Source organism: Bacteroides sp. 1_1_14, assembly GCF_000162515.1.
Classification (GTDB): Bacteria; Bacteroidota; Bacteroidia; order Bacteroidales; family Bacteroidaceae; genus Bacteroides; species Bacteroides thetaiotaomicron.
Map to the genome: position 1 here is coordinate 674644 of NZ_GG774703.1, position 55378 is coordinate 730021.

Here is a 55378-nt window from a genome sequence, read left to right on the forward strand (position 1 = left end):
TGAAAGGACTGAAGCCACTTGCACCGTTTAGAAGCTCCTAAAGACAGGGTACAAAATAGTGCCTTCAGCCGCTATCCCCTTCTATCAAGTCGTTTGCGAGTAAAACTGAATAGTCTGAATACTGAAAGTACTCCAATTGTAGCAATGGCATTTTTATTATTTTCATCCTATTCGAGTACTAAATTGATGTATGCCCGTCCTAACTATAATAGCACATTGAGTTTGTACCATGAAAAAGACAATCGTTGTTCTTCTTTTTATGGCTTCTTTAGGTTTATTTTCCGTTCTCGTCGCAGGCGAGGTTTATGTTTCTCCGCATGGGAGTGACAGGAATGCAGGTACCAAAGAAGCTCCTTATCTTACCTTGAATCGCGCCATCAAGCAGGCTCGTGAATGGAGAAGGCTGAATCGTCCCGAGGCGGCCGGAGGAATTTGTATCTGTTTGGAAGACGGGGTTTATGCACAGTCCGCTCCTTTGTTTATCCGACCGGAGGATAGCGGCACGTCCGATTCTCCGACACTCATCCGTGCGGTGGAGAATGCGCATCCTGTCATCAGTGGCGGAGTGGCAGTGACCGGATGGAAAAAGGGATGTGATGATCCTCGGATTGCAAAGGAATTAAGATCAAAAATATGGGTGGCAAAGGCGCCATCCTTTGGAAATAGAATCGTAGAAACCCGCCAGATGTGGGTAGACGGTAACAAGGCCCAGCGGGCGGCACAGTTTCCTGATGGAGTGATGGAACGGATGATTGATTTCAATCCGGAAGAACAGACGATAACAATCCCTGCTTCTCAGATCGGAAACCTCCCCAATGCCCGTCAACTGGAAATGATAGTTCATCAACGTTGGGCGATTGCCATTCTGCGTGTGAAGAGTATAGACGTCAGGGGAGAACAGGCCGTCATTCGCTTTCACGAACCGGAGAGTCATCTGGAGTTTGCCCATCCGTGGCCTCAGCCCATCATCGGGGGAGAGAAAGGCAACTCTTCCTTTTGCCTGACGAATGCTCTGGAACTGCTGGACCAACCCGGAGAGTGGTTTCAGGAATATCCGTCGGGGACAATCTACTATTATCCCCGCTCGGAAGAAGATATGGAGACTGCCGAAGTGATCGTTCCTGCTCTGGAAACATTGATGATTGTAGACGGCACATTGGAACGCCCGGTGCGGCATATTCGAGTGGAAGGAATCACCTTTGCCCATACTTCATGGATGCGTCCTTCCTATCAGGGACATGTCACTTTGCAAGGAGGTTTTCCTCTGCTGGATGCTTATAAACTGCATGAACCGGGACTTCCGGAGAAAGCAGAACTGGAGAACCAGGCGTGGATTGCACGCCCCGAAACGGCAATACGTGTACGGGGTACTGAGCATCTTACGTTCAGTCGCTGCAGGTTCCGGCATCTGGCATCTACCGGACTGGATTATGAATGGGCTGTTTCATCTTCCGGCATAGAGAATTGTGTCTTTTCGGATATCGGCGGTACAGGCATACTGATTGGTGCATTCCCCGACAGAGGTTTTGAGACGCATGTGCCTTTCATCCCTCCGGAAGAACGTAACCTATGCACGGACATTACCATTAAAAATAATCTGATCACTGATGTGACCAATGAAGACTGGGGGTGCGTGGGGATCGGTGCGGGATACGTCAGCGGTATCGACATTTCCCATAATGAAGTCTGTCACTTGAATTATTCGGGTATTTGTGTCGGCTGGGGATGGACATCCTTGGAAAGCGGAATGAAAAACAACCGGATAGAAGCCAACTATGTACATCACTTTGCCCGTCGTCTGTATGATGCCGGAGGACTTTATACGCTTTCCAATCAACCGGGCTCCGTGATGCGGAATAATCGGATCGAACATCTCGAAGAAGCACCTTACGCCACCAATGACAGGGCCTTTTATATTTATTTGGATGAAGCTACGGACGGATATACGATTGAAAACAATTGGTGTCCGACTGAACGTTTCGACTCGAATCGTCCCGGCAATCGGAATGTGTGGAAAAATAACGGACCACAAGTGGCAGAAAGCATTAAGAATAAGGCCGGAAGGATAAAACCGGAGTAAGTACAGTCCGACACTGAGCCTATCGCAGTGTCGGGCTGTGCAAAAAGTAGGACCATAGAGACTTGTGAAGTCTGCATGAGTATAGATAAATAAAGATAAAACTAATAATAATAGATCATAAATGAAACCTACTAATTACCATTTGTTTGATTTCCTTGATTTCGATACAGAGTTATTAAGGGATGAGTCACTTTGGAAAGCCTGTAAACCGACAGCCGTTTACGAAAAGGATGGGGATATCTGTGTCACGGTCCCCTTTCAAAAACAGCTGTTAGCTAATGATATGGTTGCGGATACGGCTGTCCCCCGAGAAGAATATACGTTGATCATACGCCAGTATAATATCGGCATTACCCGTCTGTTTCTTGGATTTGGTGAATATGAACTGACAGATCAGTCGGAAATGCTGCAATTCAGCGAACGGATTCGCAGAGTACCTTTGTCTGTAGAGAAGCAGGGAGGCAAATGGATTCTTTTCACCCAAGACGGGACGAAGCGTGCCGTTATCAATGTAGAAGAGCCGGCTTTGGACCGATGGAGCGAGTTACTGCCCGATCCTCAGGAAACACTGGACATCACTCTGTATCCTGACGGCAAACGGGAAATCCGCCTGGCAGCATACGATCATTTCTCGCCTCCCCGCTATGACGGACTGCCCATTGCCTTCTGCAAACGGACGGGCAAAAAGGAACGTGCCACCCTTTCTTTCGAGAGCCGGCCGGATGAATGCTTTGCAGGAACCGGAGAGCGTTTCTTCAAAATGGACTTGAGCGGACAAACGCTTTTCCTCAAGAATCAGGACGGGCAGGGAGTAAATAACCGGCGTACCTATAAGAATATACCTTTCTATCTCTCCAGCCGGATGTACGGGACTTTTTACCATACCTGCGCCCACAGCAAACTTTCGCTGGCGGGACATTCCACCCGCTCCGTACAGTTCCTGAGCGATCAGGCTATGCTGGATGCATTTGTCATTGCCGGCGATACGATGGAAGAGATACTCCGCGGCTACCGTGACCTGACCGGATATCCTTCGATGCCTCCTCTCTGGAGTTTCGGAGTGTGGATGAGCCGGATGACTTATTTCAGTGCCGACGAAGTAAATGAGATCTGCGACCGTATGCGTGCCGAACATTATCCCTGCGATGTCATCCATCTGGATACCGGATGGTTCAGAACCGACTGGCTGTGTGAATGGAAGTTTAACGAGGAACGTTTTCCCGACCCGAAAGGATTCATTCAGAGATTGAAGAAGAACGGTTATCGTGTGTCCTTATGGCAGTTACCTTATGTTGCTGAAGATGCGGAACAGATCGAAGAGGCAAAGGCGAATGAGTATATAGCTCCTCTGACGAAGCAGCAGGACACGGACGGTTCCAACTTCTCGGCTCTGGATTATGCGGGTACTATCGACTTTACTTATCCGAAGGCAACCGAATGGTACAAGGGGCTATTAAAGCAACTTCTGGATATGGGAGTCACCTGTATTAAAACCGATTTCGGAGAAAATATCCACATGGATGCTGTCTACAAGGGCATGAAACCGGAACTGTTGAATAACCTGTATGCCTTGCTCTATCAGAAAGCAGCTTACGAAATAACAAAGGAGGTAACAGGGGACGGCATTGTCTGGGCACGTGCCGCTTGGGCGGGTTGCCAGCGTTATCCATTGCACTGGGGAGGTGACTCCTGCAGTTCATGGGATGGCATGGCCGGTTCACTCAAAGGAGGCCTGCACTTCGGTTTATCGGGCTTTGCCTTCTGGAGCCATGATGTCCCCGGATTCCATACCTTGCCCAATTTTATGAACTCAATCGTAGCGGAGGACGTCTATATGCGCTGGACCCAGTTTGGAGTGTTCACCTCACACATCCGTTATCATGGAACCAATAAGCGGGAACCCTGGCATTATCCGGCTATCGCCCCGCTGGTGAAGAAGTGGTGGAAACTGCGCTACTCGTTGATTCCCTACATCATAGAGCAAAGTAAACTGGCAGTAGAAAGTGGCTGGCCATTGTTACAGGCACTCATCCTGCATCATCCGGAAGATAAACTCTGCTGGCATATCGATGACGAATATTACTTCGGCAATGATTTCCTGGTAGCTCCGGTGATGAATAGCGAAAACCGTCGCGACATTTATCTCCCCGAAGGACAGTGGGTGAATTTCTTTACCGGCGAACGGTTGCAAGGCGGACGCTGGCTGAAAGAGGTGTATGTGCCCTTGGAAGAGATGCCTGTTTATGTGCGTGAGAATGCCGTTATCCCGATTTATCCTGAGGAAGTGAATTGTACAGACGAGATGGATTTAAGCAAAAGTATTGCCTTGCGCATAGATCATAATTACAAAGGATTTTGGACTAAATAAAGAATAGCGATGAAAACTTGGAAAACAAACTTAGAAGAAACGAAACAGCGTTATATAAATTGGTGGAATCATAAAGGAATTATTCTTTCTATGTGGGAACACTTTCAGGAAGGCGTGAAACCGCACGCCGACATTGCTCCACCTGCTCCGGCAAGGGATTTGTCGCAGAAGTGGTTCGACCCTCAATGGCGGGCGGAATATCTGGATTGGTATGTCGCTCACAGTAGTCTGATGGCGGATATGCTGCCTGTTGCAAATACTCAGTTGGGTCCCGGCTCGCTGGCTGCTATTCTGGGCGGAGTATTTGAAGGAGGCGAAGATACGATCTGGATACATCCCGATCCGAACTTTAATGATGAGATCGTATTCAATCCCGAACATCCGAACTGGCTCTTGCATAAAGAACTTCTGAAAGCCTGTAAGGCTAAAGCCAACGGAAACTACTTTGTCGGTATGCCCGACCTGATGGAAGGACTGGATGTATTGGCGGCTTTGAAAGGTACGGATATGGTATTGCTGGATACGGTGATGCAGCCCGAAGTACTGGAGCAACAGATGCAGCAGATCAATGACATCTATTTTAAAGTCTTTGATGAACTCTACGACATTATCCGTGAAGGGGATGAAATGGCATTCTGCTATTTCTCTTCATGGGCTCCGGGCAAGATGAGTAAGTTGCAGAGCGATATTTCTACCATGATCAGTCAGGATGATTATCGTCGTTTTGTGCAGCCGTTTATTCGTGAGCAATGTCAGAAAATCGATTATACGCTCTATCATCTTGATGGAGTGGGAGCGATGCATCATCTTCCCGCCTTGCTGGAGATTGAAGAACTGAATGCCATCCAATGGACGCCCGGTGTCGGCGAGCCGCAGGGAGGTTCTCCGAAGTGGTACGATTTATATAAGAAGATATTGGCAGGAGGCAAGAGCGTAATGGCTTGCTGGGTGACTCTGGAGGAACTGAAACCTTTGTTGGACCATATCGGGGCAGACGGAGTGCATCTGGAAATGGATTTCCACAATGAGAGGGAAGTGGAGCAGGCAATGAGAATCATTGAGGAATATACCGGCTCTTCTTCGTCTGTGTCTGCAGATGTTCACACGAATCAACCCGTTGGAGAACAGGATAATGCACAGGAAAGTATTCGGATCAGAGAAGAAAAGTCTCAGGAAGAGGATCGGATGAAACCTTTGTATGATGCCATTGTAGCCGGAAAACTGGAACCGGCTGTTGAAGTTACAAAGGATGCCATTGCTGCCGGGGTACTCCCGCAGGATATTATCAATGGTTATATGATTACGGCTATGGGCGAAGTCGGTCAGCGTTTTCAGGACGGCAAGGCCTTTGTTCCTCAGCTTCTCATGGCGGGGCGTGCAATGAAAGGAGCTTTGGAACTTTTGAAACCTTTACTGGCGGGGAATGCATCTGCTACTATCGGGAAAATTGTGATCGGTACTGTAAAAGGAGATTTGCATGATATTGGAAAGAACCTCGTGGCTTCCATGCTGGAAGGTTGTGGCTTCGAAGTGATTAATATCGGTATTGATGTTACTTGCGACAAGTTTGTTGAAGCGGTGAAGGAAAACAAAGCGGACATTTTATGTATGAGTGCCTTGCTGACTACCACTATGACTTATATGCAGGATGTGATCCGGGCATTGGAAGAGGCGGGGATCCGCGATCAGGTGAAAGTGATGATCGGAGGAGCACCCGTGAGTCAGGGATTTGCCGATGAAATCGGTGCTGACGGGTATAGTGATAATGCTAATACTGCCGTGGCGGTCGCCAAAGTGCTGATGGGGAAAAGAGATTAAGAATATTTTAATTGTTAATACTTGAATTATGCACGCGAAATTCTTAGACACACTGGATTGGGGCATTCTGATTGCCTATTTTCTGATTCTTATCGCCATTGGTATATGGGCAAGTTCCAAACGAAAGAAGGGGAGCAGTCTCTTTTTGGCGGAACATTCTTTGAGATGGCACCACATCGGATTCTCCATGTGGGGGACTAATGTGGGGCCGTCTATGTTGATAGCTTCTGCCAGCGCCGGATTTACTACCGGCATCGTTTCGGGCAATTATGCCTGGTATGCCTTCGTTTTTATATGCCTGCTTGCTTTTGTTTTCGCTCCCCGTTACTTGGGTTCTCGTGTTTCCACCTTGCCGGAGTTTATGGGAAAGCGGTTCGGACAGTCTACCCGTAATATCTTGGCATGGTATACGATTGTTACAATCTTGATTTCCTGGCTGGCATTGACATTGTTTGCGGGTGGCGTTCTGATTCGTCAGGTATTCGATATACCGATGTGGCAATCCGCTTTGATATTGCTGATCATATCCGCATTCTTTACGATGCTCGGAGGATTGAAAGCGGTTGCCTACACGAATGTTTATCAGATGATCCTGTTGATTCTTGTTTCGGCTGCGTTGGCTATTGTAGGAATCTATAAAGTTGGTGGTATATCGGCTCTGACAGATGCCGTTCCGGCAGACTTCTGGAATCTGTTCAGACCGAATGATGATACCGCTTTCCCTTGGTTGCCGATTATTTTGGGATATCCTGTGATGGGAGTATGGTTCTGGTGTACGGATCAGTCGATGGTACAGCCTGTGTTGGCAGCCAAAAGTCTGAAAGAAGGACAGTTGGGAACGAACTTTACCGGATGGCTCAAAATACTGGATGTTCCTCTTTATATTCTTCCGGGTATCATCTGTCTGGCCTTGTTTCCGCAGTTGGAGAATCCCGATGAGGCGTATATGACGATGGTAACCCATTTGTTTCCTGTCGGGATGGTGGGACTGGTGTTGGCTGTGTTGACTGCCGCACTTGTCAGTACTATCGGATCGGCATTGAATGCTTTGAGTACTGTGTTTACAATGGATATTTATGTGAAGAAGATTCGCCCGCAGGCGAAGCAGAAGGAGATCATCCGGGTCGGACAAGTGGTGACGGTAGCCGGTGCTCTGATATCGGTAATCATAACGATTGCCATTGACAGCATTCACGGACTGAATTTATTCAATGTTTTCCAGTCTGTATTGGGATTCATTGCGCCTCCTATGGCGGCAGTTTTCCTTTTTGGCGTTTTCTGGAAGCATACGACTACGTTGGCTGCTAACGCTGCCCTGACAGTGGGGACGGTATTCAGTATAGGAGTAGGTGTATTGTACCTATGGGTATTTCCTGCGGATCAATATTCTGCATGGCCTCATTTTATGTTATTATCCTTCTACCTGTTCGTTATTATCGGGATAGGGATGGTAGTTGTCAGTCTATTGGATAAGACTCCTCAGACGGCAATATTGAATATGGAGAAGATCGAAGAAAAGCCTGCCCGCATTGTACTTATCTTATGGGGGTTGCTTATCGTAACTATGATAGGACTCTACATCTTCTTTAATGGCCATTAAAGAAGATATAAAGCTGACTAAAAAGTCGATAGTATCTTAAGTATCCTCCTTCGGGAAGGAGGAGTACCCGTAGGGGGAGGTGGTAGGTAATTATATAACATTTTTATTAGCATTGATTTATGTCTTCACCTACCACCTCAGTCTTCGACCACTCCTCCTTCCCGAAGGAGGAGAATGGTGGTACTACCGACTTTTAATTAGCCCCCGATCACAAATTTATCTGTGTTTTCTTTTGCGATAACAGTTTTCGTAAGTGCACAGTCCACAAGTGTATTCAAGCTTGCGGACATTAGTGCCCGTTCCGATGACGCCACTAACTGATTTGATGGGTACCATGAGGCTGGAATCTGTCAACCGGATGCCACAGGGAGCAGCTATGGGGAACAATGGGAACAGTTTTTGTTGTTCCGAAACGTGCCATCCACAGTATCCTGGACTGTATCGGTTGGTATGTTTCCAGTTCTTCTCCCGTATATATTCAACCAAAGCGACTTCCATGCAATCAGCCGTCTTTTCTGCAATAATACTCCCTAATGAGTCTGCTATGTATATTTTGACCATATCTCCTTCTTGTTGCAACGTATGCTGGAATACCTCAAACTCAGTTCCGGCAGTAGCTGCAAAAAAGACAAACGCTTCCGATCCTCTTAATTGACGGGCGATGGTTTTACCAACAGAGAAAACGGTACTTTTACTTTGTGTAGAAAAAGTGTTTTGCTCAGGGCTCCGTGTGGGAATGGTGTCTTGTATAAGATTGACAGTGGGTGGATGGATACTTTGAAGTACGCTAAGAGTCTCTTTTTCGATATCAAGTGTCCCTTCCATAAAGAAGAATGCGAACCGAGGGCGAAGCAGGGGAGTAATCCGTTTTAGCAACGTATTAGTCTCATCTATCACCATCTGATCCGGTATAGAATCTTTGTACCCCATCGCTTCATAAATTTCGGACGATGGGATTCGTAAGTCTTGATAAGTGAGTTCTTGCTCAATCATTATTAACTGACATTATCTGAATGACAGCCTAATTTCGAGTTTCATTGAACTCTTCCAATGCTGTATAAAAAGCATTTATATTAGCTAATGGCGTATATGGCGGTATATCGCAACCGCTCGACAGAACGAAGTTCGGATATGCGGAAGTGGCTTCCAATAACTGGAGAGTCACTTTTTTCATTTCCTCCGGACTCAACATCTTAAAAAGGCTGACCGGATCAAGATTACCCATCGCAAGAGCATCGGCAGGAACTTCTTTCAATGCTTCTTCCATGTTGATTTTATTTCCGAAATGATAGGCTGCCGCACCCGTATATACCATAGCCTGGGTACAATTTCCTGTATTCCCGCAATTATGAAGTACAACGGTGAAATGATCATCCTGAACCTTCTCAACTATTTCTTTTACGAATACAGAAGAGTATTGCAGGCAATCTTCATTGGATAATAATCCGGCAGCAGGTTCCGCCATTACCACTCCATTCACTCCGGTCGCTTTCAGAGCCATGCAGTACCGAATAATGAAATCGGTACATTTGCGCAGCAAAGTGTTGGCTGCCTCGGGGTTGATATAAATCAGCATCATGATCTCAGACATATCATACAAGCGTCCCGCTAATGAATAAGGACCGATACAACCAGCCAGCACCGGACGGTCTGTGATATTCTTTGCAGTCAGCATATTCGCTTTGAGATATTGTGCAATCCTTCCTTTATTCAGTGCCGGTATTTCCAAGGTCTCAATAGCAGCTTCGTCTGCAAGCAAACGACCGGATACGCTTGGAACTTCATTCTCCGGAAATACAATTTCGGCTCCGAATGCTTCCGCCTCTACCGTTAAATCCATAATAACCGTTGCGGCAGCAGAAGGATATTTGTCGCAGAGCGCTTTGATTGCTTCATAATGCACCTGTCCGTTCGTTACTGCATCATGAACCGTCTTTCCGATAAGCTCGATGCCCGGATGTGTCATGATAGGAATGGAAATGACCTTTTTATTCAGGATCGTCTGATTGATCCAGTCTTTCATATTCAGTTTACCCATAACTTCTGTTTTTTAACTTCGTCATATAGTAAGACGATGCAGGTACCCTTTTGTAATCAGTACTTATAAATAAAGCTGTTCTTCAAGAAAGAAGAACAGCTTTATTTATATTTGAATGCTTATCAGGCTTTATTTTACCGGAATCTTATCAATACGATTTTTATGGCGTCCCCCCTCAAACTGTGTTGAGAAGAACTCTGTCAATATCATGTCCGCCTCCTCAGTGCTGATGAAGCGTCCCGGCATCACGAGAATATTAGCGTCATTATGTTGACGGGCCAGATGTGCGATCTCTGCATTCCAGCAAAGAGCAGCACGTATTCCCTGATGCTTGTTCAGAGTCATGTTGATTCCGTTTCCGCTGCCGCAGATCGCAATACCGGGATAACATTCACCCGATTCTACTGCTAGGGCCAGCGGATGGGCATAGTCCGGATAATCTACGCTTGCGGCAGAGTTGGTTCCGAAATCTTTGTAAGCCCAGCCTTTTACTTCCAGCCAGCCGCGAACATATTCTTTTAGTTCAAAACCGGCGTGGTCGCATGCTAATCCAATTGTTTTCATTAAATCATTGCTTTTACCTGATTATATACGTTCTCGGCAGTAAATCCAAGTTTTTCATCCAATACTGTGTAAGGAGCAGAGAAACCGAAAGATTCCAATCCCCATACTTTGCCGTGGCAACCTACCAGACCTTGAAGAGTGACAGGCAAACCGGCAGTAAGACCGAATATCTTGGCATCAGCCGGAAGAACTGATTCCTGATATTCCTTAGACTGGCTGCGGAACAGACCTTCTGATGGTGCAGATACGATACGAACTTTTACGCCATCCTTGCGAAGCAACTCTGTACCGGCTACCAAAGTAGACACTTCGGAACCTGAAGCTACCAGGATTACATCCGGATTTTCGTCTGAACCGGCTACGATATAAGCACCCTTGGCTGCTTGTTCGTAATCAGTTCCGGCAGGCAGGTTGGCGATATTCTGGCGGGAGAAGATCAGACCTGTCGGAGTAGACATATTTTCCATGGCAAGTTTCCATGCGATAGTCGTTTCTTCCGCATCAGCCGGACGAAGTACCAACATAGAGTTGTGTCCCTTGTGGTTTTTCAGTTTCTCCATCAGGCGGATTTGAGCTTCCTGTTCTACCGGTTCATGAGTAGGACCGTCTTCACCTACGCGGAACGCATCGTGAGTCCAGATGAACTTCACAGGTTGTTCCATCAGAGCAGCCATACGTACGGCAGGTTTCATATAGTCGGAGAATACGAAGAATGTACCGCAAGCAGCGATCACACCACCGTGAAGTGACATACCGATACAGATACAAGCCATCGATAATTCAGATACACCGGCCTGGAAGAATGCGCCGCTGAAATCGCCCTTCTTGAAAGAATGAGTTTTCTTCAGGAAACCGTCAGTCTTGTCAGAGTTAGAAAGGTCGGCAGAAGCAACGATCATGTTTTCTACCTGCATTGCAAGAGCACTCAGAACAGTTGCAGAAGCGGCACGAGTGGCAGTACCTGCTTTCTGTTCGATGGCAGCCCAGTCTACTTTGGGAGCTTTGCCGGAGAAGAATGCTTCCAGTTTAGCTGCCAGTTCCGGATTGGCTTTGGTCCATTCGGCTTTCTTTGCATATCTTTCAGCTACGATTTTCTTTAATTCTGCTGCTCTCTTTGCATACAGTTCGGCTACTTCCGGGAAAATCACGAACGGATTGACAGGATCGCCACCCAAATTCTTGATTGTATTTACATAGGCGTCGCCACCGAGCGGAGCGCCGTGTGTAGCACAGTTGGCTTCGTAGCTGCTACCGTCTGCTTTGCGTGCGCCTTTACCCATAACGGTTTTACCGATAATCAGAGTCGGGCGCTCTTTTTCTGCCTGAGCTTCTTTGATAGCTGCACGGATTTCGTCAGGATCATTACCATTGATGCTGAGTACGTTCCATCCCCATGCTTCATATTTCATGGCAGTGTCTTCAACGGTTACATCTTTCGTTTCTGTAGAAAGCTGAATATCGTTGGAGTCGTAGAACATGATCAGGTTGTCCAGTCCCAATGCACCGGCAATGCGTCCGGCACCCTGAGAGATTTCTTCCTGAATACCACCATCGGAAATGTATGCGTAAATAGTCTGATTCATTACTTCATTGAAGCGTGCTTTCAGGAATTTAGCTGCGATAGCGGCACCTACAGCGAAAGTATGTCCCTGTCCCAGCGGACCGGAAGTATTTTCGATACCACGCATGATGTCTACTTCCGGATGTCCCGGAGTAGGGCTTCCCCATTGGCGAAATTCTTTTAGTTCGTCCAAAGTGAACTTACCTGTCAATGCCAATGTAGAATAGAGCATCGGAGACATATGACCCGGATCAAGGAAGAAACGGTCACGACCTTCCCAACGCGGATTTTCAGGATCGTATACTAGAAACTCAGAGAAGAGTACATTTACAAAGTCAGCACCACCCATGGCGCCACCCGGGTGACCGGAATTGGCTTTCTCAACCATTGAAGCAGCAAGAATACGGATGTTATCCGCTGCACGATTCATAAGTTTATTATCGTTCATATCTTTAATAATTAATAGATTTGCTAGTCTGTCAATGTGCCAATTACTTGGCATATTTCTCATAATGTTGGCAAAGATAGCTCTTTATGTGTAATTAACCATCCAAAAGAGCTATCTTTTTTGTAGGCTTTTTAACAGCCTTCTTGTTTACAATACAGTAAGTATTTACTATTAGATTACTGTAACTCTAAAGTAACAATTGACTTAGCCGGTAGTTTTACCTTCATAATTCCTTTATTGATTTTTACCTCTTTGAAGGAAGCCGGTTTTACAATATTAGGTTTTTCGAAAGAGTTGTAATCAGTCAGATTAGCAGAAGTCAGGATTTCTCCAATCGCCTTTTTGGCATTTACGTCCGGAAGATTGACTGTGATTTCCTGTGCGTTGTCTGCATCTACGTTGGAGAGAGAAATATGGATCACTCCGTTCTTGTTCTTAGAAGCTGTTGCGCTGACCATGGGAACTGTACGGTTATCGCGTACGTTCATTTTCTCGCAAGTCAGGTCGAGTGGAAGATAGGTTGCATCCTGATGCACTTTGTACATCTTAAATACATAATAAGTAGGAGTAAGTACCATATCTTTGTCTTTAGTCAGAATCATAGATTGCAGAACGTTGACTATCTGAGCAATGTTCGCCATTTTCAGACGGTCGGTATATTTGTGGAATACATCGAGACTTAAAGAAGCAACGAAGGCATCACGCAATGTGTTTTGCTGATACAGATGACCTCTGACCGTTCCTGGTTCTTCGTCCCACCAAGTGCCCCATTCGTCAAGCAAAAGGGCAATCTTCTTGTCTTTATCATATTTGTCCATGATGGCGCAATGTTTTTTGATGACATCTTCCACTTCAAGACATTTGCCCATCGTCCAGTAATAATCGTCTTTGTTGAATTGGGTTGCCGCGCCTTTGCTGCCGCTCCATCCTGTAACTGTATAGTAGTGTAAGGATAGACCTTGCATCCGGTGACCGACACGATTCATCAGTACATCCGTCCAGTTATAGTCGTAATCACTGGCACCACTGGCTATCTTAAACAGATGATTACCGTCATAGTTACGGCAATAAGTAGAATAACGGCGATACAGATCGGCATAATATTCAGGACGCATGCTGCCGCCGCATCCCCAGCTTTCATTTCCTACACCGAGATATTTTACTTTCCATGCCTTGTCTCGGCCGTTCTTGCGACGCAGATTTGCCATTGGAGAATCACCGTCGGAAGTCATGTACTCCACCCATTTGGCGAGTTCTTCTACCGTGCCGCTGCCTACGTTTCCACTTATATATGGTTCGCAGCCCAGCATTTCGCAAAGGTTCAGAAATTCGTGTGTTCCGAAACTGTTGTCTTCAATCGTTCCTCCCCAGTTGTTGTTCACCATCTTCGGGCGGTTTTCTTTGGGACCGATACCGTCCATCCAGTGATATTCGTCTGCAAAGCAGCCGCCCGGCCAGCGGAGAACAGGAACAGACAAGTCTTTTAATGCATTAAATACGTCCGTGCGGTATCCTTTGATATTAGGAATATCCGAATTTTCGCCTACCCAAAGACCACCGTAGATACATGAACCCAGGTGTTCGGCAAATTGACCGTAGATTTCCTTCGGGATGATTTCTTTGCCTTGGTCGGCATGTACAGTGATGGTAGCACTCTTTTGTGCTGAAAGAGATACCGAGGCTGCCAGAAAGGCCGTGCTGACTAATAGTTTTGCTTTCATAAATGGAATTTGTTTAAATGATTATATAGAAGTTTGATTTTTACGATGATCATTCTCTTGTTCTTACGGTTACTTCAGTAAGCGTACTTCATAAACGGCAGAGGTCCATTCTGTTCCGTCCGGCTTAAAAAGAATCTCGCAGCTTCCTGCTTTTAACTTACGGGGCAGGAGATAACAGAGTCTGATAAAACCGTCTTTGTCGGCTTTGCTCACAGTGGGATGAACGGTCAGTTTTTCGTTATTCAGCAGGATCACTGCTTTGTTACGGTCTTCTTGCCGTACGGTGATCATAAGCTGGCTTGCTTCTTCTTTTATTTTCAGGTTATAGCTGAACCAACCTTTAGCCCGGCGGAAATGACGGTCTTTGTGGGTTCCGGTTTCGGAAGCTTCATATTGAATGCTATGATCAGATTCCGGTTGCTGTTCACCGGGGAAGATCAGGTCAACTGTCCGGTTCGCCAGGTCGGTCGCTTTCTGTTCGGCTGTAGCCATTTCTTCCTGAATCGTTTTGAACTGTTCTTCACTGGCTTGGCGGAAATAAACGGCATAACGGGAATTATGCAGGCGGAAGAACGGAATAAGCTCCAGTGATTTATTCTTTTGTGCCGGATAAACGTTTCCATCATAACTAAAAGCTAGTTTGCTTCCGCTCAGTTTGTGAAGAGAATGGCGGATAGAATCGGGATTCCCGATCAGCATCGGGACCTCCTGCAAAGGTGTTTGCCGGCCGTGGGCAATGTGACCGCCGCGGCTGTCGTCTGCATAGATTCCGTCAAGGTTTTCTGTTCCTGTAGAAGTTGCAAGAACGATGGGACCGTATAAGAAAGCATAGTAATCTTTCTTGTCTGGAATCTGCTCCAGGCTGACCTTCATAGGCAGATGGAAGGTGATAACATCTCCTTTCTTCCATTTACGCCGGAGGGGAAGGTATGTACTGGTTCCCGCCTGTATGTCAGAAAGGTGCTTCTTGCCGTTGATGGTGATTTCATACCCTTTTGAGTTTCCTGCCCATTCCGGTATACGAATCATTAATGTCAGTTTCTTCTTAGCGGCTTTGTCTATTCGTAAGGTAACTTTTTCATCATCGGGGAAGAGAGTTTCCTGCGTTAAGGTAACGCCTTGTTCTTTCCAGTTCAGTTGTGAAGGAATAAAAAGATTGACGTAAAGCGTATCTTGTTGATGCGCATAAATAAATTCACCATACTTGGTGTGATTTTCCAAGCCTGAACCGACGCAGCACCACATCGATGTTTCCGGTTGCGAGTATACCCGATAATGTCCGGGACGCATCGGAGTAAAGTAGACGAATCCGCCTTTATCCGGTTCTTGTGATGACAGGATATGATTGTAGAGTGCACGTTCATAATAATCTACATAACGTGGGTCCGGTTTGTTGGAGTTGTCAACGTCTCCGGAGTTCTGATAAAGCATTTTGGTCAGCCGGAGCATGTTGTAAGTATTGCAAGTCTCCGGTCCCTGAACGTCATTCAGCATAGACGTAAAGTTGTCCGATGGATGAAAATGTTCGCGTACGCTGTTCCCGCCGATACACACGGAACGGTGATTGACTACGGTATTCCAGAAAAAACGGGCTGCATGATCCCATTCTGCTGCATGATTCCAGTCTTTGTCATTCTTTGAAACTTCGGCTACCCGTTTGTATCCGATTACTTTAGGAATTTGTGTGTTGGCATGCATTCCGTTTAACCTGTCTTCGTTTTTGATAAGCCGGTCGAGAATGACTTTATGAGAGAAACGGCGTGCCAGTTTCAGGTATTTCTTATCGCCTGTTATTTCCGCTACATCCGCAAACGTTTCATTTAAGCCGCCGTGTTCACTGCGGAGCATATCCTGCATTTGGTTGTCGCTAAGACCGGAAGTAATATCAATCATCCAGTCGGTAAGATCAATCAGCATCTGACGTGCCAGATCGCTGTGGGCATACAGGTAAGCGTCCCGCAGTCCGGCATACGTTTTGTGTATATTATAGAGGGGTACCCATTTGCCGTTTAAGCTGAAGCCTCCGGCACGAATGTCACCTGCTTTGATTTCTTTCCAAAGTTGGAGGCTACCGGGTGTTCCTCCGATAAATCCTGTGCCGACAGCTTGCTGTGCACGGTGTAGTTCGTTGAGCATATAGTTGAGACGGTGGTATATCGCCGTATCTCCGGTGGCGGCATACATCATGGAAAGTGCGGAAAGGTAATGTCCGCCGATGTGACCGTCCAGTCCTGTATTCTCCCAGTTGGTATAGCTTGGGGCTTTGGGTGTCAGTCCGGCTTCGCGAAGGAAAGGAGCTGATAATCTGTCCGGGTCGAGAGCTAAGATATAATGTAAATCAGTCTGTTGAGCTTGCAGAAAAGGACTGCTTAATAACTTCACATCTTGAAGGGAAAAGTAAGAGACCTGATGGTTCGTCTGGGCTTTTCCGATGGAGATGGATATAATAAGGGCAAGTATGAACGAGGTGGTTTTCATGATAATAGCTTCCCCCTGACCCCCTCCAAAAAGGAGAGGGAATGAGGATATTTATGTTAATACTAAATTCAGGGAAAGGGGGAGAAAGGTCTCCGTGAAGCCGCTTATTTGAATTTGACGGCTGCTTCTTCTATAGGCAAACCTGCCTTGTAGCTTTCGATGTATGTGTTGAAGCCGGCTACATCTTCGGGTGTGGGTGATACCTCGACACCAGCATCGCTGACAAATACACTTTCATCCAGGAAATCGGCAAGAGATTGACCCTTTTTATTGTTTACCAGGTAAGAACCCAGCAGGGCAATTCCCCATGCACCGCCTTCACCGGCTGTTTCCATAACAGATATGGGCGAGTTGATGGCTGCTGCAAGTACTCTTTGACCGACTCCTTTGGTTCTGAACAATCCTCCGTGACCTGTGATTCTGTCGACTTTGATCTTTTCTTCGTTGAACAAGATGTCGTTGCCAATCTTGAGAACTCCGACTGAGGCGTACAAATGAGCCCGCATAAAGTTTGCAAGGTTGAACTTGTCATTGGCCGAACGTACGAACAAAGGTCTTCCCTCGGCAAGTCCCGTAACAGGTTCGCCTGAAATGTAGTTGTAGGAGAGGAGACCACCGCAATCGGTATCACCGGTAAGGGCAATGTTATAAAGTTTGCCATAGAGTTCATCCATATCTACAGGTATACCCAGAAGTTCCTGGTATTCTTTGAACAGGTTGACCCATGCGTTAAGATCCGAAGTACAGTTGTTGCAATGTACCATGGCTACGAGGCTTCCGTCGGGAGTGGTGACCATGTCGATCATTTCGTATGGCTTCGACAATTCTTTTTCCAATACGATCATAGAGAAAGAAGAAGTACCTGCCGATACGTTGCCGGTGCGTTGCTTGACGGCGTTGGTTGCTACCATGCCGGTGCCTGCGTCTCCTTCCGGCGGGCAGACCGGTATTCCTGCCTTCAGATGACCGGATGCATCGAGCTTTTTACAGCCTTCCGGTGTGAGGACACCGGCATTTTCACCAGCCGACAATACTTTGGGCAGAATGTCTTCCAGTTTCCAACTGTATTCTTTCGAAGCAATCAGATTGTTGAATTTGGCCACCATTTCGGCGGAATAGTTGTTGGTAGTCGGATCTATGGGGAGCATACCCGATGCGTCACCAATGCCCAACACCTTTTCGCCTGTTATCTGCCAATGTACATAACCTGCAAGAGTTGTCAGGAACTTGATGTCTTTGACGTGCGCTTCGTTGTCCAGAATAGCCTGGTACAAATGAGAAATGCTCCATCTCAAAGGGATGTTATAGACAAATAATTCGGATAATTCTGCCGCAGCACGGCCTGTATTGGTATTTCTCCAAGTGCGGAAAGGCACGAGGATTTCTTCTTTTTCATTGAAAGGCATGTAACCATGCATCATGGCGCTGACACCGATGGCTGCCAGTGTTTCGATCTCTGTGTCGTATAATTTCTTCACGTTGGAGCGGAGGTCGGCGTAGCAATCTTGCAGTCCGGACCAGATGGCATCAATGCTGTAAGTCCAAAGTCCGTTGACCAGTTGATTTTCCCATGTGTGGCTGCCTTGAGCGATAGGTTTGTTTTCCTGGTCAATCAGAACAGCTTTTATTCGTGTAGAACCGAGTTCTATGCCAAGGATGGCTTTACCTGTCTCGATGGTTGATTTTGCATCTAATTTCATGTTGAAACCGATATTTTAAGGTATAACAATAAGTGTGGAGAACAAAGACTGAGTCTACTTTCAAAAGGCGGGGCGGTAGGTACACACGCGGTATGTTGATAATAAGGAATTTATTATTTACCTACCACCTCCCCCTACGGGTACTCCTCCTTTGGGAAGGAGGAGAATGGAGATGGTACCGACTTTTAAAAGTGGACTCAGTGATTGGTTTTTAGCAAAGCGCTTTATTCAGCATGTAATATACTTCATTCATGCGAAGTTCTTTCTTGAAGCAGCTGATAGTCGTATCTTTATTGATATGTACCATTTCGATGCCTGCGATTTCCGCATAATCTTCCCAGTATTCTGCTGTCAAGTCGTATGAGAAGCAAGAGTGGTGAGTTCCACCGGCCAAAATCCATGCGCCTGCGCCTACTTCGAGGTTAGGCATCGGAATCCAGAGTGCGGAAGCAACCGGCAATTTCGGAAGTGGTTTCGGTTCGATACATTCTACATCGTTTACGATCAGACGGAAACGGTTACCCATATCCACTACAGTTGCGGTGCAGCCTGTTCCTGTCTTTGAAGTGAACACAAGACGGGCAGTCTGGCTCTTACGGATACCTATGCCGAGGAAGTGTACTTCCAGACGAGGCTTGTTAGCTGCGATAAGCGGACAGATCTCCAACATATGTGACTGTAGGATAGAACTGTTGGCACCATCAAAGTTCAGTGTATAGTCTTCGAGGAATGAACAGCCTTTCGGAAGTCCTTGATTCATTACCCATACAGTACGATAAAGAGCAGCCGATTTCCAGTCACCTTCAGCACCGAATCCGTAGCCTTCTGCCATCAGGCGTTGAGAAGCCAGTCCCGGAATCTGATCGAAATAGCTACCGTCAGTCTGACCCAGATCGTCAAAGTTGGTAGTGAATCCTTTGGCGCCTTTCGCTTTGAGGATAGCACGGAGAGCCAGTTCGGCTTTGGCAGCATTCCATACTTTCTGATAAGCTTCGGTTGATTTGTCTTCCAGAGAAGCGTCGTGATCGTAATCATTGAAGTAAGTAGCTACCAAAGCATCTACATCAGCATTTTTGATATCTTTGTGATATTCCATCAGCTCGCTTGCCGGGCAATAATCTACATGATAGCCCATGCGTTGTTCTGCTTCTACCTTGTCACCATCGGTTACGGCTACATTATTCATCTGATCGCCGAAACGGATGATCAGCATATCCTGAGAGTCAGCCCAACCTGCGCAAACACGCATCCAGACAGCAATCTTATGCAATGTTTCTTCTTCTTTCCAGTAGCCTACCACTACTTTGCGACGGATGCGCATACGGGTACAGATATGTCCGAACTCGCGGTCGCCGTGAGCTGACTGGTTCAGATTCATAAAGTCCATATCCATTGTATCCCAAGGAATTTCCTTGTTGAACTGAGTATGCAGGTGCAGCAATGGTTTCTTTAATTGTTGCAGACCATGAATCCACATTTTAGCAGGAGAGAAAGTATGCATCCAAGTGATGACGCCTACACATTTGTCATCGTTGTTGGCTGCTTTGAATACAGCTTCCACCTCTTTAGAAGAGTTGGCCGTTCCTTTGTATACTACTTTAACAGGAAGTTTGCCCGATTCATTCAGACCGTTAACCATTTCGTTAGAGTGTGCGTCTACTGCGATTACTGCATCACCTCCGTACAAGAGCTGTGCTCCTGTTACGAACCATACTTCATACTGATCAAATACGTTATTCATAATTTATTGAATTGACAATTGACAATTGACAATTGACAATGAGAGAATGTCGAAAGTCAAATGGCAATTGCGGGTTATTATTAATTGTTTTTTGTTGTTTTAATTATAGATATTAATAATTTGTTTATTTCTGTGCTGTCATTATTGATGCTCTCATATTGTTCCCGAGTGATATACTCTGTTCTAATCAATAATTCCAGCCAATACTCTGTTTCGTTCGCTTCCTTAAGTGCTATATTCAGCTTATTAATAAAATCAGCCCGACTTTGTGCTTGCTCAGCCTCACGAATATTGGCACCAATACTGGTCCCGGATCGCAATATTTGCTTACTCATCACAAACTCCTTTTGTTCATTTACTAAAAACTTATATAAATTCACAATCCGAACAGCGAACTCCAAACTTTTATCTTTTACTACATTATCCTTCATGTCCTCTCGCATTAATTGTCAATTGTCAACTGTCAATTGTCAATTATTTTATTGTCCGTAGTAAGCGTTCGGACCATGCTTGCGGCTGAAGTGTTTCTCTACCAGCAACGGGTTCATTGTTAAATTGGGATTCACGGCATAAGCAATGCTTGCCATTTTGGCAACTTGTTCCATCACTACTGCATTGTGTACGGCATCGTGTGCGTCTTTTCCCCAAGAGAAAGGACCATGATTCTTGACCAATACTCCCGGTGTATGTACAGGGTTCAGGCTTTCGAAACGTTTTACGATCACGTTTCCAGTTTCCAGTTCATAGGCACCTTTTACTTCAGCTTCCGTCATATCCGCTGTGCAGGGGATTGCATCATGGAAATAGTCAGCGTGAGTTGTCCCGATATTGGGAATATCACAACCGGCCTGCGCCCATGCGGTAGCATAAGTAGAGTGGGTATGCACCACTCCGCCGATTTCGGGGAATGCTTTGTAGAGTACCACGTGAGTAGGAGTATCTGAGGATGGCTTCAGCCGTCCTTCGACGACTTTGCCATCCAGGTCCACTACTACCATATCTTCCGCTTTCATATCATCGTAACTGACTCCACTGGGTTTGATGACTACCAGTCCCGTTTCACGGTCGATGGCAGAAACATTTCCCCATGTAAAGATGACTAATCCATGCTTTACCAATTCGAGATTGGCATGAAATACTTTTTCTTTCAGTTCTTCCAGCATATTGATTATAATTTAAATTTCGGGTCCTTGCGGTAGGCTTTGCCGTTGAATTTATACAAGGCTGCACCCCGTTTGGAACCCAGTTTATCGATTTTATCCGTCTTTTCGATAAAGTCCATTTCTGCGACACGCTTGCGGAAATTCCGTTTGTCCATCGGTTCGCCGTAAATAGCTTCGTAGAGACTTTGCAGTTGGGACAGTGTGAACAGCTTCGGCAACAGATTGAATCCGATAGGCTCGACAGATGCTTTCTGTTTCATCATCTCCCGTGCTTTGTCCACCATCTCCGGATGGTCGAAAATCAGTGCGGGGAGTTCGTTGATGTTTACCCAGTAAGCATTGTGCTTCTGAACCAGTTCGCGGTCATACTCATTGATGTTGATCAGCGCATAGTAGGCAATCGAAACTACCCTTTCGCCCGGATCGCGGTCGATGGCGCCGAAGGCTCCCACCTGTTCCATGTATACGTTTTCCAAACCTGTAAGTTCAGCCAGTACACGTTTGGCAGCGTCGTCCACGCTTTCGTCTTTTTGCACGAATCCTCCCATCAGTGACCATTCACCCATTGCCGGTTCGAAGTTTCTCTTCAGCAGCAGCAGGCTTATTTCGCCTTCATTAAAACCGAAGATGATGCAGTCGATACCGAGATAGAAGGTAGGATTCGAACTATAATAGTTTTTCATCGTTTGAATGAATTTATTTAATTACCAGAAATACCAGTAGAAGGCACCTGTGATAGCAAGGATGATTACTGTATGAATGATATCCCAGTGATCCCAGCTTGCGCGGGTAGCCGCTTTTTGTTCTTTCGTTGCCGTACCGAATACCAGTCCCTGAATCTTTTCAGCTGTCGGAGCTTCCGTGGCAAGGCTGACTACGATGACTACGATGATACAGAACAGGAACATCCATCCGCAGAAGAAGAGCCAGTTCATATCGTAGAACAAATATTTAAAGGTAGAATCTGCCACTTCACCTGCGTTGCTGTAATATACTTTGGCACCCAGACGAGTCAGACCGATGATCATACCGGCGATCAATCCCCACATACCACCTTGTGCGGAAGTACGTTTCCAGCAGATACCCAGCAGGAAGGCAGCGGCAATACCCGGAGCCAATACAGACTGAACGTCCTGCAAATAAGTATAAAGTACATCACCTACGCTACGCATGATAGGAATCCAGAGAATACCGAGGATTACGATCACTACAGTTGCTATCTGACCAATACCCACCAGTTTCTTTTCCGGAGTCTCCGGACGGAAGCGTTTGTAGAAATCGATTGTAAACAACATGGCAGATGAGTTGAACAGTGAAGCCAGCGAACTCATCAAGGCAGCGAGGATACCGCATACTACCAGACCTTTCACACCGGCAGGAAGCAATTTAGCTACCAGAGTAGGGAAGGCAGCGTCAGCGTTGGCAGTACCATTGGCAAGCATTGGGAGGAAACCTTCGCCACCGGTACCGATATATTTCTGATGTAATGCGAAAGCAATCATACCCGGAATCAGGAACAGGAATACAGGCAACAGTTTCAGGTAAGCGCCGAAGATAGTACCGCGACGAGCCTCTTTTTCATTCTTTCCGGAAAGTACACGTTGTACGATGAACTGGTCAGTACACCAGTACCAGAAACCGATAATGGCAGAACCGATAAGTGCACCCAGCCAAGGGAAGTTCGCATCATCGTTGCTGCGGATCAGATTGATCATGGTGTCACCATAATCGTTTACCGTCACAGCACCGCACACTCTCATCATTTCGTCCCAGCCTCCCAGTTCTTTGAAACCGAGCACAAGGATAATCAACGAGCCTAACAGAAGAATCGGAGTCTGAAGTACAGAAGTATAAAGTACCGATTTCATACCACCGAAGATCGTATATAGTGCAGTGAGAACAACCAGTCCGATGGCGGCAATCCAGAAGAAGTCGATTCCCCAGAGTTCCTTGATGCCGAATACTTGCTGGAATACCAGTCCGCCGGCATATACTGTCACTGCTACCTTGGTCAATACATAACTTACCAGAGAAATGACCGATAAGATGGTACGTGACTGAGGATTGTAACGGCGTTCCAGAAATTCCGGCATCGTGTATACCATGCTTCGTGAATAGAAAGGTACGAATACCCATCCCAGAATCAGGATCATCCATCCCTGAATTTCCCAGTGAGCCATCGCCATACCGCTTGAAGCTCCTGCTCCCGCCAGTCCGATCAAGTGTTCCGAGCCGATGTTTGATGCGAAGATAGAGGCACCGATCGCAAGCCATGTTGCGTCACGTCCGCCTAAGAAATAATCTGCCGAGTCATTTTGTTTTTGTCTGACTACCCAAACAATAATACCTATCAGAGCCAAAAAGAAGACTCCAATTACTAGCCAATCTAATGCTTCCACAATAAATTTGATTTATAAGTTAATATTATTTCTCTGTCGAGAATTTAAAGATACATTCGCTGTTGTACGTTTGTCCCGGTTCCAGCACAACGGACGGCCAGTCGGCTTTGTTGGGGCTGTCGGGGTAGTGTTGTGTTTCGAGGCAGACAGAAGCACGTTGGTTGTAAACGATGCCTTTCTTTCCGCTTACGGTTCCGTCGAGGAAGTTACCTGTGTATACCTGAATACCCGGTTCGTTGGTATATACTTCCAATGTGATTCCGGTTTCGGGAGACGTCAGTCTGGCAGCTACCTGCGAGATGTCACCTTTGGTGTTGAGCACCCAGTTGTGATCATATCCGTTGCCGTTCTTGAGTTGGACGAAGTCGTAGTTGTTGATATCTTTGCCTACCGCTTTCGGAGTAGTGAAGTCCATCGGAGTATCTTTGACCGGAGCGATTTCGCCGGTTGTCATGAAGGTGCTGTCTACCGGAGTATAGTAATCTGCATTTACATACATGATGTTGTCTGTCGATGTTTTTGACGGATCACCAGCCAGATTGAAGTAAGAGTGGTTGGTCATGTTGATGATTGTCTTTTTGTCGGTAGTAGCGCTGTACTTGATGTCGATGGCGTTGTCATCTGTCAGTTGATAGGTTACTTTAGCAGTCACATTTCCGGGGAAATTCGCGTCACCGTCCGGAGAGATAAGAGTCAGTTCCAGTGTTGTCGGATCGATAAGGTTGGCTTCGTATACTTGGTATTGCCATCCTTTCGGGCCTCCGTGCAGGCAGTGGCCGAAGTTGTTTTGCGGCAGTTGGATGGTATCTCCGTCCAGTACAAAACGCCCTTGGTTGATGCGGTTGGCGTAACGGCCGATAGAAGCACCGAAATCACTGGGTACATTAATATAATCAGCAATGCTGTCAAAACCTAAAACTACATCCTGCATCTTGCCGTTCTTGTCGGGCACCATGATGGACACGATGCGTCCGCCGAAGTTAGTGATGCATACTTCCATACCCGCCTTATTCTTTAAGGTATAAAGAGCTGTTTGGGCATTGTTCACTTCTGTTTGAAATTTTGCCGGGTCAAGACCGGATAAAGTCAGCTCGGAAGCCGGCTTGTTATTGCACGCGGCAAGCATCAGCGCGGCAATTCCTGCAAGTAGAAAATGTTTTTTCATGGTTTTATTTTTAATGTAAATGAGATGCTTATCTTATTTTGGGTGTAAAAGTAACACTTTTGTTTGGTGTATCAAATACACTCTTATATGTTGTGCAACATAAAAGGATAAGAACTTTACTGTTACGTATAAAACTATCGCATGTTCCTGTCTTTGGAGCGGGATCGTTATATTGCATTTTCTCTTTCTATATAGAGCTGGATAGTTTCTGGGGCTTGGAACCAGAGTTTCACCAGCTTGAAACTAAAGTTTCTTCAGTTTGAAACTAAAGTTTCCTCTGCTTGAAACTAGAGTTTCATCCGCTTGGAACCGTTGGTTCCGGCATATGGAAACGAATGGACCTACGCATGACCTGTCGGCAAAGTCCGGTAGATATAGCAGCACTGTGACAGCAAAAATTGCCATCACAGTGCTGTCACTAGTTGCTGTCACTGCTTTATTTCTTCATTATAAGCGAGTTATGCTCTGCTTTGTGACGGTGACAGCAAAACACATATTTATTTTTCTATAGAGGGTTATTGGAGTTTCTTCCCCCAATATGTCTTTTGATTACCCTGGGCCGCATACACAATCGTATGTGTCCGCGGACTGGCTTCCCAGTCGACTTCACGTTGCAGATAGAGTACTACTCCGGCGCTTGTCGTGATGGTTTGAGTCGCTGCATCAAATGTCCATGTAGCATTTTTCCAGCTGCCGGAAGTTATCTTATGCGTACCGAGATCATAAGTCATCGTTTCGGACGTTCGTTGGGTGCCCGTACTGGTGGTCAATGCCAGATGTTCCCAGTCTCCGGCTATTTCATTTTCCGTGATAGGCGCTTGCGGAACGGCTCCGTAACGTTCGGGCATAACGAGAGGCCAGCCGTTGGCATCCCAGCGGATGCTGCGTACATGTCCCATCATGATGGCGTTGGAGTATTCATTGCCGCCTACGTTCACGGGGAAACGTCCTTGTGAAGTATAGAACCAGTTGCCGGCTCCGTCATCGAAGATGCCGCAATGGGAAATTCCTACCCAGCCGTAGCTGTTGTCGAACCGGTAAGGAGCAGTCAGTATCGGATATAGTTGCGCGCTTCCCATAGCGGAATTTCCGTGTATGTCTACATAAGGGCCGTCGATGTTTCTGGAACGGCAGACACGTGTATTATATTCTACCGACAGTGAACCGTAAGCCAGGAACAGATAGTAATAACCGTCACGATAGATCACTTCGGGACCTTCGGATGCCTGCCAGCGGCTGGTGCCACGTGTGGCGATTATCTTTCCATAACCCGAATTGTCTTCTCCTGTGATGTCCCAGGGATTTCCCAAAGCATTCAGCGGCTTGCCGTCTTCCGGATTTACCTGTAGGGCAGCGATACCGCTGTGCCATGAACCATAGATCAGCCAGTGTTCGCCATTTTCCGTTATTATATAAGTAGGGTCGATCGCATTGATTTTAAAATACCCTTCCCAGTCATTGATGCTGCTGCGCCCATAATCCGTCTTTCCCTTATCGCTGGCAGAGCAGACAACGAATCCTTTGTCTTCCCATATATTACTTGCCGGATCGGAAGTTTCCATCAGTCCGATAAACGCGCGTTCGGTCCATGAACCGTCAAAGTTGCCGTTGTTCTCAATTTCCGGTTTTCCGGTTTGGATGTAGTTCGTGATTACGATGGAATAATACATACGGTATTTTCCGTTCGATACTTTTCGTGCAACAGGTGCCCAGTATCCGTAAGACGGATTGTCAATCGGTTCCAGTCCCATCTCCTGACGGTAGGCATTCAGCTTTTCTTTGATCCATGTCGGGGGCGTTTCACTCATGGTTGCTCCCAGATACTCCCAGTTTACGAGGTCTTTGGAGCGCCGTGCGTGGAAGTGTCCGTTTCCGCTGTGCGCGTTGCCGTAAGAAGCGTCTGTCTGATACATATAGTAATATCCGTCATCGGCTTTCATTACCGTAGGGTCGTGTACGTTGGCAAGGTTCCAGTCATAACGGTTGCTCCAGGCTGAGAAACTGGTGTAGTCGTCTACATACGTGGGTGGTTCGTACGCTGCCAGTTCATCGCTCAGTGTCTCGGCTGGAGTCGTGAAAGAAGTTTCCTCCGAGTATCTGGGCTCTTCGTTGTAAAGGGTGACAAAGGCTCTTACGTAATACGTCGTTTGTGGAGTCAGGCCGGTCAGGGTCGTACTGATTTCCGATCCTCTGACTTCGGAGGTCGTGTCATAAATGTCCGGATGGGATGCCGTGGCGTAGCAGAATCCCCGTTTGACGATATTCACTCCTTCCGTTCCGCTGATATTGGCGGATAAGGTTGCTTTGTTATACCCCACATTCGTATATGCCGGCGTTGTGATGCTTAAAGCTCCTGATGCGGAGTTTTCATCGTCGTCGCTGCACGCTGCCAGGGCGAGCGTGCAACAGAGTAGAAGATAGATGGTCTTTAAGTATTTCATATCTCAGTCTTTCTTTTTTAGATTGTTTTGATGTTTATTCGTTAGAAGCGCTTCCGGTGTCCCATCCCGGATTCTGTCCGAGATTGGGTGCCCGTTTCACTTCGTTGGCAGGTATCGGGAAGTAGTAACTCTTGGGATTGACAAACGTGCGTGAATTGACCGTTTCTGCCAGTCCGAAGGTATAGGAGGGAGTATCTGCGCTGCCGGTGACTTTCACTCCATAAAGATTCAGCAACTGGTTGTAACGGGGCTTTCCGGTTTCTCCCGTAGAGGTTACATTGTCATATAGTTTCCAGCGGCGTACATCGAAGAAACGATGATCTTCGAAAGCCAGTTCGATGCGTCTTTCGTTGCGGATACGTTCGCGGAGTTCACTTTGCGACATATCTGCGTAGGCCGGCATACCGGCACGGGCGCGTACCTCATTGATGTAACTGTATGCCTTGGCAGGACCTTCCGCTTCATTATAGGCTTCGGCGGCATTCAGCAGAATTTCGCCATAACGGAAATCATCCATGCGTGAGGATAGGTGGCCGGTTCTTTGCAGGATATGTTATTCACGTACTTTTTCAGATAGTATCCGGTGTAGGTACCTCCCATGGCTGAGGTGTAATCCACTCCTTTGTCCGCATCCGAGTTGTAGCGTACGTCGATGGCACGTCTTTCTTCTTTGTCGGCACGTCCCCACATCATGCCTTGATAGAAGATGGTTTGTGCCAGACGCGGGTCACGGTCTTTATACGGATTGGCGGCATCGTAGGTACTGCCGTTCTCATCGATCCGTTTGCCGTTGCTCATTTCGTAAGCGTCCACCAGATTCTGTGTCGGGTTGGTACGTCCGTTTCCGGAGAAAGAACCGGTAAAGCCTACCGGCAGGAATACTTTTTCTACCTGATTGGTATTCCATACGGAGCGTGCAAGGATAATTTCATTGTTGTATACCGGATTGGTCGTGAAACATTCGTAATAGTCATTCTCCGGATTCCCCGTATTGTACAGTCGGTAAGGGGAACCTTGCTTGTTATTCTGAGTGATGAAGTCGGCTGCTGCCTGCGCCGCATTCGCCCAGTATGCGGTGTTGCCGTCCGGATTGTTCAGCTTGGAAGCACGGTAGAGCAGGGCTCTTGCCTTTAAAGCATAAGCGGCGGCTCCATTGACACGTCCCCAGTTGGATGCTTCATCGCTGTAGCGGAAAGGGAGCTGGTTTTTAATCTGGTCGCATTGGTCGGCTACCCATTCAAGTGCTTCGGCAGCGGGAGTACGAAACATGTTCATTGCCGAAGGATCGGACAAGTCGAAGATGATCGGTTCGCCGGATTCATCTTCCGCAATGACAGGGGCAGCGCCGAACCAGCAGATTAAGTCGAAATGGAAGATAGCGCGAAGCAGTCTGGCTTCTGCGCAGTAACGGTCGTAAAGGCGGTTGTCGTCGCCGTCTTTCTCCGTATTTCCTACTACGGATGCCTTGGCGTTCTTCAGAAACATATTACATTTCCGAATCCCGTATAAGTCGGTGTTCCAGAAGCCCAGCAGGGGATGGTCGCCGGCGGTGTATCCGTCGCTGCCGATCTTTGTATAATAATGAAGTCCCCAGCAGGTCACTGCATTATCCGTCATACAGTCACGTGAAGCACCTGTGAACTGGTCGTCCGACAGTGGCGCCAGTCCGTCCGGCAGATTCGTGTAGATGTTGGCGAGGAACTCGCGTGTCAGGTTCTGGTTATTGAACACTTTCTTTTCAGACAAGGAGGCATCGTACTCTTTGTCGAGGTAGTCGCTGCACGAACTGCCTGCGAGTGCGAGGACCAGAGTAACTATATAAGTTGATATTCTTTTCATAATTCTTTGCTGTTTTATTGAATGATTAGAATCCGATATTCACACCGAACGTAAATGAACGTGTCTTGGGATATGCCCAGATATAGTTGGTCGGGTTTTCCGGATCAAAGCCTTTAGGCAGATGGCTCCAGTTGCACAGGTTGTAGCCGCTGAAGTAAAGACGGCATTTCGTCATATTGACTTTAGAAATCAGTCGTGCAGGAAGCGAGTAGCCGACTTCCACATTCCGCAATGACAGGAAGTCTCCATTGACTACCCAGATGGTGGACTCATTGTAAGGATAGTTCCGGTCGAGGTCACTGAAGGAAGTAGACAAACGCGGATATTTGGCGTTGATATTGCGCGGGTCTGTCGGATCATCGGTATAATATCCCCATGTGTTGGTGATTTCATGAGTGGAAGTACCTCCCCAGCCGAAACCATAGTCCATATTCTCGCGACAGGGAACGGTGCGGTTCAGATAAGCCGTCAGCACGGCACGTGCATCGAAACCCTTCCAGTTAAAACCTAAACGGATGGTCGGGATTAATTCCGGAATATTCGTGTATCCGGTCGGTACTTTGTCGTAGCTGTCTATTTTACGGTCGCCGTTCGTATCCTGGAATACGGCATTGCCGAGCTTGTATTTACCGGCAGCGTTCCACGGATATTTCTGAGGATTGGCAACGGCATCTTCATACGACTCCGGAATCAGGTCGGGATTACTGGCCCATTGTTTCCAGATCAGGAGCTGGCTTTGGTCGATCCGGTTGCCGGTTCTTGCCTGATAAGCGTAATCGGGAGTCAGTTCATCCATTTCGGTGATCTTGTTGGTGTTGAAGGTCAGCATACCGTCGATATAGTATTCGAAATCACCGATCCGGTTGCTATGTCCTAAAGTGATCTCAAAACCTTTCGTTTCGGCCTTGCCGTAAGAGTCTTGCGGAGCGTTTACACCGAATAAGCTGGGCACGGTGGAACGGGATACCAGAATATTGGAACGCCATTCCTTGAAGAAGTCCACAGAACCGTAGATTTTCTTGTTCCACAAGTCGAAGTCAACGCCGAAGTTTGCCATATCTGAGATTTCCCATTTGATATTCTTGTTGCCGGCTGTCGATTCATATACACCTTCCGTGTAAGATTGGGAAGTACCGAAATTATATCCGCTTCCTTCGGTGAATGTACCTTGGTATGGGTAGCGGCTGACGCCTGTCACAGCTTGTCCCGCCCGTCCGTAAGAAGCACGGAGTTTCAGGAGATTCACGAACGAGTTCTTCAGCCATGATTCTTCGGAAAGTACCCATCCCACGGAACCGCCGGGGAATGTTCCGAAGCGTTCGCCGTCGGCATAATTATCACTGCCCATGCGGGAGATATTACCGGAAAGGATATATCGGTTGTTATATACATAGGTAGCTTGTGCATTGTAAGAGAGGTAGCGGTTGGATGATTCCTGTCCGCGTACTACATTCTGATAAGTACGGATAAAAGCCTGAGCATTGACGGCATGTTTGCCGAATGTATGTTCGTATGCCAGTCCGCCGTTCATATTGAGATTATAGTAATAGTCACGTGGAGAAGTGGTGGCATTGGGCAATGCTTTGTACGTTCTCATGCGTTGGTATGTATATTCCGACGGGTCGTTGACATCAGCCATATAGTTATAGTAGTAGACATTGACATCGGCTTGCTGCACCTTCTGGAATGTTTCGTAAGAGTCGAAACTGAACGTCATCTTGGCTTTCAGTCCGGGAACGAGGGCATCCATGTTTCCGGTAGCCGTTACGGTTGTATAGAGGTTACGGCGGCGGTTCTGCTCCACACCACGTCCGGCGATTTGTGCGGCACCGTTTTTACTGTCGCTGCTGGTTGGCATAAAGAATTCACCGTTCGGGCAGAATACGGGATACACCGGAAGATTTTCGCCGGCTCCCCAGGTAAAGAGGTTCCATACGTCAATGCCCGGTTGGGAGATATTGCCGATACGTCCGCCCAAGTCCATCGATACATTCAGGAACTTGTTTACATCGATGTCGATGTTCGAACGCAGGTTGTAGCGGTTCAATACTTCCTGTGTGCTGTAGCCTTCGTTCCATTCCGTCCATTTGGTGTCGAACAAACCTTCCTGGCGGAGATAAGAGAAGGAGACATAGTAGCGTGCACGTGCATTACCGCCGCTGACAGACAGGTTGGTACGGTATTGCGGAGCTGCATCCCGTAGCATGGTGTCGTGCCAGTTCGTATTGAAGTATTTGTATTTGGCCATTCCTTCCAACTGCTCACCGTTGCAGACACGACGGTAGTATTCCAAGTCTTCATCGGAATATTCGGGACTTAATCCGTCCAGGTATCGTGCCTGATTACGGCTCAGCGCATAGTTATAAGAGTTCTGGCTTTCGGGAATTCCGGCAATAGTCTGGAAGCCGACTTCTTGTGTGAAGTTGATTTTAGTCTTACCGGTTTCTCCGCGTTTGGTCGTTACGAGTATTGCGCCGTTGGCTCCACGCATTCCATAGATAGCGGTGGCGGCGGCATCCTTCAATATCGTAATCGATTCAATAGGGTAGGCATCGAGGAATGAGAGGTCACGTTCCACATTGTCAACGATGATCAGCGGACTGCGTGCGCTGGCATTCATGGTACGGATGCCACGGATATACATAGCCGTTTCACTCCATCCCGGTTCGGATTGCGCCTCATACGTCTCTACACCGGTGACAGTGGAGGTAAACGCATTCTGCAAAACGGTTACCGGATGTTTTTCCAGTTCTTCTCCGGTGACGATGGAGGTGGACTCTGTCACAAACTTCTTGGGTTTGCGGTTGAAAGGAAGCGGAGTCGTATGAGCATATTCATCCAGGTCGGCATCCATGACAATCTTGAAATTCTCTTCGAAGTCGGCAATGGCCGTTGTCGGCAGATAACCTACGCTGCTTACATAAAGCTCGTCGGCAGGTTTTACATTCTTCAAAGTGAAGAAACCGTCCTTGTCCGAGAGTGCGATGCGGCTTGCTTCCGCTACGTTGACCACCGCACCTGCGATAGGTTCACCCTCTGCATTTACGATTCGTCCTTTCAGTACTTTAGCATCTTGCGCCCATCCGTTGCCCAGCATGAAAACTGTGGCTACGGTGAGCAGGATTCTTTTGAATCCTGTCTGTATGTTATTTAATTTCATCGGTTGCATATTCATTCAGTTAATTGTTCCAACCCGGGTTGTTTTCGATATTCGTTTTCCATACTTCTCCTTCCGGTATCGGGTAGAGATACATTTTCTCCGTAAATACCCGGTTCTGGGCAACTTTACGTGTATAGACAAACTTTCCATTTTCCTTGGTAACCTCCATTCCGTAGATAGGACGTGCCAATGCTTTTTCCGCTACATTCCAGCGACGTACGTCCCATGCGCGATGATCTTCAAAAGCGAGTTCGACGGTACGTTCCTTGCGGATGAAGTTACGGCGGTCGGCTATGGTCTGAAGATCGCTGCGGTCTGTGAGCTTGGCAGTCATCCCTACACGGTCACGGAGAGGCTGGATGGCATTCAGTACGTCCGCACGTGACCCGCCGGCTTCATTCAAGGCTTCTGCATAGTTCAATAAGATTTCCGCATAGCGGATGATAATCCAGTTACGGTAGTTGCTGCCGGTATGGTTATTGTTCAGGATCACTTCCGGAATATACTTGCGGGTATAGTATCCGGTCGGCGTTGCATTTGCATTTCCTTGCGGGTTATCCCGTTGTCCTTTAAGTACATTAATTATGCCATTACCCCAGTTCACACCGTTGTAGAGCACGGTTGCCGCCAGACGCGGATCACGATTGCTGTAAGGATCATTGCTCTTGTATCCGCTGGCATTGTTGATGGCCGGAGTGGCTGTTCCATTATAAACAGGGGCGCCGGTTTCATCATAACTGCTGAAAGGAGACTGTCCGTTCGCCATATCGTACATATCCACTAAATTCTGTGACGGGCACAAACCTCCGTTGCCGCCTTCGCCTACCGGCGTATCGTTATAGATCGCTCCCCATCCTACAGCTACATCATTACGCCAGAAGATCGTTTCATTATTTTTCTCGTCATGTGCGTTCTTCAGGATGGCGTTGGTATAGCATGTCTTCGGATCGGTATCAGTCGTGTAGAGTCCGTAGAGTGTTCCGTAATCCGTCATGAAGCTTTGCGCTGCATCGGCGGCTTGCTGCCAGCTGATACCCGATTCACTTCTGAAACGGTCGCTTGCCATGTAGAGCATGACACGTGAATACAGTGCACGTGCCATTGGCTGGCTGATACGTCCGGGGTTGCCCGATTCGGCAGAAGTAGCTTTATCCATCAATCCTTCTTCGCAATCTTTCAGTTCTTTCAGAATGAAGTCAACTACATATTCTTTCAAGGAAGGGCGGGTGGTATAGTTGCTGAGCAAGTCTCCGTCCGGATCGAGTACATCTGTAACCAGAGGGACGGGACCGTAGCGGAGAAACATTTCCCAGTAGAAATAAGCACGGAGGAAATGAGCTTCCGCCTTGTATTGTTTCACATAGGTAGCGTGTGCTTCTTCCGAGTCATCCGTAGCTTTGGGCACGTCGTCGATGTTCTTTAACAGCATATTGCATTTGCGGATACCCCGGTAATAGTGTTCCCATGTGCCGGTGAGTTCAGTGGCGGCACCGCTGGCATAATAGTTGCCGATGTTGAAACTTGTACGCGTGCCGCCGCTGGCGTAGCTGGTTTCGGCTAAGTCGGTAGCTGCATCCATCCATGAGTTGTTGATGCGGCAGGCACCGTGGCGCAGGAAGTTGTAAGTATCGAAATGGAACTCGCGGGTGGTAGTCCATTGGCTGAATACTTCTTCCTCTGTCAGTTCGTTGCTGGGTTGTTTGTCCAGAAAACCACCGAATATATCTTCACAGGAAGTCAGGGCGATTCCGGCGGTTGCCAACCAAAAGGCGGTATATATGATTGTCTTTTTCATGTCTTATATCTGTTAGAATTTAATGTTTACACCAAAGTTCACAGTCTTCATAATCGGGTAACGGTTGGAACCTTCACTTTCCGGATCGCAAAGACCATCCAGCTTATCCCATGTGATGAGATTGTTTGCATTCACGTAGACGCGGCATTCGTTCATGGCTACTTTTCTGATCCATTTAGCCGGAAGCGAGTAGCTTAGTTCGATATTCTTCAGACGGAGGAAGTTACCGTTTTTCAGGAAGAACGAGTTCTTACGCTGATTATGGTCGCCGTAGCTGTCATAATGGAGCAGCGGATAGCTGGCATTGGCAAGGTTGTATGCTTCCGACTGGTTGGGATTCCAGCGATTCAGATGATGTTCTTTTACCTTACCGCCATTCACGAAAGCGTACATTGCTTCCGCATCATAATATCTGGAAACATGATCTACTCCCTGAAACATGATGCTGAATCCGATGCCTTTGTATTCGCATCCCAGAGACAAGGCGTAAGTGTTTTCGGGAACATCGCTATAGCCGATAAATGTTTCATCACGGCTATCGATAAATCCGTCTCCGTTCATATCACGGTATTTCAGGTCGCCTACCTGTACATTGCTGAAAGTAGAAACCGGAAAATCGGGATTGTTCAAGTCGGCTTGGGTTACAAAACCATCGCACACCAGACCGAAGTATTGGTTGATCGGATGACCTTCCTGTTTGCGATAAGCTGTCTTTGTGGCGGGTTCGTCCATGTTCCGGATTTCATTGCGGGCGTGTGAGAAAGTCAGACTTGCATTATAGGTAAAGTCCTTTCCGATATGGTTCGCATGTTTCAGTTCGATTTCGAAACCCTTGTTGTTGGTCTCTCCCAGATTGCCGGCAGCCATATTGACGCCAACCCATTGCGGACGGGTGAGATAAGGAGTCAGGATATCGTTTCTCTTTTCGTAGAATACGTCGATATTACCGTTCAGCAGTCCGTTCCATAAACCAAATTCCAGTCCCAGGTTGTATTTGTGAGCACGTTCCCAAGTCACTGCATAGTTAGGGTACTGGCTTTCATAGATACCGGTATATCCGGTTGTTCCGAAGTGATAGTCGTTGGTTATCTGTGTCCACACTGCCTGATACAGGAAACGTTGTTTTACGCCATTCACTTTGTATACATCGTTACCTACTTCACCATAGGATGCACGGATTTTCAGATTGTTCAGCCAGTCTTCCGTTCCTTTCATGAAAGCTTCGTTGCTGATTCTCCATCCTACGGAGAAAGAAGGGAAGAAACCGAAGCGTCTGCCTCGCATGAAGTTTTCCGAACCGTTATAGCCGAAGTTGACTTCTGCCAGGTAACGGTCATCGTAGCCGTATGTGGCACGTCCTACCAGTCCTTGGTAACGTTCGGCAAGGTCTGCCTGATAACGGTAGTCATTTTGGTTGTACAGTGCCATAGCGGTAATGTCATGTTTGCCGAATTTTCGTGCCCAGTTCAGCTGGAATTCCATGTAAAGTTTATAAGTGGTAGTCTGGTTATTGCCCAGATAAGCAAGTTCCGTATCCGTATTGAACTGGGTATAAGCGTCTATTGAATTATAATTAGTACGGTCATTCAGCTCATAAGTGGCAAAGTCGGCATTGAAAGCACGCATATAGTAAGCGTCGTAGTCGAAAGATACCATACCTTTTGCTGCCAGCCCTTTGGTGAGCCAGTCCATCTTATAATCCACAATGAAATTTGTTTCATTGATCGTATTGGTGGAGCGGTAGAAACCGGCTTTGGCAAAACGTGCCACGATATTATTCTGGTATTGTGAGCTGCCGCTGTACAATGTCTTCTGGTCTTCACCTTCACCTACGGTATAGGATACCGGAAACAACCATCCCGGTGTATGATTCATTTCATAAAATGCCTGACTGTAAGTTCCGTCTCTCGATTCATTCGAGTTCGGTCCTCTGCGTTCTTCGAAACGTGTCCCGAAGTTGACGGAAAGAGTCAGGTCTTTGGTCATCAGGAAGTCGAGATTGGCACGGAAAGCGAAACGCTTGAAGCTGGAGTTTGACTTGTTTCCGTATTCGTCCTGACTGAATTCCTTGAACAATCCCTGTTGGTTATAATATTCGGCAGAAGTAAAGTAACGCATACGTTTGGTACCGCCCTGTATATTGACATTGTAGCGTTGTGCCGGTGCACTGTTTCGCAAAACGGTGTCATACCAGTCTACATTCGGGTAGAGGAGGGCATCGATTCCGCTGAGTTGTCCTGCTGAGGCTCTTTTATACATTTCGATGTCGGATGCCGAATATTGAGAAGGCAGTCCGTCGTTAGCCAGCGCTTCTTCCAGCAATACAACCGAATTGTAAGAATCCAGATAAGTATCCTGGCGGGTAGGGGACTGTATTTGCCAGTTGGCGGTCAGGCTGACGGTCGGTTTCTGTTCCTTACCGCGCTTTGTTGTAATCAGCATAACACCGTTTGCACCACGTACACCATATACGGCAGTAGCGGAAGCATCTTTCAACGTAGAGATCGATTCGATATCATCCGGAGCAATCTGTGAGAACTCACGTTCTACGCCGTCTACCAGAATCAATGGTTGGTTGTCTCCTGCGAAAGAAGCACGGCCACGGATATAAATCTTCATATCGTCAGCCCCCGGCGCACCGGAAGTCTGAGAAGTGATTACACCCGAAATCTTACCGGCAATCGCTTGTGAAATATTGGCTGCCGGAGATTTCAACAGTTCTTTGGAAGAAACCTGCGAGATGGCACCTACCACACTTTCTTTCTTCTGCGCACCGTATCCGACCACTACGACTTCATCCAGCACTTCCGTGTCTTCCTCCATAGTGATATTCAGTTTCGTCTTGTTGGCTACAGGAATTTCCTGTGTCTTATAGCCGATATAACTGATTTGTAACACGGCTTTCGGTCCGACCGTCAGTTTGAAGTTACCGTCAAAGTCGGTAATGGTTCCGTTTGTAGTTCCTTTTTCAAGTATGCTTGCACCAATGGCGGCTTCACCTTTGGTATCAACTACCCGTCCGGTGATCTGCTTGTTCTGCGCATACACCCATTGGCTGAATGTGGCGAGGCAGAGTATCAGTATAAAATTCTTCATGTATACTAAACTTTAAGGTTTAATTCTTTTTCTTTTTCATAATAGCCTGTATCTCATCGATTGTCAGTGCTTTGTTGTAGATAGCGATGTCGTCGAACATAAATCCGGGATCAGGGTCAGCCCATGTCCATGCCTGGTTTCCGCCCAATGAGATGTATTTCAAGTCTGCACCGTTGGTGAATATTCCGGAGATGGTATTGCCGTCACCGCTGCCCGACACTGTCCATGAGTTGGCGACTTCTCCGTCAATGTAGATTTTACAGGTGGTAGACGTGAGAACGGCTGTGTAAAGATGCCATTCATGATCCTTCAGCCAGTCTTCCTCACAAACGATTCCATCTGCTGCATATTCCGAGCAATAAACGGTGTTGACACCTTTCTCATTTTGTGCGGCGGTGAAGTCTGTCCATCCGTTACAGTTTATTTGGGCGAGTCCGCGGGATTGCAGGACAAACAATGGCCATATATTCTCTGATCCTGCCGACGGCTCGTTTCCGTATGCCGTGAATAGGGGAGAATAGCGATAATCGTCCGATGCTCCTGCATTCTTGGCATTCACCCATACACTGATACTCACTTCCTGAGATTCTACGGAGTGGGAAAGAGCATCTTGAGGCAACATCAGATAATTAGTGCCTTTAGAACCGGCTACATTCTGGAATATTTGTCCGAACCCTTTGTCTTCCACTGAAACTATTTTGCCCGAACCTACGATTTTTGCATCTCCGGCTCCTTCTTCAAAGGTATTGATGTAGACAGGAGTAGGCAGAGCCAATGTCTTGTCTTCCATAATCTGTTTGATCTGTTCCGGAGACAATTCTTTGTTATAGACTGCGAAGTCGTCAAACATGAATCCCGGATCGGGATCGCCCCAGTCGAACGCCTGATTTCCGCCTAAAGTGATGTATTTGTAGTTGGCACCATAAATGAATGCACCTTCAATTGTATTATTATCTCCGGTACCTGCCACCTGCCATTCGTTCTTCAGTTCGCCATCCATATATACTTTGGCGGAAGTAGCGGTGAGAGTTACTGTATAGTAATGCCACCCGTGATCGGCTAACCAGTCAGTGGCGTCATGATATAGAGCATTGGTACCATTTACATTCTGTGCATCATCAAAGTTGCACCATCCGGCATTATTCAGTTGTAATGTTCCTCTTACATACAATGCAAACATAGGCCAGTTGTCTGTATTGGCAGTACCTGCTATGCCCGGTGCCTGCCCGTGAGCACTGAATAATGGTGACCACATATAAGTGGATGAGATTCCGGCATCCTTCGCATTCACCCACATACCGATAGACATTTCCTTCGTTTCGGCAGAATGTGACATTACATCTTCCGGAAGCAACAAGTAATTCTGACGCATTCCTCCGGGGATATTCTTGAATACGGTTCCGAAGGCGCTATTATCATCTGTAACAAAGCTGCCACCGCCAATGATCTGTAGTCCGGTAGTCGTTTCGAAAGTAGCTTTATAAACAGGATCGGGCACATGTATTCCGCCACCGATATTCGGTCCCTGAGCATCGCTGTCCGAGAAAGTATTTGTCCAGATCTTCAGATCATCATAATAGGCTTCGGCTGTTTCCGTATCCGAACCATAGCCTAAATATATATAGGTCGCAGATGACAATAAATCGATCATATTGGAATAATCGAAGTCACCTACGCTCACAGCCCTTGTCTTTCCGGAACTGATGCTGGCATGGTTGTTGGTATCGTATTTCTTGGTGCCATCGATATAAATGGCGTATCCTTTCTCTGTGAAAGTCAAGGCAACATAATGCCATGTCCCGTAAGGCATTGCGTTCGTTACACTGACTTCCGGATCATTTACGTCCAGATAGCCTCCTGTGCCGGTATAGCTCAAAAAAGCATTTGCAGTGAAATACAGTTTGTTTGTTCCGTCACTGAATGAGATCAGTGCGCCTGTATGGTCTGTTTTAGTAGATTTTACGAAGAAACTAAATGAGACTCCTGTCTGGATATCTGCACCGATAAGAGGGTTGGGAATGCGGAGGTATCCGCCGTTGGCGTGCATAACTCCACTTTCTCTTTCATCATCCTGTACGATTTCCGGAATCTCCTGATCTGCACTGTATGCAAAACCTTCCCCCGATACAGGTGTTTCGCCTTCGGTGGCAGTAGAGTTGAAATCTTCGTCAAATGTAAATTCAGCTATTAATTTAGCGGAGGTATCCGGCTTTGCCGGAAGTTTTTGATTTCCTGCCGGTGGATCAGCTTCTCCCCAATCCTGACAAGAACTCATGCTGAGAACGGTAAGAATTGCCATAAGTAGTAACGGCCATTTCCTTGTCTTCATAGATATTGATATTAATGGTTCAACAATAATTCTACTCGTTGTAGTGTCGCAAAAATACAACCGATGAGTATATTAAAGGTGGACAAATGAATTTTCGAGGTGGATAAACGGTTATATAAGTGTCTTTTTTACACTTTGAGTATAATCTTGGACGGATGTCTCTTAAAATGAGCTCATTTTAAGACGAAGGGCTGCTATCATTGTTTCATAATAGCAACCCTTATATCAGTTATTCTTCGTTATTCAGCAGTGCGCTTGGTGTCACATTGAAATGTTTCGTGAAGCATCTTGTAAAATATTTGGGATCATTGAATCCTACTTCATAGGCAACTTCCGCTATATTCATATTCTTCGTTTCCCGATTCTTCAGAATCAATTCCCGTGCGATGTTCAGTCTGTAATTCCGGATGAACTGTCCGGCGGACTGACCGATTAAGTTTTGCAGTTTTTTGTTCAGCAGGCTTTTGCTTACTCCGATGGCTTCACAAAAATCGCTGACTTCAAAATAGGAGTTCTTGTAGTTCTCTTTGATAACTTCCATTACTTGATTGAGGAACTTCTTATCACCGGATTCTTCTTCCATATTAAGTACGTCCACGTCCATATCAAGCGTAAATTTACGTTGATATCGTTTCCGGTTCTCCAGAATATTCTGAATACGGGTCAATAATAATGTCTCATCAAAAGGTTTCAGCAGATATTCGTCCACTCCCATACGATAGCTTTCCAGTCGGGCTTCTTGTGAGGTTTTGGCGGTCAGCATCAGGAAAGGAATATGCGAAATGGCAAATGTCTCCTTTACCCTTCGGGACAGCTCGATTCCGTCCATGACGGGCATCATCAAATCACTGATAATAAAGTCTATTGGATTACTATTAAGTATATGTAATGCTTCTTCGCCATTTGCAGCTTCCAGTACATGATACTGTTCACGAAGAATAGACCGGATATATCCCCGCATATCAGCATTATCCTCCACAACCAGTATACTTAAAGCCTCTTTCTCTTTTGGAGAGCCGGAATCCTGAACAGGAGTTGCGGACGAATCGTTGTGATCAATAATGATTGTCTTTTCGTCTTTCCTTTCATTTCGTTGCAAGGGGAGGAGGATGCGGAAAGAGCATCCCGCATGACGGTTATTGAATGCTTTGATCTCTCCGCCGTGCATTTGAACAATCCGTTTGCAGAGGTATAAACCGATGCCTGTTCCTGCTTGTCCGTATACCGGATATTTCACTTGATTCTGCGACTGGTAGAAGCGGTTGAAAATCCGATTGAGGTCTTCCTCAGGGATGCCCGAACCACTGTCCTTGACGCAAATATACAGAGTCTCTTTTTCACTGTCTTTGGCGAAAAGAGCAGATAGGTAGAGAGACACAGTTCCCCCGTTAGGAGTAAACTTGATAGCGTTACTCAACAGATTGGTGACCACCTTACGCATTGCTTCCTCATCGTACAAGATCTCCGGCATTTCCATCCGGTAATAGCGTTTGAGCACAATGTTCCGCTCTTGGGCGAATACTTCAAACGGAGTGATCAGTGAATCGATAAATTTCAGAAAATTTCCCCGAGTCTTCACAATCTCCAGTTTGCCGGACTCTACCTTCCGGAAATCCATCAACTGATTGACGAGAGACAATAGATATTTGGAATTGCGTTCCACGAAGTTCAATTGCTCAATGACTTGCGGATTGTAGCTTAATTTCAACGCACGTTCGATAGGACCGATAATGAGGGTAATCGGTGTACGGAATTCGTGAGTAATATTCGTAAAGAATGAAATCTTGTCAAGCGTCAATTCCTGCACTTTACGGGACATACGAATCAGTTGTGCCTTCTGCCTCGTGATTTTCTCATTCTGCTGAATCAGCATCTGGTTTTGGCGTGACAGCTCATCCGTTTGATTTTCTAACAGATGCTTTTGCTGTTCCAGTTCATGAGTACGTTCTTCTACCGTGCGGTGCAGATATTCTTTCTGCCGTTTCAGATTACGGATGCGCCATTGATAGAATTGCCATACACTGACAGATAACAATACGATGATGAATAGAATAAACCATACAGTCTTATAGAAATAAGGTACAATCGTAATCTTCAGTTCCGTTATGTTTTCTCCCTCGTTCTCACCATCAGGAGTGTATCTGACCTGTAGAGTATATGAACCGGGAGGTAAATTCGTATAACTGGCGAAACGACGGTTGCCCGGAACCTGTACCCATTTATCGTCAAAACCGACCAGACGATAACTGTATATGGCTGTATTGTTTGACTCAAAGTTGAGCGCTGCAAATTCGAGTGAGAAAGATTTCTCTTTTTCATGCAGTTTCAGTTCCGTCGTTATGGCAATATCTTCCGACAGGTATTCGCTGCCCGGCGATATTTCTTCATTACCTATCCGCAGGCGGGTGAAACGTACTTTGGCAGCTGGAAGAGACATCGCCGGACGATTACTTTCGATTGCAACCAATCCGCCTACACTGCCGAAATAAAGTAAGTCATGAGAAGAACCACATGAGGCGTTCCAATAAAACTGTGTGTCAATCAGACCATCCTGTATGGTATAGTTAATGAAACGATTCTCTGCCTGGTGATAACAGGAGAGTCCATTATTGGTACTGATCCATAAGTTACCGTTGTTATCTTCCAGTATTCCCCGAATACTATTGTTCGGTAGTCCTTGCGCTGTGCTATAAGAGATAAACTGTTCTTTTCCTTGAGCATCGACTTTTCGTTGATAAATGCCATATCCGTTACTGCCCAGCCATAAAGTACCGTCCTTACCTTGATAAAAGCAGGTTATTTTCTCAATCAGACGGGAGGACGGATCGTCCAGTTTGTAGTTCAGGTGCCTGTACTGGAATTCTCCTTTAGAGGAACGGGAATGCAGATCGATGATATAAACCCCTTCCAGACAACCGACCCAAAGTTTACCCTCCTTATCGATAATGGAACCGATACAGCCATGAATATTTTCAGCAGCCTTATCCGGTAACGGAGCAGTTATTTCCTTTTTTACCGGATCATAAAAATAGAGTCCTTGATTGGCGCCTATCCATATACCTTCATTAATAGGGTCATAATTCAATACTCCGATAAAGTTAATCGGAAAGCCTCCGCCGGTCTGTGAGGAAATTACCTCCAGTATCTGTCGGGGAGCTTTCAGATCAAGCAGATTGAGACCTCCTCCCCATGTACCTATCCATAAGTGATTGTCGGTATCGGCAGTCAGGGCACTGACGGAGTTGTGACTCAGCCCTCCGTGTTCACGTGTATAATGGGTGAAATCTTCGCTGTTCCGTTCTTTTCTGTTCAGTCCGCCTTCTACTGTCCCTACCCATAAGGTTCCGTATACATCTTCATAAATTGCATTGACAGGATTATAGGATAAACTTGACGGATTTTCCTTGTCATGCCGGTAGCTCCGTATCGATAGTTGCCGTGGATTCAACAGATTGATACCTCCGGTTTCCGTACCGAACCAGATATGTTCTCCATCAGTCAATATGCAATTAATAAAATTACTGTTCAGCAGATTGGTGCCGCCATTTGGAAGGTCACAGGCTATACGTTCAAAATTATCCGTCATCGGGTTATAGATATTAATACCACGTAGTGTCGCGACGATTAATTGTTTGTCATCGGTGATAGCTAAATTTGTCAGATAATTTTGCGACAGGGAATAGGGATTGCCGGAATCATGCTCATATCGTTTTATCACATTTCCAGTTTTATTATAGCGGAATAGTCCGCGGTCACTGGAGATCCAGACTTCATTCTCTTTGCTGAGGAAATCCGAAATATAAGTTCCCGCTTCGAACTTCAGGCAGTCGGCTATGGGAATGGTTACCAGTCTCTTTTGCGGACTTAATGCCACTTTTCGTATTTCTCCATTGTTTCCCATCCATATTTTCCCATCCTCGTCAATGTCTTTCAGAGCAATGTCCGGACCATTCAGATAGACAGGGCTGAGTGTAGACAGGATTTGCACTTCCCCTTTGTCATTGAATTCGATACGGTGAAGGGCGTTGTCGCAATGAAGCCAGATACAGCCTTGCGTATCTTTCATGATACGGGTAGCCGGTAGTTCCAGTATCTTTGGAAGTATCCCTTTCGGGTCATGGGGGATAATCGGTTTTAAAGTAGATAAGTCAATAATATCCGTTCCCCCTTCGGAGACGATCCAAAGGCGTTGGAAGGCGTCTTCACAGACATTGCGTATAAAGTTGCTTTTTAGTTTGCATTGGTGATTATTGGGAGTGTAGTTTACAAACTCATAGCCATCATAACGGGAAAGCCCGCCTCCGGCAGTCGAAATCCACATAAACCCCCGGCTGTCTTTGTACAAATCGTCGATAAAATTATGTGGAAGCCCCTCGTTCATGGTCACATACGTAATATTATAGCGGTCGGCAAACCGTTCCTGTGCCCGAACCTGTCCGGCCAGTGAACAGATACTATATATTATAAGGTATATAAGTAGGTGTTTTTTCATATATGTACGTATTAATAAGGGCAAAGTTAGAAGAATCTCTTCAATCACAAAAATGGGAAGAGCTTCTTTTCAGCAGATTATCGGATTGTCCACCAATCGTGTTCGTATGTCCACCTTTCATAGGGGAAACGGGGCGTATTTTTGTAGCATAATTGATGAACGAATACACAGATATTATGAAAAACTTGTTTTTGCCAGTTCTTTTAGTAGCAGGCAGCTTCTTTGTAAGTTGCACTTCTTCCGTGTTTACTCCGACTCCTTCTGCTAATTCTTGGGATGATAATTATTTATCAGTAGCCAAAATGGAAGATTACCGTCAATGGGGAACATACAATGTACACGATCCGTCCTGCCGGAAGCTGGGCGACTATTATTATATGTATTCTACAGATGCGATTTTCGGTGAGAACCGGAAAGAAGCGAGAGAGAAAGGCGTGCCGTTGGGATTTATCCAGATGCGCCGTTCTAAGGATTTGGTACATTGGGAATTTCTGGGATGGGCATTTCCTGAAATACCGGAAGAAGCGGTTCAATGGGTACAGTCTCATGCAGGAGGGCAGGGGGCGACCAATATCTGGGCACCGTATATCATCCCTTATAAAGATAAATACCGCCTCTACTATTGCGTATCCGCATTCGGACGTAAAACATCCTATATAGGACTTGCCGAATCAACTTCTCCCGGAGGGCCATGGACGCAGAAAGGCTGTATCGTTAAAACAGATGATTCTACCGCGATGAATGCTATCGATCCGAGCGTCATAGCAGATGAAAATACCGGTAAATGGTGGATGCATTACGGCTCCTTCTTCGGTGGTCTGTATTGCGTCGAACTGAATCCTGAAACCGGATTAGCCTTAAACGAAGGCGATTTGGGGCACCTTGTAGCACGGCGTGCCAACTATCGGAAGGACAATCTTGAAGCACCGGAAATAATCTATCATCCGGAGCTGAAACAATATTATCTTTTCACTTCCTATGATCCGTTGATGACGACTTATAATGTACGTGTCAGCCGTTCGGATGCTGCCGAAGGTCCGTTTACGGACTACTTTGGCAAGGCTGTGAAAGATACGACCAACAACTTCCCGATACTGACTGCACCATATCGTTTTGAGAACCATACCGGATGGGCGGGTACAGCGCATTGTGCCGTCTTTTCTGACGGTGAAGGAAACTATTTTATGGCACATCAGGGACGTCTGTCACCGCAAAATCAGTTAATGGTGTTACATATACGGCAGTTGTTCTTCACTCCCGAAGGCTGGCCGGTCGCTTCTCCCGAGAGATATGCAGGGACTGCTTCGCGTCAATTCAGCAAAGAAGATCTGGTCGGTGAATGGGAAATCATACGAGTGCAGGAACCGGCATACGAACGTCAGCTGGAAGCCGGACAGATCTTATGGGGGAGAGGGAGAACTGAAAGAGAAGGAATGGAACTTGTCCACCCGAGTGACTTTGGTAAAAGACGGCACGTGCAAAGGGCAGATGACCGATAACGAATGGAATATAGTTCAAATGAATGGAAAATGGTCCTTTTTGACCGAAAAACATCTATTAATGGTAGATTTGAACTCGGAGAAGATTGAGAATCTGGTTATCTTTGCAGGACACGATTGGGAGAACGAAACCGAAACAATTCTCTTTACCGGACTCGATAGCCGGGGACGTTCTGTCTGGGGAAAAAGAATCAAATAACTATATATAATTTTTATTGAAAACCATGAGAAGATACACAGAATTACTGGCTGCATTAGCCTTATCTACCGGCATGGCGCTTCATGCGCAAACCAATGAAATGGTGATCCAGACTAAGAAGTTGGGTGCTGAAATCCAGCCGACAATGTACGGACTCTTTTTTGAAGACATCAATTATGCTGCCGATGGCGGACTTTATGCCGAACTGGTAAAGAACCGTTCATTCGAATTCCCTCAGCGTCTGATGGGATGGAAGACTTATGGAAAGGTGACTTTGCAGGATGACGGTCCTTTTGAACGCAATCCGCATTATGTGCGTCTTGATAATCCGGGACATGCCCACAAGCATACCGGACTGGATAATGAAGGCTTCTTCGGCATCGGGGTTAAGCAAGGTGAAGAATACCGCTTCTCTGTGTGGGCACGTCTGCCGCACGGAGGTACAGGTGAAAAGATACGTGTGGAACTTGTAGATACCAAATCTATGGGCGAACATCAGGCTTTTGCCTCTCAGACACTGACCATTGATTCCAAAGACTGGAAGAAGTATCAGGTAATCTTAAAAGCGGGTGTTACCAATCCCAAAGCAACGCTTCGTATTTTCCTTGCTTCCCAGGGTACGGTAGACTTGGAGCATATTTCCCTTTTCCCTGTCGATACTTGGAAGGGACATGAGAACGGTCTTCGCAAAGACCTTGCGCAGGCTTTGGCGGATATTCATCCGGGAGTCTTCCGTTTCCCCGGTGGTTGCATCGTTGAAGGTACGGATCTCGAAACCCGTTATGACTGGAAGAAATCCGTGGGGCCGGTAGAAAACCGTCCATTGAACGAAAATCGTTGGCAATATACCTTTACCCATCGTTTCTATCCGGATTATTATCAAAGCTACGGACTGGGATTCTATGAATATTTTCTTCTTTCTGAAGAAATGGGAGCGGCACCGCTTCCGATCCTGAACTGCGGACTTGCCTGTCAGTATCAGAACAATGAAGAAAAAGCTCACGTAGCAGTTTGCGACCTGGACAGCTATATTCAGGATGCACTCGATCTGATCGAATTTGCCAATGGAGACGTGAACACGACTTGGGGGAAAGTACGTGCCGATATGGGACATCCGGCATCTTTTAATTTGAAATATCTGGGCATCGGTAATGAACAGTGGGGAAAAGAGTATCCCGAACGTCTCGAACCGTTTATCAAGGCTCTTCGCAAGGCGCATCCGGAAATCATGATTGTAGGCAGTTCCGGCCCGAACTCCGAAGGAAAAGAATTCGATTACCTGTGGCCTGAGATGAAACGTCTGAAAGCTGATCTGGTAGACGAACACTTCTACCGTCCCGAAAGCTGGTTCCTCAGTCAGGGAGCACGCTATGATAACTATGACCGCAAAGGACCGAAAGTATTTGCCGGCGAATATGCTTGTCACGGAAAAGGAAAGAAATGGAACCACTTCCATGCTGCCTTGCTCGAAGCAGCCTTCATGACCGGATTGGAACGCAATGCCGATATCGTACATATGGCTACTTATGCGCCGCTTTTCGCTCATGTGGAGGGATGGCAATGGCGTCCGGACATGATTTGGTTTGATAATCTTAACTCGGTGCGTACCGTAAGTTATTATGTGCAGCAGCTGTACGCACAGAACAAAGGAACGAATGTACTTCCTCTCACTATGAACAAGAAACCGGTAACAGGGGCGGAAGGACAAAACGGACTTTTTGCCAGTGCAGTCTATGATAAGGATAAGAACGAACTGATTGTCAAAGTAGCTAATACTTCCGATAAGACACAGCCTGTATCCTTGACTTTCGAAGGTCTGAAAAAGCAGGATGTATTGTCCGAAGGACGTTGCATCACTCTTAGCTCACTCGATCAGGACAAAGATAATACGCTTGAACAACCGTTTGCCATCACTCCGCAGGAGACACCGGTAACGATCAATGGTCATGCGTTAACCACCGAACTCGGACCGAACACGTTTGCAGTTTATAAATTCACGAAGAAATAAAATGAATAGCGTTAAACTAGTTATGATTTCATGCGTATTGGCAGCCTTTTCCGGGCTGTCTGCGCAGAATGACACTACTTTTGTAGCCAATGGCAATCCCATCATAAAATATAAATATACAGCCGATCCGGGTGCTATGGTGCATGACGGTAAGGTGTACATTTATGCCGGACATGATGAATGTCCTCCTCCCAAAGAACATTACCAGTTGAATGAATGGTGTGTATTCTCGTCTCCCGATATGAAAACATGGACGGAGCATCCTGTACCTTTGAAAGCCAAAGATTTCAGTTGGGCAAAAGGGGAAGCATGGGCTAGTCAGGTGATAGAACGTGACGGGAAGTTCTATTGGTATGTGACGGTGGAACACGGCACTATTCACGGAAAATCCATCGGTGTAGCCGTATCTGATTCGCCTGTCGGTCCTTTTGTGGATGCCCGTGGTTCCGCACTGATCACCAATGATATGACGACCGAATTTACCAAGATCTCTTGGGAAGATATCGATCCGACTGTTTTTATTGACGACGACGGACAGGCATATCTTTATTGGGGGAATACCCAATGCTACTATGTCAAACTGAAAAAGAATATGATCGAGCTGGATGGTCCTATCGTACCGGTTCATCTGCCCCGATATACGGAAGCTCCGTGGATACATAAGCGTGGAGACTGGTATTACCTTTCATATGCTTCTGAATTTCCGGAAAAGATATGCTACGCCATGAGTCGTAGCATTACCGGACCTTGGGAATACAAAGGCATCCTTAATGAGATAGCCGGCAATTCCAATACCAATCATCAGGCTATTATCGAGTTCAAGGGCGACTGGTATTTCATTTATCATAATGGAAGCATCAATACAGCCGGAGGCAGTTTTCGCCGTTCCGTCTGCATCGACCGTTTGTATTATAACGAAGACGGTACCATGAAACGCATTCAGATGACAACGGAAGGCGTACAATAAACAGGAAATTATAGGGTTAGGTTAGATAATAGGTTTTTAGATTTTTGTTAATTGAAAAGTAAGGGCGTCCTTCCATTCCGGAAAGACGCCCTGCTTATTTAATTCTGATGAATAATAACTTATTCTACTCTGCGTGAACCGTCACCGATTACTACATCATATACTTTCGGGCTTCTGCCGAATTTAGCTTTGAAAGCTTCTTTTGTCTTTTCAACGAAGTTGTCATACAGTTCGTTCTTGACAAGGTTGATAGTACAACCACCGAAGCCGCCACCCATTACGCGTGAACCGGTTACACCATATTCTTTAGCGCAATCGTTCAGGAAGTCAAGTTCTTCGCAGCTCACTTCGTACAATTTGCTCATACCGTGGTGAGTTTCGTACATCTTCTGACCTACTGTTTCGTAATCGTCTTTTTCCAGCGCATCGCAAACATCAAGTACGCGTTGGATTTCTTCGATTACATATTCGGCACGCATATAATCTTCAGCGCTGATATCAGCTTTCGCTTCTTCCAGCATATCCATTGTACAGTCACGCAGGAATTCTACATGCGGATGTTTTTTCTGGATAGCAGCAACAGCAGCCTCACAGCTCTGACGACGCTTGTTGTAAGCAGAAGAAGCCAGTTCGTGTTTCACTACTGAATCCATCAATACCAGACGATAACCTTCCGGATGGAATGGGAAATATTGATATTCCAGTGAACGGCAGTCCAGACGGATCAAGCTGCCAGCTTTACCGAATACAGAAGCGAACTGGTCCATGATACCGCAGTTTACACCGCAGTAGTTGTGTTCAGTAGCCTGACCTACTTTAGCCAATTCAAATTTGTCGATTTTACCTTCACCGAACAGTTCATTCAATGCGAAAGCATATGTACTTTCCAGAGCAGCAGAAGAAGACATACCTGCACCCAGAGGCACATCGCCGGAGAAAGCGGTATTGAATCCTTTCACGTCTACGCCACGTTTGATCATTTCACGGCATACACCGAAAATGTATCTTGCCCAGCTTGCACGGGGAGCATCCTCTTCGTTCAGACCAAATTCTACATAATCTTTCAGGTCGATAGAATAAGCTCTTACTTTGTCAGTGCCGTTAGGTTTGATTTCAGCAAGCATACCTTTGTCTACAGCTCCGGGGAATACGAATCCACCGTTGTAGTCAGTATGTTCGCCAATCAGGTTGATACGACCCGGAGAGGCATATATAAATCCTGTAGTTCCATCAAAATGCTTAATGAAGCGACTTCTTACGTGTTCTATATCCATGATAAATCAATTTTATAAGGTGAATAAATTAAATTCAGATTTTTTATTCTACTGGAATGTCTTTATTTACGTTCTTGCAACCTACCAGACCGTAGTACAGCAAGTAAGCCAGAGCAGCGATAATTACCCAATAGCTAGCCATGAAACCGGCTACGTCAGCTACCCATCCTTGAATTACAGGCAGGATACCTCCACCGCATACCAGTACCATAAACAGACCGGAAGCAGCAGCCAGATATTTACCCAGTCCTTCTACAGCAAGGTTGAAGATACCACCCCACATAATAGAAGTACAGAGACCAACTAATACCAAGTACATAGCGTTAATGGGCACTTCTGCAAAACCGAATGACAAACCGCCAGTTGCGCTTTGTTGAAGTACAGGCAGATTCACCAATGTTCCTGTAGAAGAGAAGATAGCAAGGAATACTAAAATCAATCCCAGAGCGGATGTAAATGTAAGCATCGCTTTACTGGAAACTTTTGCACCGAGTGAAGCACCGGCCAGACGACCGATCAACATTAGGAACCAGTAAGTTCCTACTACGAAACCGGAGATTGTAGAAGCGATACCGGCACCGCCTTTTTCTACAGGGTCAGTAAGGAACAGGTTCAGAGTACCCGGTACACCTACTTCAATACCTACATATACAAAGATAGCGATAGCGCCCAATACAAAGTGACGGAACTTCAAAGCACCTTTCATCAGTGTGCTGATTGGTTCAGTTGTAGCAGCAGCGTTCGGTTCCGGAATGCGTACAAACAGGAGTACGAAGAATGCGAAAGCGAATACAGCCATTGCGGTGTACATTACAGGGAAAATCTGAGAGATAGTAGCTTTTTCGATAGATCCGGCGATCAGGATACCAACGAACATCGGAGTGATGGTAGCCATTACAGAGTTGAAAGAGCCGCCCACTTGGATAAGCTGGTTACCTTTGTTACCTTCACCACCCAGTTTGTTCAACATCGGGTTTACTACAGTGTTAAGCAAACACATAGAGAAACCTGCTACGAATGCACCAATCAAATAAACGGCAAAAGCCATCTCAGGGCTTGAATGACCGGACAGGAACTGGATACCTACGCCGATAAAACCGATAGCTACTGCGATAAGTGCTGTTTTCTTATATCCCACACGTTGCAACAAGATACCGCTGGGGATACCCATTACTGCATAAGCTATAAAGTTACCGAAGTTTCCCAGCATACCCAAAGCATTGGATACGTCGAATTGGTTCTTCAGCACAATACCCATAGGAGCTGCGAGGTTAGTAACGAATGAAATCATACCGAAAAGGAAAATCATCGTGATAATGGCAATGATTTTTCCATTCTTTTTTTCTTGTGTCATGGTTCTATTAAAAATGTTAGTTTATAAAATTAGGTTAGTTATTTTTTATCTTTTATTTTTCCACACCGAATTTGTAGATAGTCACCTGCTGGTATTCATCGCCCGGCAATAAAGTAGCCGAGGGGAAATGAGGTTTGTTCGGAGTGTCGGGGAAACATTGTGCCTCGAAGCAGATAGCGCTTCTTGCAGGGAATGTAGCACCGTGAGCACCTTCGAAACCATTCAGCCAGTTACCGGTGTAAAGTTGTACACCTGCTTCAGTTGTGTATACTTCCATGGTACGACCGCTATTCGGTTCGAAACAAGTGGCAGCCAAATCCAGTGAACCTGTTTCAATCTTGTTCAGTACGTAGCAGTGGTCGTATCCGGCACCGTTAATCAGTTGTTGGAATTTATCGTTGATACGTTCGCCTACGGTATGCGGAGTGGTGAAGTCCATTGGAGTACCTTCTACTTTGGCAACTTCTCCGGTTGGGATAGAAACTTCATCGATAGGCGTGTAGAAATTAGCGTTGATAGTAACAATATTGTTTTCGATAGTAGGAGTAGGATTGCTGATACCAGCCAGATTGAAGAAACCGTGATTGGTCAGGTTGACTACAGTAGCTTTGTCAGTTGTGGCACGATATTCGATTACCAGTGCATTTTCTTCTTCTTCCAGGCGATAAACCATTTCAACCTCCAGATTGCCGGGGAAACCTTCTTCGCCGTCGGCTGAAACATAATTGAACTGGATTATATTTTCAGCCAGTTGGTCGGCATCCCAAACGCGGGCGTGAAAACCGGTAGGTCCTCCGTGCAGGGAGTTGGGGCCGTTGTTGATGGTGAGCTCGTGCTCTTCTCCGTACAATGTGAATTTTCCTTTGGCGATGCGGTTGCCATAGCGTCCGATAGTAGTGCTGAGGAAGGGTTCCGGGCTGTTGACAACGTGGTCTATGCTGTCGTGTCCGAGGACAACGTTTGCATATTTTCCATCTTTATCCGGTACCATGATAGCGAGAATGGCGCATCCGTAATTAGTTACGGCGACTTCCATTCCCTTTTTATTTTTTGAGGATAAATAAATCAGTTTCTTTATTATTTATCTCCTTTTGGAAATCTTTCCGGCTGAGCCCTGATAGATTCCCTTCCGTTGGGAATGTGTTATTCATGTCTGGTATTCTTAAAATTTTCTTGCAAATAAAGGTAAATTCTTTGTTACTCACAAATTATTCCGGCTAAATATGGTGGGTAGTTTAGGAAAGTTTAGCGTTCTCACTTAGGTTTCTGTATTTTTCATCCTTCTTTTCTTTTAAAGTGAACAATTTTTCGTATGTTTGTTCCCGGATTATTATAATCTGGGAGAATTTAATCTAAGTTTATTAACAAGAAAAACAAAAATGTATCCATTAAAATTCGAACCTATTCTGAAGCAGACGCTTTGGGGGGGCGACAAAATTATTCCGTTCAAGCATTTGAATTCAGACTTGAAAGGAGTAGGAGAAAGCTGGGAGATTTCCGGCGTAGAGGACAATGAATCTGTTGTGGCTAATGGCCCGGACAAAGGTTTAACTCTGGCTGATATGGTGAGAAAGTATCGCGAGGAACTGGTTGGCGAAGCGAATTATGCTCGTTTTGGCAATAAATTCCCACTGCTTATCAAATTCATCGATGCAAAGCAGGATTTATCCATTCAGGTGCATCCGGCAGATGATTTGGCAAAGAAAAGGCACAACTCAATGGGTAAAACCGAAATGTGGTATGTAGTGGATGCTGATAAAGGAGCGAAACTGCGTTCTGGATTTTCCGAGCAAATCACCCCGAAAGAATATAAAGAGCGCGTGCTGAACAATACGATCACTGACGTATTGCAGGAGTATGAGATCAAGCCGGGAGATGTATTCTTCCTTCCTGCCGGACGTGTGCACAGTATTGGCGCCGGTGCGTTTATTGCCGAAATCCAGCAGACTTCGGATATTACTTATCGTATCTATGACTTCAACCGTAAGGATGCAAACGGAAAGACTCGTGAATTGCATACTGACCTGGCGCGTGAAGCCATCAATTACGAAGTGTTGGATGATTATCGTACCAAATACGAAGCGGTGAAAGATGAGCCGGTAGAACTTGTAGCTTGTCCGTACTTCACTACTTCCGTGTATGATATGACCGAAGAAATCAGCTGTGATTATTCAGAACTCGATTCATTCGTGATCTTCATTTGTATGGAAGGTGCATGCAAGATAAAAGACAATGAAGGTAATGAACTGAAAGTAGGTGCCGGAGAATCTATTCTGCTTCCTGCTACAACACAGGATGTAACAATTACTCCGGAAGCTGGAAACGTAAAATTGCTGGAAACATACGTGTAAATAATAGACAATATTATTGATAAAAGTATAGACCGGGCAGGCGAGAAAAACTTTCTCGCCTGCTTTGCGTTGTAGAAAGAAAGGCGTATCGATTTTGTCTTACAGACTGACAAATTCATATATGTGATGGAATTTAAGTTGGATGGTACTGCTGAAGAAGCTATCAAACAGATTAATGAAAAGCATTATGCACTTCCTTTTGAGGCAGACGGACGCCGACTTTTCAAGATAGGTGTCAATTTTAGCTCAGAAACACGCAATATTGAGAAGTGGATAGTGGAGTAGCATCAATTCTATCCCCATTCAGTTTTATATAATTTTTTTGGAAAGGTTTTAAACTTCTGTTGCTAAATCATTTTTTTCGTCTTATCATTGTATAAATTTACTAGTGATATATATGAATAAAAATGGATTTAGCCGTTGTGCGGAGTCGTACATCGGTCGTTTACGAAAAGAGGGGCGTCATTCTACGGCCCATGTTTATACGAATGCTCTTTTTTCTTTTACCAAGTTTTGTGGCACTACCCATGTTGCTTTCCGGCAAGTCACCCGTGAACGCTTGCGCTGTTACGGGCAGTATCTTTATAGTTCCGGTCTGAAGCCGAATACGGTATCAACGTATATGCGTATGCTTCGTAGCATCTATAATAGAGGAGTGGAGTCGGGCAGAGCTCCGTATGTGCATCGTCTGTTTCATGATGTTTATACGGGAGTGGATATTTGCCAGAAGAAAGCGTTGCCTGTCGGAGAACTTAATCGCCTCCTCTATGAAGATCCCAAATCGGAACGTTTGCGTCGTACACAGGCTATCGCTGCCCTGATGTTTCAATTCTGCGGAATGTCTTTCGCTGACCTTGCTCATCTGGAGAAATCTTCGCTGGAACGGAATATCATCCGGTATAATCGTATCAAGACGAAAACTCCGATGAGTGTGGAAGTACTGGATACTGCACAGGATATAATCAGTCGGCTTCGCAACTGTCAGCCTTCTCATCCGGATTGTCCCGACTATCTGTTCAGTATCCTTCTTGGCGACAAGAAGAGAGAAGATGAAAGTGCATACCGGGAATATCAGTCCGCTCTCCGCAGGTTCAATAATCGTCTGAAGAGACTTGCAAAGGCTCTTCGGCTGACTTCTCCCGTCACTTCCTATACTATCCGTCATTCCTGGGCTACTACCGCTAAGTATCGTGGTGTTCCTATTGAGATGATCAGTGAGTCGCTGGGGCATAAGTCTATTAAGACTACTCAGATTTATCTGAAAGGTTTTGGTCTGCAGGAACGTACAGAAGTGAATCGAATGAATTTATCTTACGTGAAGAACTGTCGGATAGGACGGGTGTAAAATATTTAATAAGTTGATAGTCAGCATGGATCTGTTTCTGTTACTTCTTAGGTAACGGAAGTGTATACAGCATAAACGAACAATGAAAAAAGGTTGAAAAGCAGCAGCAAATATGTTGTCAAGAGAGTTACATCCTAAGTAGAAGGGTATATACCAATGGAAATTAGGTATATAAGGAGTGGGGCATGAAAATAAGTATTTTTCATGTCTAAAGATGTTTTTACCCTATATTTTAGATAAAACTAAAAAAAGTGGGCTTTAATTTGTTTCTTATTTGTGTTTTTGTCTATCTTTGCATCAAATTTACTTCCGTTACCTAAGAAGTAACGGAAACATATTGGGGTAAAAAAAAACATGATTCTAACAAAGAGAAATCAGCCATCCT

General features: G+C 46.0%; 31 protein-coding genes and 3 pseudogenes. 10 read left to right on the forward strand and 24 right to left on the reverse strand.

Translation table 11 applies throughout. The features are described from left to right. The first annotated feature begins 229 nt into the window (after window positions 1-229). The 4 genes from HMPREF9007_RS18365 (at window position 230) to HMPREF9007_RS18350 (ending at window position 7866) form a co-directional block, all read left to right on the forward strand. The gene (locus HMPREF9007_RS18365; RefSeq protein ID WP_008760631.1) at window positions 230-2080 is read left to right on the forward strand and encodes a right-handed parallel beta-helix repeat-containing protein; all 1851 of its coding nucleotides are present in this window, start codon (window positions 230-232) and stop codon (window positions 2078-2080) included. A gap of 121 nt (window positions 2081-2201) precedes the next feature. Next, window positions 2202-4448: an alpha-xylosidase gene (locus tag HMPREF9007_RS18360; protein ID WP_008760632.1), complete on the forward strand. Its 2247-nt coding sequence runs from the start codon at window positions 2202-2204 to the stop codon at window positions 4446-4448. Between the two features lie 9 nt (window positions 4449-4457). Beyond that, a complete protein-coding gene (locus HMPREF9007_RS18355; protein WP_008760633.1) occupies window positions 4458-6266 on the forward strand; it encodes a corrinoid protein in 1809 nt (602 codons plus the stop codon). A gap of 28 nt (window positions 6267-6294) precedes the next feature. Further along, window positions 6295-7866: a sodium:solute symporter gene (locus HMPREF9007_RS18350; protein WP_008760634.1), complete on the forward strand. Its 1572-nt coding sequence runs from the start codon at window positions 6295-6297 to the stop codon at window positions 7864-7866. 216 nt (window positions 7867-8082) lie between these two features. Here HMPREF9007_RS18350 and HMPREF9007_RS18345 read toward each other — a convergent pair whose 3' ends face one another. The 21 genes from HMPREF9007_RS18345 to HMPREF9007_RS18250 all read right to left on the reverse strand — a co-directional run bounded on the left by HMPREF9007_RS18345 (window position 8083) and on the right by HMPREF9007_RS18250 (window position 43996). Continuing rightward, window positions 8083-8859 (reverse strand): vitamin B12 dependent-methionine synthase activation domain-containing protein, encoded by a 777-nt coding sequence (locus HMPREF9007_RS18345; protein WP_008760635.1) that lies wholly within the window; start codon window positions 8857-8859, stop codon window positions 8083-8085. 28 nt (window positions 8860-8887) lie between these two features. Continuing rightward, entirely contained in the window at window positions 8888-9904 is a 1017-nt protein-coding gene (locus tag HMPREF9007_RS18340) for a methylcobamide--CoM methyltransferase (protein WP_008760636.1), read from the reverse strand. Window positions 9905-10033: 129 nt separating this feature from the next. After that, window positions 10034-10468 carry a ribose 5-phosphate isomerase B gene (rpiB, locus tag HMPREF9007_RS18335; RefSeq protein ID WP_008760637.1) on the reverse strand — a complete coding sequence of 145 codons (435 nt, stop codon included), beginning with the start codon at window positions 10466-10468 and terminating at the stop codon, window positions 10034-10036. Further along, window positions 10468-12477, reverse strand: a complete 2010-nt coding sequence (locus HMPREF9007_RS18330) for a transketolase (protein ID WP_008760638.1) — start codon at window positions 12475-12477, stop codon at window positions 10468-10470. The genes rpiB and HMPREF9007_RS18330 overlap by 1 nt, the downstream gene beginning before the upstream one ends. 176 nt (window positions 12478-12653) lie before the next feature. Then, on the reverse strand, window positions 12654-14198 hold the full coding sequence (locus HMPREF9007_RS18325; RefSeq protein WP_008760639.1) for an alpha-L-arabinofuranosidase C-terminal domain-containing protein: 1545 nt from the start codon (window positions 14196-14198) through the stop codon (window positions 12654-12656). Window positions 14199-14267: 69 nt separating this feature from the next. Then, window positions 14268-16676, reverse strand: coding sequence for a glycoside hydrolase family 127 protein (locus tag HMPREF9007_RS18320; RefSeq protein ID WP_008760640.1), 2409 nt, complete (start codon window positions 16674-16676; stop codon window positions 14268-14270). A 104-nt stretch (window positions 16677-16780) separates the two neighbouring features. Further along, a complete protein-coding gene (locus HMPREF9007_RS18315; RefSeq protein ID WP_008760641.1) occupies window positions 16781-18376 on the reverse strand; it encodes an FGGY-family carbohydrate kinase in 1596 nt (531 codons plus the stop codon). A 211-nt stretch (window positions 18377-18587) separates the two neighbouring features. Then, window positions 18588-20117 (reverse strand): L-arabinose isomerase, encoded by a 1530-nt coding sequence (gene araA, locus HMPREF9007_RS18310; protein WP_008760642.1) that lies wholly within the window; start codon window positions 20115-20117, stop codon window positions 18588-18590. 80 nt (window positions 20118-20197) lie between these two features. Further along, window positions 20198-20548 (reverse strand): four helix bundle protein, encoded by a 351-nt coding sequence (locus tag HMPREF9007_RS18305; protein WP_016267883.1) that lies wholly within the window; start codon window positions 20546-20548, stop codon window positions 20198-20200. A gap of 48 nt (window positions 20549-20596) precedes the next feature. Further along, window positions 20597-21280, reverse strand: a complete 684-nt coding sequence (locus HMPREF9007_RS18300) for an L-ribulose-5-phosphate 4-epimerase (protein WP_008760644.1) — start codon at window positions 21278-21280, stop codon at window positions 20597-20599. 5 nt (window positions 21281-21285) lie between these two features. Next, the gene (locus HMPREF9007_RS18295) at window positions 21286-21963 is read right to left on the reverse strand and encodes an NUDIX domain-containing protein (RefSeq protein ID WP_008760645.1); all 678 of its coding nucleotides are present in this window, start codon (window positions 21961-21963) and stop codon (window positions 21286-21288) included. A gap of 21 nt (window positions 21964-21984) precedes the next feature. Further along, window positions 21985-23679, reverse strand: a complete 1695-nt coding sequence (locus tag HMPREF9007_RS18290) for a sodium:solute symporter (RefSeq protein WP_008760646.1) — start codon at window positions 23677-23679, stop codon at window positions 21985-21987. A gap of 25 nt (window positions 23680-23704) precedes the next feature. Then, window positions 23705-24844, reverse strand: coding sequence for an aldose epimerase family protein (locus HMPREF9007_RS18285; protein WP_008760647.1), 1140 nt, complete (start codon window positions 24842-24844; stop codon window positions 23705-23707). 515 nt (window positions 24845-25359) lie between these two features. Further along, window positions 25360-27285 carry an arabinan endo-1,5-alpha-L-arabinosidase gene (locus HMPREF9007_RS18280; protein WP_032850169.1) on the reverse strand — a complete coding sequence of 642 codons (1926 nt, stop codon included), beginning with the start codon at window positions 27283-27285 and terminating at the stop codon, window positions 25360-25362. A gap of 34 nt (window positions 27286-27319) precedes the next feature. Further along, window positions 27320-27802 (reverse strand): RagB/SusD family nutrient uptake outer membrane protein, encoded by a 483-nt coding sequence (locus HMPREF9007_RS27535; RefSeq protein WP_277754630.1) that lies wholly within the window; start codon window positions 27800-27802, stop codon window positions 27320-27322. Further along, entirely contained in the window at window positions 27769-29124 is a 1356-nt protein-coding gene (locus tag HMPREF9007_RS18275) for a RagB/SusD family nutrient uptake outer membrane protein (RefSeq protein WP_277754631.1), read from the reverse strand. The genes HMPREF9007_RS27535 and HMPREF9007_RS18275 overlap by 34 nt, the downstream gene beginning before the upstream one ends. Window positions 29125-29149: 25 nt before the next feature. Then, window positions 29150-32299: a TonB-dependent receptor gene (locus tag HMPREF9007_RS18270; protein ID WP_008760649.1), complete on the reverse strand. Its 3150-nt coding sequence runs from the start codon at window positions 32297-32299 to the stop codon at window positions 29150-29152. 4 nt (window positions 32300-32303) lie between these two features. After that, window positions 32304-34079 carry a RagB/SusD family nutrient uptake outer membrane protein gene (locus tag HMPREF9007_RS18265; protein ID WP_008760650.1) on the reverse strand — a complete coding sequence of 592 codons (1776 nt, stop codon included), beginning with the start codon at window positions 34077-34079 and terminating at the stop codon, window positions 32304-32306. Window positions 34080-34091: 12 nt separating this feature from the next. Beyond that, window positions 34092-37175, reverse strand: a complete 3084-nt coding sequence (locus tag HMPREF9007_RS18260; protein WP_008760651.1) for a TonB-dependent receptor — start codon at window positions 37173-37175, stop codon at window positions 34092-34094. A gap of 19 nt (window positions 37176-37194) precedes the next feature. Beyond that, on the reverse strand, window positions 37195-39504 hold the full coding sequence (locus tag HMPREF9007_RS18255) for a LamG domain-containing protein (protein ID WP_227198439.1): 2310 nt from the start codon (window positions 39502-39504) through the stop codon (window positions 37195-37197). A 229-nt stretch (window positions 39505-39733) separates the two neighbouring features. Continuing rightward, on the reverse strand, window positions 39734-43996 hold the full coding sequence (locus HMPREF9007_RS18250; RefSeq protein ID WP_008760653.1) for a two-component regulator propeller domain-containing protein: 4263 nt from the start codon (window positions 43994-43996) through the stop codon (window positions 39734-39736). 155 nt (window positions 43997-44151) lie between these two features. On the opposite strand from HMPREF9007_RS18250, the pseudogene HMPREF9007_RS18245 reads away from it, so the two are divergent. The 3 genes and pseudogenes from HMPREF9007_RS18245 to HMPREF9007_RS18235 all read left to right on the forward strand — a co-directional run bounded on the left by HMPREF9007_RS18245 (window position 44152) and on the right by HMPREF9007_RS18235 (window position 48669). Next, window positions 44152-45694 (forward strand): annotated as a pseudogene (locus HMPREF9007_RS18245) (arabinan endo-1,5-alpha-L-arabinosidase). 25 nt (window positions 45695-45719) lie between these two features. Continuing rightward, window positions 45720-47702, forward strand: coding sequence for an alpha-L-arabinofuranosidase C-terminal domain-containing protein (locus HMPREF9007_RS18240; RefSeq protein WP_008760654.1), 1983 nt, complete (start codon window positions 45720-45722; stop codon window positions 47700-47702). Between the two features lie 22 nt (window positions 47703-47724). Beyond that, entirely contained in the window at window positions 47725-48669 is a 945-nt protein-coding gene (locus tag HMPREF9007_RS18235) for a glycoside hydrolase family 43 protein (RefSeq protein ID WP_008766111.1), read from the forward strand. 119 nt (window positions 48670-48788) lie between these two features. Here the strand turns inward: HMPREF9007_RS18235 and galK are convergent, their stop codons facing one another. The 3 genes and pseudogenes from galK to HMPREF9007_RS18220 form a co-directional block, all read right to left on the reverse strand. Next, the gene (galK, locus tag HMPREF9007_RS18230; RefSeq protein WP_008760656.1) at window positions 48789-49943 is read right to left on the reverse strand and encodes a galactokinase; all 1155 of its coding nucleotides are present in this window, start codon (window positions 49941-49943) and stop codon (window positions 48789-48791) included. Between the two features lie 43 nt (window positions 49944-49986). Further along, the gene (locus HMPREF9007_RS18225; protein ID WP_008760657.1) at window positions 49987-51297 is read right to left on the reverse strand and encodes a sugar MFS transporter; all 1311 of its coding nucleotides are present in this window, start codon (window positions 51295-51297) and stop codon (window positions 49987-49989) included. A 52-nt stretch (window positions 51298-51349) separates the two neighbouring features. Continuing rightward, window positions 51350-52448 (reverse strand): annotated as a pseudogene (locus HMPREF9007_RS18220) (aldose epimerase family protein). A gap of 228 nt (window positions 52449-52676) precedes the next feature. Between HMPREF9007_RS18220 and HMPREF9007_RS18215 the strand changes: the two are divergent. The 3 genes and pseudogenes from HMPREF9007_RS18215 (at window position 52677) to HMPREF9007_RS18210 (ending at window position 54993) form a co-directional block, all read left to right on the forward strand. Then, window positions 52677-53648, forward strand: a complete 972-nt coding sequence (locus tag HMPREF9007_RS18215) for a type I phosphomannose isomerase catalytic subunit (RefSeq protein ID WP_008760658.1) — start codon at window positions 52677-52679, stop codon at window positions 53646-53648. Window positions 53649-53732: 84 nt separating this feature from the next. Further along, a pseudogene (locus HMPREF9007_RS0124745) lies at window positions 53733-53933 on the forward strand (PD-(D/E)XK nuclease domain-containing protein); the annotation flags it as partial. Window positions 53934-54045: 112 nt separating this feature from the next. Then, a complete protein-coding gene (locus tag HMPREF9007_RS18210) occupies window positions 54046-54993 on the forward strand; it encodes a tyrosine-type DNA invertase cluster 3b (protein WP_008766108.1) in 948 nt (315 codons plus the stop codon). The last annotated feature ends 385 nt before the right edge of the window (window positions 54994-55378 follow it).

Excerpts from the sequence above, each read along its gene's own strand:
- HMPREF9007_RS18350 (WP_008760634.1), top strand. The coding sequence starts at position 6,295 with ATGCACGCGAAATTCTTAGACACACTGGATTGGGGCATTCTGATTGCC.
- HMPREF9007_RS18210 (WP_008766108.1), top strand. The coding sequence starts at position 54,046 with ATGAATAAAAATGGATTTAGCCGTTGTGCGGAGTCGTACATCGGTCGT.
- galK (WP_008760656.1), bottom strand. The coding sequence starts at position 49,943 with ATGGATATAGAACACGTAAGAAGTCGCTTCATTAAGCATTTTGATGGA.
- HMPREF9007_RS18365 (WP_008760631.1), top strand. The coding sequence starts at position 230 with ATGAAAAAGACAATCGTTGTTCTTCTTTTTATGGCTTCTTTAGGTTTA.
- HMPREF9007_RS18320 (WP_008760640.1), bottom strand. The coding sequence starts at position 16,676 with ATGAAAACCACCTCGTTCATACTTGCCCTTATTATATCCATCTCCATC.
- HMPREF9007_RS18260 (WP_008760651.1), bottom strand. The coding sequence starts at position 37,175 with ATGAAGAATTTTATACTGATACTCTGCCTCGCCACATTCAGCCAATGG.
- HMPREF9007_RS18280 (WP_032850169.1), bottom strand. The coding sequence starts at position 27,285 with ATGAAATACTTAAAGACCATCTATCTTCTACTCTGTTGCACGCTCGCC.
- HMPREF9007_RS18330 (WP_008760638.1), bottom strand. The coding sequence starts at position 12,477 with ATGAACGATAATAAACTTATGAATCGTGCAGCGGATAACATCCGTATT.
- HMPREF9007_RS18305 (WP_016267883.1), bottom strand. The coding sequence starts at position 20,548 with ATGAAGGATAATGTAGTAAAAGATAAAAGTTTGGAGTTCGCTGTTCGG.
- HMPREF9007_RS18325 (WP_008760639.1), bottom strand. The coding sequence starts at position 14,198 with ATGAAAGCAAAACTATTAGTCAGCACGGCCTTTCTGGCAGCCTCGGTA.
- araA (WP_008760642.1), bottom strand. The coding sequence starts at position 20,117 with ATGAATAACGTATTTGATCAGTATGAAGTATGGTTCGTAACAGGAGCA.
- HMPREF9007_RS18250 (WP_008760653.1), bottom strand. The coding sequence starts at position 43,996 with ATGAAAAAACACCTACTTATATACCTTATAATATATAGTATCTGTTCA.
- HMPREF9007_RS18300 (WP_008760644.1), bottom strand. The coding sequence starts at position 21,280 with ATGCTGGAAGAACTGAAAGAAAAAGTATTTCATGCCAATCTCGAATTG.
- HMPREF9007_RS18315 (WP_008760641.1), bottom strand. The coding sequence starts at position 18,376 with ATGAAATTAGATGCAAAATCAACCATCGAGACAGGTAAAGCCATCCTT.
- HMPREF9007_RS18295 (WP_008760645.1), bottom strand. The coding sequence starts at position 21,963 with ATGAAAAACTATTATAGTTCGAATCCTACCTTCTATCTCGGTATCGAC.
- HMPREF9007_RS18355 (WP_008760633.1), top strand. The coding sequence starts at position 4,458 with ATGAAAACTTGGAAAACAAACTTAGAAGAAACGAAACAGCGTTATATA.
- HMPREF9007_RS27535 (WP_277754630.1), bottom strand. The coding sequence starts at position 27,802 with ATGGATGATTTCCGTTATGGCGAAATTCTGCTGAATGCCGCCGAAGCC.
- HMPREF9007_RS18235 (WP_008766111.1), top strand. The coding sequence starts at position 47,725 with ATGATTTCATGCGTATTGGCAGCCTTTTCCGGGCTGTCTGCGCAGAAT.
- HMPREF9007_RS18360 (WP_008760632.1), top strand. The coding sequence starts at position 2,202 with ATGAAACCTACTAATTACCATTTGTTTGATTTCCTTGATTTCGATACA.
- HMPREF9007_RS18265 (WP_008760650.1), bottom strand. The coding sequence starts at position 34,079 with ATGAAAAAGACAATCATATATACCGCCTTTTGGTTGGCAACCGCCGGA.
- HMPREF9007_RS18215 (WP_008760658.1), top strand. The coding sequence starts at position 52,677 with ATGTATCCATTAAAATTCGAACCTATTCTGAAGCAGACGCTTTGGGGG.
- HMPREF9007_RS18340 (WP_008760636.1), bottom strand. The coding sequence starts at position 9,904 with ATGGGTAAACTGAATATGAAAGACTGGATCAATCAGACGATCCTGAAT.
- HMPREF9007_RS18285 (WP_008760647.1), bottom strand. The coding sequence starts at position 24,844 with ATGAAAAAACATTTTCTACTTGCAGGAATTGCCGCGCTGATGCTTGCC.
- HMPREF9007_RS18270 (WP_008760649.1), bottom strand. The coding sequence starts at position 32,299 with ATGAATATGCAACCGATGAAATTAAATAACATACAGACAGGATTCAAA.
- HMPREF9007_RS18225 (WP_008760657.1), bottom strand. The coding sequence starts at position 51,297 with ATGACACAAGAAAAAAAGAATGGAAAAATCATTGCCATTATCACGATG.
- HMPREF9007_RS18240 (WP_008760654.1), top strand. The coding sequence starts at position 45,720 with ATGAGAAGATACACAGAATTACTGGCTGCATTAGCCTTATCTACCGGC.
- HMPREF9007_RS18275 (WP_277754631.1), bottom strand. The coding sequence starts at position 29,124 with ATGAAAAGAATATCAACTTATATAGTTACTCTGGTCCTCGCACTCGCA.
- rpiB (WP_008760637.1), bottom strand. The coding sequence starts at position 10,468 with ATGAAAACAATTGGATTAGCATGCGACCACGCCGGTTTTGAACTAAAA.
- HMPREF9007_RS18255 (WP_227198439.1), bottom strand. The coding sequence starts at position 39,504 with ATGAAGACAAGGAAATGGCCGTTACTACTTATGGCAATTCTTACCGTT.
- HMPREF9007_RS18345 (WP_008760635.1), bottom strand. The coding sequence starts at position 8,859 with ATGATTGAGCAAGAACTCACTTATCAAGACTTACGAATCCCATCGTCC.